Below are 40,452 nucleotides of genomic sequence, written 5' to 3'. Positions count from 1 at the left end.
CATTAGGTGAGCGAGACTGCTCGGTACAGCGACGCAACCAAAAAGTGATCGAAGAAACACCCGCTCCCAACATCAGCGACGAACTGCGTCAACAACTTTATGAATCCGCTTTGCGATTGGGACGAGCGATCGCTTATCAATCTGCCGGAACCGTGGAGTTTGTGCTGGATGTCGATCGCAATGAGTTCTACTTTCTCGAAGTTAACACGCGCCTTCAGGTCGAACATGGTGTGACAGAAGCCGTTAGCGGCGTGGATTTGGTAGAGTGGATGGTGCAACTGGCGGCTGGCGATTCTAGCTTTTTAAATAGCTATCAGCATCAACCCCAGGGACACTCGATTCAGTTGCGGTTGTATGCCGAAGATCCAGGGAAGCAGTTTCAGCCCAGTTCAGGCACCTTAACCGAGGTAGAGTTTTCGTCTGAGATTCGCTGTGATACCTGGATTGAGACAGGAACTGAAGTCACGCCTTACTACGATCCTTTGGTGGCAAAGCTAATCGGACATCAAGACTCACGAGCAGGGGCGATCGCTCAGTTAAAAGAGGCACTCGATCGCACTCAACTGGCTGGCATTGAAACCAATCTCGATTATCTGCGCCAAATTCTTGATGATCCGACCTTCAACACGGGCAATGTGAGCACTCGATTTTTGCAGTCATTTGACTATGCGCCCTGTACGATCGAGGTGTTGCAGCCAGGTGCTTTTAGCGCGATTCAAGACTATCCCGGTCGGTTGGGCTATTGGAATGTGGGCGTTCCGCCGTCTGGGGCGATGGATCATTTGGCGTTTCGGTTAGCCAATCGTCTAGTTGGCAATTCTGAGTCTGCTGCGGGATTGGAACTGACCGTAACGGGGCCGACATTGCGCTTTAATATCGATACGATCGTTTGTCTAACCGGGGCACCCATGCAAGCCGAATTAGATGGAAGTCCAGTTCCTTTTTGGCAAGCGATTGCGGTATCTGCGGGCAGCGTTTTGCAGATGAAAGGCATTCAGGGTAATGGAACGCGCACTTATCTAGCTGTTCACAATGGATTCAACGTACCGGATTATTTAGGGAGCAAATCGACGTTTACGTTGGGTAAATTTGGTGGTCACTGTGGGCGATCGCTGCGAGTCGGTGACGTTCTCAAACTCAATCATTCTGGCATTCAACAAACTAATTTAACAGAATTGCCATCTGAACTCATTCCTCAGTATCCAAATCATTGGTCAATTGGTGTTTTGTATGGCCCACATGGGGCACCCGATTTTTTCACTCCAGCGGACATCGAAACGTTTTTCTCAACCGATTGGGAAGTGCATTACAACTCGGCTCGAACGGGGGTTCGTCTCATCGGCCCAAAGCCAGCGTGGGCTAGAAAAGACGGCGGCGAAGCGGGGCTACATCCTTCTAACATTCACGACAACGCCTACGCGATCGGCACCATTGACTTCACAGGGGATATGCCGATTATTCTCGGCCCAGACGGCCCCAGTTTAGGCGGCTTTGTTTGTCCAGCGACGATCGTGCAAGCAGAACTATGGAAAATCGGTCAACTTAAACCAGGGGATACCATCCGATTTTGTCAATGGAGTCTTGACGACGCGATTCAAAAAGAGATTGAGCAAGATCACCAAATTGCAACGCTAACAGTCACACAAGCGATACAGATTCAGAATGCTCCCACTTCACAAGAAGCAATCTTACATACAATTTTAGAATCACCTGGACAGATTGCGGTTACATATCGACGATCGGGCGACAAATATCTGCTGATTGAATACGGGCCGCTGGTGCTGGACTTCAATCTCCGCTTTCGAGTTCACGCTTTGATGAATTGGCTGATCGACCATCCCTTACCCGGAATATGGGATCTAACGCCTGGCATCCGATCGCTACAAATTCACTACGACGATCGCGTTCTACCTCTGACACAATTGTTAGAAATGCTAATTGCCGCAGAAGGAGAATTGACGGCGATCGACGAGATGGAAGTCCCGACGCGAATTGTTCATTTACCGTTATCGTGGGACGACGAATCGACTCAGTTAGCGATCGAGAAATACCTGCGATCGGTCAATCCATCTGCGCCGTGGTGTCCTAGCAATATCGAATTCATTCGTCGCATCAATGGTTTAGATGACATCGAACAGGTTTGCGAAATTGTATTTAATGCGAGTTATTTGGTGTTGGGATTAGGTGATGTTTATTTAGGCGCACCTGTGGCCACTCCCATTGATCCTCGTCATCGGTTAGTGACCACAAAGTATAACCCTGCACGTACCTGGACACCCGAAAATGCCGTTGGAATTGGGGGAGCTTATCTCTGTGTCTATGGTATGGAAGGCCCCGGTGGCTATCAGTTTGTCGGGCGCACCGTGCAAATGTGGAATACCTATCGCCAAACACCAGATTTTGAAAAAGGAAAGCCCTGGTTACTGCGATTTTTTGATCAGATTCGCTTTTATCCCGTCTCGGCATCTGACCTACTTAAATATCGAGAAGACTTCATTCATGGCAGAGTTCAATTAGAGATTGAAGAAGCCACGTTTAGCCTGCGACAATACAACGAATTTTTGGAGTCGATCGCCACCGAGTCCGCTACCTTTAAAGCCAAACAGCAAGCCGCCTTTGAAGCCGAACGCGATCGCTGGGCCGCCAATCCCCCAATCGAGCAGCCAGAAGACACTACGCTGGCGATCGACGAACCTCCCTTTGATCTCCCGCCCAACAGTCAACTTGTCGAAGCGCACGTTCCTGCCAATGTTTGGCAAATTGTGGTTGAGAAAGGAGCGATCGTGGCGGAAGGCGATCGATTAGTCATTCTAGAATCAATGAAAATGGAAATTGCCATAACTGCGCCCATTACCGGGACTGTGATTGAAATCTTCTGTACCGAAGGGCAAATGGTGGCCGTCGGTCAATCGCTCTTTGTCATTCAGTCAACCGAGTCAGCGAATTAATGCATTGCTCAACTTCAATTTACTAGAGTTCTTTCCCTTCGCTGTTTGACGCTTCTGCCCTCAAGCTGCCAGTTCTAGGGGACTTTAATACCAAGTTGAAAATAAGCTGCAACCAATTGATCAGTCAAACTTAGTCAAAGTCCCCCAGAATTGGGGGATCTAGGGGGCGATGATCTGTAGCAAGTAACCGCTGATTTGGTATCAGACAAAAGATAAGCACAAGAATTCTAGACGTAGATAGCAATTCTATTTAATTCAGAATTCTAAGGATCGTGAATTGAATAAGATCGATGATTGCCTGGTTGCTTCGCCCCCTAAATCCCCCAGTCTGGGGGACTTTGAGAAAGCAGACATTCTAGAATTTAAGGCAGTTTCGCGGTTCAAAGTCCCCCAAATTTGGGGGATTTAGGGGGCAGAAGCCGAATTAAACGAAGCGAAACCGCGAGAATTACAGGTTGTTTAATTCAGGATTCTAAGTAAAAAACCACGGACTTTCTACATCAATTCTTGTCGTAGCCGATGAATGATCGTATCTGGCTCAACCTGATTGAGAATGTCTTGAATCACGGTACTCGCGCCCTGTGCTCCCCAAGTGCAGCCTTGCTCTAGATAAACTTGTGCAGCCCGACCGACTGAATAGGAACCATATCCCGCAATTCCTGCCTGAACGATCGACACCCCCGCCAACGCCGGAAACCCCGCCGAACTGTCTACCCCAGACGCGATCGCGGCCGCACTTTTGCCCATGCCCAACAGAATGCCGCTGCCAATTTCACCTAAAATCAAGCTCCCAGAACTGACCAAAATCGTTTTCAACAGTTTGCCAGCTTCATAGCGGGTCATCGGTAACCCATATAAGTTAGCCAGCGATCGGATCATCGCCAAGTCAGAAATCACACCGCCAATCAGATCCACAAATGCAATGGGGTTGAGAGCGATCGCTAACGCTTTGTAGCGAGTAAACTTCCAGATCAGAGCTTCTGCTTCGACGTTGCGGAGTTCGATGATGCGTTCTGCGATGTGGGTTTCGGCGGTTCTTGCCTGCGTGAGAGCATTTAGAGCGAGGAGCGATCGACCTTCTCGATTGAGAATCGTCAAAATTTTGTATTTCAATTCGTCAATCTGTGGCGGTGGCGTTTCCCATTCATAAGTGATGCGTCCATCTGGGTATTCTACTCGCATTTGCATTGGGGTTGGTTCTGCGGCAACCATCACGATCTCATCTTGAGTCAAAATCTGTTCTAATTGTTGACGGCTTCCCGTTCTGCCTCCCAATCGCTGCAAATTTTCGTAGATTGCTTGACGGCTTTGCTCAGGATATAAATCAATCTTGTTAAAGACGAGAATTAATGGCTTTTGGGCCTGTCGTAACTCGCAGAGTGCTTTGTATTCAGTGCGCGTGATGTCTCCTGACACGACAAACAAAATCAGATCTGCCTGTTCTGCTACCTGACGCGCCATCTCTGCCCGTGTTTGTCCGTCAATTTCATCCAGTCCAGGCGTGTCAATCAACTCAATCTGAACTTTACCGCCCTGGGGCACGATCGCACTTTCTTCGGGCACCGTTCCGCCTTTTGGCGACCAGCAAACGATCTGTGGCTGTTGGGTCACGCCATTAATCGCACCCGTCTCAAATACTTTGTCTCCCAAAAGTGCATTCAGCAGGGCAGACTTACCGCGACTCACCAGACCAAAAACCGCAATCCGCACGATCGCGTTATCCAGCTTATTCAAATTGTTAGACAAGCGATCGAGTTCACCTTTAAGCGCGTTTTGCAGAACGGGATTTTTGGACAAGCGCACCGTCTGTGAATAGTTGGTAAACGCCTGACGCAAACTACTCCGCGCCCGTTTTAGCTGCGACTCTTGAGAGGTCGATCGAGAAGATTGAGAAGCTTGATTCACGGTTCGACACAGATTGCACGGCATCTCTATTCTTATGCAGAATTGTGCAAGTTGGAATCGCCAGATGATACGGCTTGTCGCGGGTGATAACCGAACCTTAGACTTAAAAGACTAGAGCGACAAAAGACTAGAGAGACAAAAGACATTAGACAAGAGACACCAGCAAAATGCTTCCCGTCTAGCCTCCAAAGTCCGAAGTCTAGAGTCCATGTATTGAATGGCTTTAGGTGGTAAAATTTCTGAAGCATTTTCCTTTCTACGATCGTCTTCTCTCTGTAGCCGTTTCGCCTCAACGATTCGATTTGAGGAAGCTTATTTTGCTGAATAGCCAAACAACTTTTTTCAGCGATCTAATCCTTTTGGAAGAGTGACCGATTCAGTTTTTTGTCCAAACTGTCAGGCAAAGCACCCTCTGCAAACTGCTTCACATCACCGGAGGAAACGTATGAATATCGACAACTTGTTCGATCGCTTACGAGGTAAAGACTCTGAAAATCGCAGCGATCGCGATGAAGACCGCAGATCTCGTCGAGATGACGATGACGACGATCGTTCTAGAGAAAAACGCTCCCGACGCGACGACGATGACGACGATGACGACGACGACGATTAATCATCTAGTAGTCCCGTAGAAAATATTCTGCAACTTCCACAGCGCTTACTCGGATAATTGGCGTAAGTTCGGTACGCTGTAAGCAGAGTTTTTTACTTGGCGATGCAAACAGACACTTCTGATAAAGCAGCTTCTCTCAAACGACTCAGATCGCTCGCTCACCTACTAGACAACGCGATCGGCATTCCAGGAACCCCTTATCGGATTGGGATTGACCCACTGATCGGACTGCTGCCAGGAGGGGGCGATCTGGTCATGGCGGGCTTTTCGGTATACATCGTTTGGGAAGCGGCGCGAATGGGACTGCCTCGATCGGTCGTGACGCAGATGGTTTCAAATTTGGTGCTGGATGCAGTCGGTGGAACGGTGCCTATGCTGGGCGATCTGCTGGATGTGACCTGGAAAGCAAACAGCAAAAATGTGGCACTTTTAGAATCTCATTTGGATGCTCATTCAGAAATCCCTCGCAGACAAAAGCGGGCCGATCGGGGGTTTGTCTTACTGTTGCTGGCTGGATTTATCTTGCTGGCGATTGGCATTTCTGCCCTGGCGGTGATTGTGATCGCGTGGCTGTGGAAGACGGTGACGGGCGGATAAAAGTGGACACCCAAAATCGATCGAGGGGTGTAATAATGATTCGGCTGTCTCTGACAAGACTCCGATGGTTCAAGCCTTGCATCCAACAACCCTGACTCCACTGACCCCTGAGCAGACTTTAGAATTGGGGTTTCAGCTACCTGATCCAGAAGACGAGCAGATTCCAGAATTAGAGTTTCAGCAGCAGATCGATCGGGCTTGGCAAGTGTGCGATCGCTTTGACTTACAAACTGACATCTGGCGCGGCCGAATTTTGCGAACGGTGCGCGATCGTGAGAAGAAAAATGGGGAAGGTCGCGGATTTGGCTTTCTCAACTGGCTCAAAGATCGCGAAATCAGCAAAACGCAGGCGTACAGTTTGATCGAACTCGCAAATAGTGCCGATACCCTGCTCGATAGCGGCTGTCTCGAACCCGAAGACGTTAATCAATTTAGCAAGCGGGCGTTTGTCGAAACGGCTCAATCGGTGCCAGAAGTCCAGCAAATGGTCGGAGACGCAGCCAAGAAGGGCGATCGCATTACCCGTCGAGAAGTCCGTCAACTGTCAGATGATTGGACGGTGATGACATCCGATTTGCTGCCCCTTGAAGTGCGCGAGAAAGCCGCCGATCAGACGATTCCAACGCGCTATCTGTCACCGCTGGTCAAACAGTTAGAAAAGCTGCCCGAAAGTCATCAAGTTTCGATTCGCGACAGTGTTGCCGAAAATTCTGACATTGACAATATCAAACAAGTCACTTCCGAAGCGCGTTATTTAGCGAAATATCTAGAAGCCGCCACCCAAGTCCAAACCATCAATAACGAATCTCTTAATCTAGAACTGGCGCTAGAAGAAGCTTTGAGAGTCGGTTGTCTAAGTTCGACCGCAGATTTGGTGAGTCAAGCCGCCCAATTAGAGCAAGCGATCGCCAAACTCTACACCACCTGGAAGCGCATCAACAAACTGTCAGAACGCATCTACGTTGATACGGGAGCAAGTACGCCGAACCTACGATCGCTGCTCAGTTGTCTCGATCAGTTGTCAGGAGAAGCGATCGAGTTCACAATGGGCGACCCCAACGGCGAAGGCTTTTCGCGCACGATTCGACTCAAGTTAGAGGGCGATTTGCAATCCGACGATCGCGCTACAGGCTAAAAAAATGACCTGATTTTATTCAGATAAATCGCCAAAGCGATCACGATATCGCTGTAACATTGCTTCTAACTCCTCGCCCGACAAATCAAATCGAATGCCAAGGTGAGGACTTGTCCAATTGGCGATTTCTTCGATCGCATCTAACCCATCTTCAGTTCTCTGCCAACCGCTAAACGTATTTGTATCAGGATCATAAATGTAATACTCCTGAATCTGATGGCGATCGTAGAACAGCAGTTTTTTCTCCATTTCAGTCTTGGTGTTGCCAGGAGACAAAATCTCAAACACAACTTAAGGCGGAATCTGATCTTCTCGCCACTGCTGATAAGAGCCTCTATCTCCTTTGGGTCTACCAAACACGACCATCACATCAGGCGCATTCCGAATCTCAGGACGGCCTTCTACGGGATACCACAACAAATCCCCTGCTACAAACACTGTCGGATCGTTGGCAAACAGCCAATCTAAGTTTTGTTTTATCTCAACAATCCAACGAAACTGTTTGGTGTTGTCTGACATCGGCTGACCGTCACTGTCGGGGTAAACGACGGTTTCTTGCAGATTGGAAACCATAGCCCGAAGCCTCTAAAACGCTTGCATTTCACTGTACCAAATTCAGCACTTCTACAGGACGATCGCACGGTCAAACTGCTGCTGTATCGAGAAGACAACATTGGCGAAGTATAGGTTGTGGATCATATTTTGGGTTAGTGATCGACAAGATTATTTATTCAACCACAGCTTTTAACAAAATTTAAGAGCCAAGAATCTGATAAGAAGGCTTACCGATCCTTGACTCTTGATCAACGGTTATGGACTGAATCCTGCAATGTAAGAGTTAAACAACTCCTTGCAGATGACTTGAAGCGATTACATTAACGACGAACGTTGGGAGTCAGAATGTTGATTACAGTTCCCACTGCCGCACCGTTGGCCGCATTTCTGACATTGTGGCGACGACCTGTGACTTGACCTGTCAGCGTACTCGCCCCCGCCCCAACAGCCGCATCTCGCAGCACATCTGGACGTTTGCCTTTGGGTGTTGTCAGATCGCGAGACTGATTAACCGCCGCCCCCGCGGCCGCCCCGTTGATGATGTTGGGCACTACTTTATGACCCGTGACGATGCTAGAGCCGATTCCTACTCCGGCACCGATACCTACATCGCGCCAAAAGTTTTGGTCGGCAGAGGCAGGCTTAACGGGAAGCATTGTTGCACTGATCAAGCTGGTGGCCATCACACCGGGCATGAGGACTCGCTTTAAAGTTAAATTCATGGCTGCACCTCCTAAAAGGAATGAACTGAAGAAAGCTCAGAGAGTCTGGTTTCTTCTTGCCAAGTTTGATCCTAGAAACTCAAACCAAAAGCGCCCTACGTCTTAGGAATGAGATCACTGAGAAAAATATTGTGCCGTTCTATCAAATGACCTATATCGATGTGGAGGTTGAGTCAGGATGTAAATCAGTGCATTAGTCGCTAATTGAACTATCCTGCTTAACTTGTGAATGCGATCGACCTCAAAATCTTCTTCCCCTTCAAGCATTTTTGTCAGACAAACAATTATGGAGTCTCAGTTGATCGATTCAACCCATTCCTCAAGTTTATGCCTCTCGTGTTGGTAAATTGTTGGGTGTTTCATCCACAGGTCAGAGGTAAAGTTATAAGAAATTTACTTAGGTTTGCATAGGTTCAGTTCAATTGTTGGGTTTTGATCGAAGGGGGAAGACCCATCGAATTTACGTTTTCTTAGGTGCATCGGTCAAGATAAAGGAACGGATTGATTAATGCGATCGTCCAATCCTATTCAACGTTGGGAAAACCTTAATAAAACCTTGGCAGGCTGTTAATAACTGATTGGTAGGGTTCTGTTATCTACCGATAATTCCTTACACAATCATGGATTGGTACAATTCTTCGCGTCTTCTCTCGACTCGTTTTAAGCGACGTGATCTTTTGCGTGGTGCGGGTGTTTTGACTGGCGTTGCAATCGCCTCTCAATTTCCTGATAGAGTCATCGCCCGACCTTTGTTTTCTAGCTATCCCTTTACGTTGGGAGTGGCTTCGGGTGACCCGTTACCGGATGGCGTTTTGTTATGGACAAGATTGGCTCCCAATCCGCTCAATGGCGGTGGAATGCCAGAAAATGCCGTCTCGGTCAGATGGCAGCTTGCTTTAGATGAAGGCATGAGACAGGTTGTGAAGTCGGGCACCAAGATCGCAACGGCTGATTTTGCCCATTCAGTGCATGTCGATGTACGCGGATTGGAGCCAGGGCGCACCTATTGGTACCAGTTTAAAGCGGGGAATGAAATTAGCCCGATCGGTCGAACTCGCACCGCACCCGCTAGAAATCAACCATTAGATCGGCTACGATTTGCATTAGTCAATTGTCAAGACTGGCAAAATGGCTATTACACCGCTTATAAACATGTCGCAGAAGAAGATCTTGATTTAGTCGTTCATGTTGGCGATTACATCTATGAATATGGGCCAGAACCCGGCGGCCCCCGTCAGCACAATAGCCCTGAAATCATCACCCTGACTGACTACCGCAATCGTCACGCACTTTATAAGACTGACACCAATCTGCAAGCGGCTCATGCAGCCTTTCCCTGGGCGGTCACCTGGGATGATCACGAAGTTGAAAACAATTACGCCAACAGCATTTCTGAAAACGAGGGCGACTCACCCGCAGACTTTTTGGTGCGACGGGCCGCTGCTTATCAGGCTTATTATGAACATATGCCGTTGCGACGATCTTCTCTACCCAAAAGTGCCAATCTGCGTCTCTATCGTCGGCTGACCTTTGGGGATCTGGCTCAATTTAGTATTCTAGATACGCGCCAATATCGTACTGATCAACCCTGTGACGATGGGCTAAAACCACTCTGTGAAGCCGCTCTCGACCCCAAGGCCACTCTGACCGGAAAGGCACAAGAACGCTGGTTGTTTCAAGGTCTACAACAATCGCCTGCTCGCTGGAATGTCATTGCTCAACAGGTGATGTTTTCTCAATTTGATTTTGATGCGCGTCCAGAAGTTAAAGCCTTTAATGTAGATCAATGGGATGGTTATGTTGCTGCCCGCGATCGCGTTCTCAGCTTTTTGGATCAGCAGAAACCCTCTAATCCGATTGTATTAACAGGGGATATTCACTCTAGTTGGGTGCATGACATCAAACGAGATTTTAATCAGCCCTCTGCCACGATCGGAACTGAATTTGTAGCCACTTCCATTTCGTCAGATTTCCCCACTCAGTTTATTGAACCTGTCACCCTGGCGTTGTCCAATAATCCTCATACAAAGTTCTTTAATGGTGCTTTGAGAGGGTATGTGCGCTGTGATTTGAACCGCGATCGCTGGCAAAGTGATTATCGAGTCGTCTCAACCATTCGCGAACCGCAGGCGACGATCAGCACTCTAGCTTCTTTTGTCGTCGAGGATGGTCAACCTGGCGCTCAACGGGCCTAACGGTAGTTCGAGAACGCCCCCAAATCCCCCACAAGTGAGAGACTTTGAACTGTGGAAGTCTTAAAGTCCCTCAGAATTGGGGGGTTGGGGGGCAGAAGCACTGAACAACGAAGCCTAGGAACTCAATCGCATTCCCTCTCTCAGCGCACCCAAAAATAAGCTATCAACAGCGTCACCAACGTTAGCGGAAAGCCAAAGCGCAAATGTTCTACAAAAGAGAGTTTGTAACCCAGTTTGGCAGCAGCTTCGATCGTAATCAAATTAGCCACCGATCCAAAAACCGTAAGATTCCCTGCCAACGTTGAACTAGCAGCCAACAGTAACCAGGACTTCGTATCGTCTGCACCAATTAACGGACTCAACAACAGCACCGCAGGCACATTTGAGACAAGATTAGACAAGATTGCTGTGACGCTGGTTAGTCCCGCAGAAGACCCGATCGCTTTCGTTAACGGCGCTAATAAATTTAGTTGTTCAGTCGCTTTGGTGAGAATAAATAAGCCTGAAAACATCACCAACAAATTCCAATCGACTTCGCGTAAAATGCGCTCTGGTTTGACGCGGCGTGTGATTAACAAGATACTGGCTGCAAGTAGGGCAGATTCGGCTAAGGGTAATCCGCTCGCAAACGCAGTCAGCAAGCCACTCATGACGACGATCGTTTTGATCAGCAAAGGTCGATAAATTTGCTTGTCAGAAATAGAAAAGCGTTCACGAGCGATCATTGACCGAACTTCAGGATACAACAGCCACAGCCATGCAATTTGAATCACTAAACCAATCAAAGCGATCGGAGTCAAGGCCTTAGCAAATTCTAAGTAGCTGATTTGTGAAAATGAACCAATGAGAATGTTTTGAGGATTACTGCTCAACGTGGCAACAGACCCGATATTCGTCGCGCCCGCCATCGCTAACAGATAAGGAATTGGATTCAAGCGTAACGTCTTTGTCAAACTGAGAATTAACGGCGTGAAGATCAGCGCGATCGTATCATTCAAAAAAACCGCAGACACGACTCCGCATCCAAAAGTCAACGCAACGATTAACCCAAATGGACTGCTGGTGAGACCGAGTAACCACGCGATCGCTAATCGAAAAAATCCCCCATAAGATAGACTCGCATTCACAATCATCATACTTAGGAGGAATACAATCGTCGTGGAGTCGATCGCTTGCCACGCATTCTTGAGACTCAAAACGCCCAACGCAATCACGAATGCAGATCCGACCAGCGCGATCGTCGCTCGATTCATTCTCAAGCCTGGGAAGTAGCCGATCGCTAACCCCAAATAAGTCAGCCCGATCACCCCATATTTCAAGAAATCCACACTTCACATCCTGTTTTGAGATTACGGATATGTCCATTGGCGGAGAGCCTCACTATAATTAGCAGGATTTCCACACCAGACTTTTAGGGCACAATTTGACAAGATGAAAGTATCAAAGAGGGTAAACCCATGAAACTGTACGACTGGTATCGCAATATTATCCGCAACTCTAAGTATCGCTGGCTGATTATTTTGGGCACGTTGGCTTATTTGTTAAGCCCGATCGACTTGTTGCCTGATGTGATTCCTGGCATTGGTCAAATTGACGATGGTTTGCTGCTAACTCTGCTGATTGCTGAAGTGTCTCAGGTGTTGCTTGATAGAGTGAAGACGCGCAAAGGAACAGAGCCGACCGAAACGGTGGATGGCGCTCCCGTCAATGCTGATACGGTGGATGTGAAGGCGACCCCCGTCAAGTAGGCTGCATTTAGCCAATTTCAACCCAGTTTTGAAGAGGTGCGGTTGCAGAAATCGTGCCTTTTTTCATTGCTTGCCTATTGCAATGGGCCAAATACAATCTTATAAATTGCCGATTCATTCAGTTGATTCAACACGCGCAGATACTCACGAGCATCGTTGCGACGGGTAGAGAAATGGACAACCTGCCCAATCTCAAAGAACGAAAATTGATGCCATAAATTGGACTATGTAGTTGACACGAAACAGCCGCAATTGCTACAACTTGGATTTAGCATGGAGCAGATTGCTGAACTAGCAATTCTCAGTATGGCAAAAAGCTGTTCAAGTCCTGGAAATACCTGTAATGTAACGAGAATTGCAGGGGTGTAGGTCGGCTCTTTATGCCATAAGCTGGACATGATGAATATCGGCTATGTCTCTATGACTGAGACTATCTGCCTTGAAACTATTTACTAAAAGCGAAGAGTAATTGCATCATTAACGACCGCATTCTCTGTCGCGTTCACGAAACACACCGAACGATCGCCACCTGCATCGCATCCGACACAAAACACGCGCCACCAAACTTATTCAAAATCGGGTTGAGCGTTTCAATCACGCCGTCAATCTGGTCAGGGTTGCAGAAAGCAATCACGTAAACATTATCTAAACTATTGAGCGCAAAATCTTCGGAGATGGTGCCGCGATCGCTCTTTCCCGTCACATTATGAATTACGGTGTAACCCGGAACACCTGCTTTCTCAAGCCCTGCAAGAATTTTGTTTAGCTCCACCGAGCTGGCCATAATCTCAATGCGTTTGACCGATTGCATAAAGTTAGCTCCAAAATAAGTTGATACCGTACTGATAAAGCGGAATTCCAAAAATAATATTGAATGGGAACGTGACAGCCAGCGCAGTCGAAATATATAAGCTAGGATTCGCTTCGGGAACCGTCAGACGCATCGCAGCAGGAACGGCAATATAAGACGCACTCGCACACAAAACCGCAAACAATAACGCATCACCAGGAGACATTTGGATCACTTTCGCGATCGCTAATCCCAACCCTGCATTCACAACGGGAGTCAAAATCGCAAACGCAATCAAAAACACCCCCGCTTTCTGCAAATCTTGAATTCGTTTGGCGGCGACCAGTCCCATATCTAGCAGAAAAAACGTCAACGCTCCATAAAACATATCTTCGACAAAAGGTTTCAAAACCTGTGCGCCATGTTCTCCGGTAAGAATGCCGATCGCCACACTTCCCACCAGCAAAAAAACCGACCCATTCAAAAACGATTCGCGCAACACTTCGCCCCAGTCGAATGCTTGCTCCGTCTCAGTCGCCGCAAACACTTTCACTAACACTAAACCGACTATGATTGCAGGCGATTCCATCAATGCTAGAGCAGCCACCATATAACCATCGCTGGCAATGCCTAACTGATCGAGAAATGAACCCGCCGTGATAAACGTAACCGCACTAATCGAACCGTATGTAGCCGCGATCGCCGCAGCATTATAAGGATCAAGTTTGATTCGCAAAATGAAAAACGTGTAAATGGGAACGATACACGCCATCAGAATCGCTGACATGATTGCTAAAATGACATCCTGACCAATGCCACTTTTCACCAATTCGACTCCGCCCTTGAAGCCGATCGCAATCAGCAGATACAACGAAAACAACTTAGGAATCGGCGGCGGAATCTCTAGATCCGATTTGACCAATACCGCCAACATCCCCAAAAAGAAAAATAACACAGGCGGATTCAAAAGATTGGACATCACCAGGCTGAGATCCATCGTCACCAAGACTCCGATTCATAAACGTTACGAATCTTCAGATTACAGCACTGAGTTGCGAATATTTGCTGAAAGGCGACCCCTTGCGGGTAACTCGAAGAAATCGTCCCTACTTTTTGTGGCTGCTATAATAATTCAGGAAACCTGGGGCTGTAGCTCAGATGGATAGAGCGACCGCCTCCTGAGTAATTGGGCACCGTAAGGGAAACTTTACGAGTGAATGTGATCAAATTCGGTGAACCCTGCAAAGTGAGAAATCTTCTGACTTATGGGAATACCGAGCCAAGCCGATAAGAGCGGTTTGAAGGATAAATTTTGGGTTTTGAACTTGAAGTCAGAACTCAAAACTGAGAACTCAAACTCTTCGGAAGGTGTAGAGACTAGAAGGTCACTACCTACGGGCATTAGCCTATGGTAAAGGTATAGTCCAGAGAGTGAGGAAACTCACACAAATCTGAAGCGGTAGGTCGAGGGTTCGAGTCCCGCCAGTCCCGTATCCCAGGAATTTCTGATTTAGTTTTTGCTTCACGATCGCATCAATTCTGCTTGTAGCGACCTTGATGGGCTGACTTCAAATTTTAATGAATCCGGTCGCTTTAGTTAGTCTAATTCAACTTTGTCTCATTCAACTTTGATCGGGAACGATCGACATAGCTACAAGTTTTCTTAACTCAGCCCCTTCATTCCCGCCGCTACATAGGCTGCGTCTGTCACCATTCCGACTAGCGTAATGGGATTGTTGGCGGGCGAAACATAGCGATCCTTGGGCACCGAAAAGAGATACTTCACCGTCGATCGCACATAGACGACTAGCACCACCTCGATCGGCAAAATATCCAACAATACATCAACCTGCTGTTTTGCGGTCTGTTCGCGCGCTCCCTCTGGCAACGTCGGAAACCGTAACCCCTGCCCATTCACCCAATTCTCCAAATCCAGAACGACGACTTGGGCCGACGATCGCCGAAGCTGTGTTTCTTCCTGCCGCAGGCGCACTGATTGAAACCCTCTTCCATTCAGCAGTTCAAGCTCAGTGGGGACAGCCGTTTTGCTCAACAAACAGTAATCCACCAACGTCGAACTGATCACTTCCTCTTTTTGCAACGTTCGCCGCACCACCTCTAGCTTTGAGTCAAGCAAATCACTCATATAAGCATCCACACGCTGATTGATCCCATCCTTTGCAACCTGCTTGGCATCATCTAGATTGGTCTTAAAGATATAAGCGATCGCCCCTGTAATCCCTGCACTCAAGGCGGCAAAGCCCACCAGCGCAAACTGCATTGTGCTAATAAAATTCTTGAAACTCTCGCTGAGCGTCTTATTTTCATCCGTGATTAGCTTCAGCTTTTCAGTAAATTCTGCCGTTTGCCGCGCGTTCTCCCTGGTGAGAAACTCGATTTGCTGCCGCAACAACTCAACCGAAGCTGGACTATCAGAAGGAGTCGGCGTTTGGGCCAGCAGGTTAGAAAGATCAAGAAACGGCAACCAGTTCATAGGCCTATGCAAAGACATGATTCAAATGATACTGTCACTCGTCAAACTTGAACTAACCCACGCAAACTAGACAACTTCAACGTTATACATATTTAGGTATACATATGTGTACCTATTAGAGAACAAGTCGCCCGTCTCTAAATTCAATTGAGCACGATCGTACGTCATCGGCTAAAAAGATATCTACCTCAAAGGCTGTCTAACGCTGACTCAATTAGTTTATTAAATAAATATTAAATAGATCAGTGGCATCTCTGCTTTAGCGGCGACTTAACCGTTACTTCACAAGATAAGATTTGTGCAGCTATAGATTACAGAATCGCTGGCTTGCGCTTTAATAGATAATCTGTAGTTTTTCCCGAAAATCCTGTGATCACAGCCAAAGTGAAAGTCGAGCATCTCAAGACTGCACTGACGATCGCGCTAATGGTATTTGGAGCCATCACACTTTATATAGAATGGGGTCTGCAACAAAACCATTGTGTCAGGATGAATTTGCTGGTGTTGCAAGTCTCAATCGGGCGGCAGTGCCCCAAGTAAATCTAACGAAACCACAACTGAACATTCCATTCAATTAATAAACGGTGAGTGACCAAACCAACCGGACTATCATTCACCGTTTATTGTCGATAGACTTTCAGCGTAAATCTTTTTGACACTATTGAGCGTCAGCATTGAGTTGGTCGATCGCATAGCGCGCCACTGCCAAACTCATTTTGGCCTGCTCTGTTTCAGACAACTCACTCCACTCAACCGGACGAATACTCTTGAGCGTGGAGTCGATCGCATCCGATTCATCACGCATCGCATAAGCCAAAGGACGAGCCAACACCTGCAAATCTTCGTCTGCCCAGGCTGGCAAGATTTCTTGCACACACAGCACTAATTGATCGGCTAGTGAATTAGAAGCGTCTGCAACCTGTTGAGCCTGACGAGCGATCGCATTGAGAAACGCCTGGGGCATCGCCGCAAACTTTTGAGTCAGTCTCGTTTGAAGAGAGTTAGCTGACCAGAGGTGATCGAGGTGAGCAAAAAAGGTGGTCGATCGAGCCGCAATCTCACTCTCTTGCCAATCGTCGAGCGAAAAGCCTTGCTCTAACTCGGTAAAGAAACTATCCGCAGCAGGATTAGCAGGATTCCAGGGATAAGAGATTCTCCCTTGAGGATTTTCAAGCACCTCTACCTCAGCCGTCTCGATCGACTCGGTGGGCTGCCATCGCAAAATCACATCGTCTGTTTGAAGGAGTGCATTTGCCAGATCTTGTTCGACTTGAGCTTGAAGATTTGCACCGAGATGAGACCGACTTACTTCGTTTGCCATGATTGAAAATTCCCGCATCCACTGAATGACTTGAACGTTTGCTGTTGATACCTACAGCCTCGCTGTTACAGGTTCCGTAACGAAACTCACCAATTCTACGAACCATGCATAAATAGCACTTTCTGAACCGATATTACAGAAGGTAGAACGCTAATACTCGGTTACACCAAATCGAGAAACGCTCATTCTGTATCGTGTTTATCGCGTGTCAGATAATTCTGGATGAGCGATCGAGAACTCTAAAACCGAGTTTTGCGACCCTCCGAATTTTAGCTGAACGCCCGACTCTAACAATACTTCTTGATGATGAACTTTTTGCCAACCGCTTCCACCATAGAGCCAGGTGCCATAGCGGGAAAAGTCGCGCAAAAAATAAGTGGGCTGGTTGGGATCAGGAGAAGAGTTACGATAAAAGATTTCAGCATGTTTGCGAGAAACGCCCGGTTCGCCTCGCAGCACCAGATCATTATCGTCACTCATGCCCACCCGCATCAGTCCACCACGAACCGTCCAGATTTTAGAACTCTCAATCGATCGCAGCGAAGCCGTCGGAACTTTGCGCCCAAACTGACTCGGACTGCGGGGAATTTGCGTCAATCCTTCATCCCACGGCTTGAGCAACTCGCCGTCAAACTCTGGATGCATATAGAGAACGGGCAGCGTCCAAGCTTGCTGATTGAATTTAAACAACGTCAAAAGATGCTGTCTAGCAACGGCCACCGCCTGGTCGATCGGCATTCTTTCTCCCAAGGCCTGAGCAAACGCCTGAATAAAACTCAGCGCTTCCTGATCAGTGATGGAATCCCGCATCGCCAGCACCGCCGGCACCCCATGATGCAGCAGCACTTCCGCCAAACTGCTCCGAGGAATGGCCTGATAGCCTTGCTGATCGGGTTGTGCGCCCCAGCAAGCATTAAAGACGGCTAGTTTGACTCGACAGCGAGTTAGCACTTGAGCCAACTCTGTCCCATTGAGCGTCATGTCTGGTCGGAGAAACAGCAGTCCTCCATCGGGCGCAGGCACCCCATGCCCCGCATAAAACAGAACGTTATATTGTCCGGTTTCGAGGCGATCGATTAACTCAGCCGGGGTAGGCTGCAACAGGGTATCGACTTGACAAGAAGCCATATAGCGACTGGCACTGTGCAAAATCGAGTCGTTCGCGTCTTCCTGATGGTCAGGACACTGCAAAATTCTCGCTAGGGCCAGCGCTTCCTGCTCTAATTTGAGTTTCTTAAGTTCGGATCGACGACGACCATCTAACCCGCCAGAAATCGGCTGAACATCTGGCGCAGCGTCCTGTCCCAAAACCAGAAGAATGCTCAAACTCTGGTCAGTTCTCAACGCGGGTAGGGCATCGACATCGCTGGTCGTACGACTAAACAGCAATTGTTGACTGAGCGAAACGGCCTGTTTGCCCGCCTGACTTTGCATCACTTCCCAGGGCAGCGCGATCAGATCGGGATCTCGAATGTCTAACCGCAGCCGCAGCGCCTTGTTTTGCCCCATTGCGATCCCCTGGCTTTGATTGATGCTGCCCTGAATCGGCCCGTCAAAGAGCCACTGCCAGAGGCTAATCCCCAAAGTTTGCATCAAACGGACGCTGCGAGAAGGCTGCCCCGGTGACTGAGCGACATCCGCTAGCGCCAGCAGGGGGGTATTGGCTTCAGAAACGTGGGGAACTTTGGGCAGACTTCGGGCTGAAAATAGCTCTTGCCAAGCGTTCCAGACTTGATCAAGGGCATCAGACCAAATGCTGTCATGCAAAACATATCCACCTCGATAAGGAGCCTGAATCACATGAATCGCAAAGTGATTGGCTTCGGTGGCGCGGAGGCGTTCGATCGCTAGGCTTAAACAGGGAAGTTCAGACAATGACATTCACAGACGCAGAACAAAGAATCCTCACAAAGACCAGGAGATGCAGAGGGAGGTGGGCAATCACACCTGTTTCTTAGTTTATCGACTTGGCTGACGTTTGGGCTTAAATCTTTTGGGCTTAAATCTTTTGGGACATCGGGACGTTAGCAGTCCATCAAGGCGAAGCGCACTGTCCAAGCTGGTCTGGTTTGATGCTGAAGTTTTGGGCGACGTAAGGCGCGATCGTCGCTTCTTCTAGCCAGCCTGCTTCTCCGGGTTTGACCAGCCTGGGAAGGGGAGTGCTTGAGGAAGTTGCCGCGCTGCCTGCTACCGAACAAACCTTTAAGCGCAGCCACGATCGCTGGTCGGTCATTGTTTGTTTGCCCACCACTTGCAAAATACTGCCAACGGGGACTCGCCCCACCATAGAAGCAGCATCCGCTGGCCCAGGCAAGTTCAACAGATTGACTGAGCCGAGATCAACGCTTTTGACCGTCAGATCCTTTTGTTTTTGGTCGAGCCTGACAAACGAGCCAACCGCCAACAAAGGATTTGCCGAATCTATCGATGCCCCAACAGTAGGAGACGGGCTGTTCGTGGGGACTGCACTAGGAATTGGCTCCGGAGAGGGCGTTGTGAGGGGTGGAGACGGTTCTACGGCGATCGGGTTAACGCGGGCCCGCAGTTCTGGCACCAGTAGATAAAGCAGCAGTCCACCCACGCCCAACAGGGCCGTTAGCGTCAAGAACGGTGGGAGCCAGCTAAAGGGCGATCGCGGTGGCTGAATAATTTGAGTTCTAACCGGGGTTTCATCAGGGGGATCGTCAGCAGCCTGGGGCAAGGCGGTCGCTCCACTGCTCTCTCTCGCAGACTGCTGCCAGTTGATCGAAGATGGAGTCGGGGTGGATTCGCTTCTATTGACTCGGCAGTAGACTAACCCGATCGTCACGTTGTCGTGTCCGTTGCGGGTGTTAGCAATTTCGACCAAGCGCTGGCTAACAATTCCAAGGTCAGCGTTGCCATCCAAAATAGGAGCAATTTCGCTGTCCCAAACTTCCTCAATGCGATCGTGATCACTCAATCCATCTGAACAAAGTAAAAATACGCAATCCTCATCCAAAACAAATCGCTGGACGGTGGGATGCAAAAAATCAGAACTCCCCATTCCCAATGCCTGAACGAGCGATCCAGACGCGGGCTGCTGTAGGGCATCTCGGTAAAGGGCATACCCCAAACGCACTTCTCTAGAAGCAACATCGTCATCCAAAGTGACCTGATAGCAGCCTGTGCGAGTGATACGATAGGCGCGACTGTCTCCAACGTGGGTGATATAGAGTTCGTGTTTGTGCGCTAGAGCCATGACGACGGTCGTTCCCATGCGCTGGCGTTCGTGTCGCTGTTCGGCGTCGTTGCGCTGGCTGATTGCGTCATTGGCGGCAAAGGTGGCTCGTTCTAGCCCATCGACTAGCGTGGCTGCGTCAAGATTGCTGGCAAAGAGGCTTTCGGCTTGAGTTTGAAGGGTGGCGATCGCTAACCCAGACGCAACTTCTCCACCTTCATGTCCCCCGATTCCATCACAGACGATTACCAGTGGGTTTGCTTGATTTTCAGACAGGTTTACCGTCAAGACCGACCCACCCGGTGGATAGCAGGCATCTTCGTTGCTTTGGCGACTCGGCCCCTGATCGGTCGCGGTGGCAATCTGAATCTGTCGCTCGACCTGTCCATATTTTGCAATGCCCTGATCCAGCAGATCCAATAATTGATCAGCGTGGGTAATTTGCCCCTGGATCAGTTGGTCACAGAGCGGCGTGAGAAACTCAGACTGGATCACTTGTCTGCTTGGGGTGAAATACGCGATCGACAATCGATCACTCGCATCAGGCTGCTGATTCCAGGTTGACCAGAGTTGACCCAGGGCAGACAAATCGGGAGGCTGCTTGTCAAATTTCAGCTCCAATAGTTTTAGACAGGCTCCGTCAACCCTTGATAAAGTTGGATCTAGCAGGGTGGAAGCTACTTTTTCTGAGCTGAAGGGCTGCCAGAGAGAAGCGATCTGCCAGAGCCAGTCCAGTTGACGAAGCGGCGTACTTCTTGACCAGAGGCTTTCTAGGGTTGGCATGAGTTGCCCTGCTAAGTCAGAATTCTCAAGGGTGGCTCCTGCGGGATAGATGGGAGCAGTTTCTAACAAATAGATGGGTGAGGTCACGCTCTTCGAGTTACCCGCAGGGGGTCGCTCCTTGTCTCGAATCCAGCCGTAGACCTGCGGCACATGCAGACGATAGGGAAAAAGTCTCAGATAGCTTTCCCAGCGAGGGGGCAGTTCGGGGGGCGTTTCGGGTGGGGCACCGGGTTTGGTGTCGAGCAGAATTTGGTCAGACTTAAACAGATAACGATCTCCTAGCAAATCTCCAGACCGATCGCTCTCCAAGTGACCCACCGCCCACAAATATCGTTTGAGCAACAGCGTTCGACACTTGTGGCAAAACTTGTGGCTTTCTGGGTTGAGAGCCTGACAAAAATAATTGGGGCATTGAAGAATGGGACGATCGTTATCCATTGAGGGTTAGGGGGTGTGCTGCCAGCCAGGACACGAGAAGATTGAAGGGAAGAGGCGATCGAAGTTGGCGATCGTCTGAATTCAATAGTCTATGTTCAATCGACTCACATTTCACCTAAAAAGGCTGCGATTCTTCTTCATGTTAGTCCTAAGGCTTTTACGGTTGACCAGAATCCCTCTAAAATTGAGTCACAATAAGTAGATATACACAGCGTAGGAAAACGATATGGCTGAGGGCGAATCTCAAGCGCAAGCCCAGGCTCCTCTGTCGGAGCGGGAGTTGCAGGTCATTGAGCTAGTAGCCATTGGCCTGACCAATCAGGACATTGCCGCAAAGCTAGAAATCAGTAAACGAACGGTTGACAACCATATCAGTAATATTTTGACCAAAACGGAGACTGATAATCGGGTTGCGCTCGTCCGTTGGGCATTGCAGTGGGGCAAGGTTTGTATTGATGAGGTCAATTGCTGTACCCTGCCGCCGTATAACCCGAATGGGAAGGGATGAGGGATGAGGGATGAGGGATGAGGGATGAAGCGTTTGGATGGGGAGTGTAGGGGTTTGCGGTATTTGGTGAGGTGTGCGGGGCTGCCTTTGGCGGTGTATCGGGAGGTTGCGGCGCACTTGTCGCAGGTGGAGGGTGTCAAGGCGGGGCTGACCGCTCAATCGTCGTCTCAGTTTGACTATCAGCAAAGTCAGGTCGAGAGTCTGTGGGTTGAGGTTTCAGAAGCCAGTGTTAAGGGTCTATCGCAGGTGGATCGGATTTTGGCTTACTATGGCGATCGCTATGGTGCCTGGGAAAAAGAAGTTCAGGCAGACTAACGTTTAAGTGTTTAGGTTCAATGAGTTCAATTCAAGCAATTCGCGGGACGCGGGATATTTTGCCCAATGAGGTGGGTCAGTGGCAGCGCATTGAGGCGATCGCTCGTGACCTGTTGAGTCGGGCGGCTTATCAAGAAATTAGAACCCCGATTTTTGAGCAGACGGCCTTATTTGAGCGCGGCATCGGGGAAGCGACGGATGTCGTCGGCAAGGAGATGTACAGCTTTAAGGATCGGGGCGATCGACCCTTAACGCTCCGGCCAGAAGGAACGGCTGGTGTGGTGCGATCGTTTATCGAACATGGTCTACAGGCTCAAGGTGGCGTGCAGCGTCTCTGGTATCTGGGGCCGATGTTTCGATATGAGCGGCCACAAGCGGGAAGACAGCGACAGTTTCACCAATTGGGGGTGGAGGTGTTGGGGAGCGCTGACTTTCGAGCGGATGCGGAAGCGATCGCGCTGGCAACCGACATTCTGCAAAGTTTGGGATTGAAGGATCTGCGGATTGAGTTGAATTCGATTGGGGATGGAGACGATCGCCAACAATATCGAGAGGCGCTGATCAATTATCTGACTCCCTATAAGGCTGAACTGGATGCGGATTCTCAAGATCGTCTGACGCGCAATCCGTTAAGAATTCTCGACAGTAAGGATGCTGGAACTCAGAGAATTCTCGACAATGCCCCCAGTATTTTGAATTATTTGGGTGCGGAGTCTCAGCAACGATTCGATCGCCTTCAGCAGCTTCTCAAGGATTTGGGAATTTCTTGTCGGGTCAACGATCGCTTGGTGCGGGGCTTGGACTACTACACCCACACGGTTTTTGAGATCCAGTCCGATGACCTGGGATCGCAGGCGACGGTTTGCGCAGGGGGACGCTACGACGGACTGGTCGCAGAGTTGGGCGGCCCTAACACGCCAGGAATCGGTTGGGCAATGGGTTTAGAGCGTCTGGTGATCCTCTTGCAGCGACTTGAAACGGCGCAGTCTTCTAAGGTTGACTTCTACATCGTTTCTAAAGGAGAACAGGCGGAATCTCAAGCCTTAGTTGTGGCGCAAAACCTGCGACGATCGGGCTTCATCACCGAATTGGATCTGAGCGGCAGTGCCTTTGGTAAACAGTTCAAACGGGCCGATCGCAGTGGGGCCGCTGCCTGCTTGATTCTCGGAGATGCCGAAGCAGAAAGCAAAACGGTGCAGTTGAAATGGCTGAAAACAGGGGAACAGACGGCGATCGCCCAATCAGACCTCTCCCAAATGACAGAGAAGCTGAGAAGCCAAATCTCCCACCTGAGAGATGACAGATAAGTGAACTTTTCTAAAGCCAGGTAGCGGTTTTCACGAATCCGTCCCCCTGCTTGCTTAAAATGAGTCTCGAATTCTGCTGTCGTTATTCAGAATCATTCGGAAATCTAAACATTATGGCTGACGAATTGATTAAACCCTACAACGGCGACCCCTTCGTAGGAAACCTCTCAACTCCGATCAACGACTCTGCGTTTACTCGCAACTTTATCGGCAACCTGCCTGCTTACCGTAAGGGCGTTTCTCCCTTGCTGCGCGGTCTAGAAGTTGGTCTGGCTCACGGCTACTTCTTGATTGGCCCCTGGGTCAAACTTGGGCCGCTGCGGGACTCGGATGTGGCGGCTCTGGGGGGCTTGATTTCTGGGGCGGCTTTGATTGCGATCGCCACCATTTGCCTCTCTGCTTATGGTCTGGTGTCCTTTCAAGACGAAACGCCCTCTGATGATCCGCTCAAAACTTCTGAAGGCTGGGGACAGTTTACAGGAGGTTTCTTTGTCGGTGCGATGAGTAGCGCGTTTGTGGCTTATTTCTTGCTCAACAACTTCGCGATCGTCGATGGTATTTTCCGAGGCGGATTTAACTAAATTCTCTCGAACTGTTTATCGACGTGAGGGCCTGATTGCTGATAACATTCGGGCCCTTTTTAAGGTTTGCCCAGAGACTCAGGTAAAATGCTCAAAGCAAACAGGTTAACCTTCAAGCCGCAAAACCTGACTTATGCCTGAGACGGATTATTGGGAATTTCTATTGCAAAAAGAGGGCGATCGTTCCTGGTTGCCGCTTGATTCGTCTGATGTAGAAATTCTAGAAGGGCGATATCGGATTGTGGCGCGATCGCATCGTAAAAATTCTAATGTCGAGGTGAGAATTACCCATCAGGCAACTGACGAAATTCCGCCCAAACGTCGAACTCAAAAGCGATCGCACCGCACCAATCAAGATGGGCTGGTGGTCGTGATCCCCTTTACTTCGCTCAAGCCTGGAATCTGGGAACTCAACTGTTCTGGCGATCTCATGTCTGATCTGATGGGCAACGGGTGGCAAGCCTCGATTCAGCTTCATGTGGTGCCCAGAGCAGCCGAGGAGGATGCTGATGATTGGGAGCCTGACTGGGAAAGTCTATCTGAAGAGGCGGCTGTTGAAACGGCTGAAACGGACTCGCCTGAAGAATCTCCACCTGAACCACCGCCCGTCAGCAATTCATCCGTCGATCGCCTGCTGCAAATTGCCGAACAACTGTCACAGACGGCCGAATCTGCCCAGTTGGTGGCTCAAGCCTTGCCCCCGCTACAAATCACGCTGGCTCAAGAAACCTTTGTCGCGCATCGCGGACAGACACTCACTTTGACGGGTCAGATTGCGTCTGTAGAGACTTCTTTTGGGTTAATGCTCTCTTCCGCAGAGTTAAAGGCCGCACTGCGCGATCCCCAAAGTTCAGATGTGTTGCTAGAGACTTGCGAACTCATTCTCAACCAGCCGCTTCCCATGCCGTTAGCGTTTGAGTTGGCATTGCCAGTTGACTTTAGAGCACGCTTGCTGCTGGGCGAACTTACTCTCTATGACCTGAGTCAACCGTCTCAAGCGCCGTCTGTGTTGGTTACTCAGTCTTTTACGCTGATGGCGGATGCGAGCGATCTGCTGGAGTCGGTTTCTGAGGGAATGGCCCCCGATGAGGAGTCGCTAGAACAAGCCCTAGAAGCGTCTGCCAATCCCAGTCAGCCCGCCCCCCAAACTTCTCAGCTAAACCTGTCTTTTTTGGATCTGGTTGACCCGTCCAAAGCGCTGCCGTCTGACTTTAGACCGATCGCCGCTCAACCGCTACCCCCTCAGATTTATTCACCTGCGTCTCAAGAGGGCAAAAAAAGTTTAGATCTCCCGTCTTTTTCGCCTCCGATTACTGAGCCAGAAGCTAGTCCTGAAGCTATCTCTGACAATCCATTTGAGGCAGATCTTAACCAGCTTGAATTGGCGATCGACTCAGAGGAGCCTTCCCTGCCTGACCAGCCTGCCTTGCCTCCAGCGCCTGACTTAGCAGATGTTTCTTTAAGCTCGCCCATTCAGTCGGCTTTCCAGGCTTTAAATTTGCAGGATCGGTTTTTTAGTCGGCTCAATTCTTTAGCCAGCGATGCCGACCTGTCAGAGGAGTTGAAGGCGGCCGCTAATCCGTTTGTGGTGTCTGAGGAGAGCGCTTTGACTGAAACTGAGTCGGTCGCAGAATCAGCAGAAATTTTTGAATCGGCAGAAGAACCGCCCGTCGATCCTGATTTGTCTCACGAAGTAGTGGTAGATGACGAACCCGGAGAATCTGTCTTTTCCCTCAGACAAAAGGCCAAACCTGTTGCTAATCCGCTACTTTTAGCCGACGACGAACCTGTGCCCACGCCAACTTTGGAAGTCACCGCTGAGGAATTGATTGCAGGACAACCGATTTTGGTCAGAGCCAAATTGCCCAATCTGTTGCCTAAGTTTTATGTGAAATTTTGGATTAACGATCGCCAAACTCGCGCTTTGTTAGATGGCCCTCGCTGGCTGGTCGATTTCAATCCCAATGGCTTAGGCGATCTCGAAGCCAGCACTCAGTTGACGGTGCCCTTTGGTAGTTTAGAAATCCAACTCGAAGCGATCGCTGTCGAAGTCTCAACCCAGCGAGAAAGTCATAAAGTTGTGGTCGATCGCTCTGTCATGCCGCCCAATTTACCCGATCTCTCCCTGGATGATTTTGAGGTGTGACCGGACGATACAGACGCTACGCTAAATTTAATCAAATCTGTTGGAGGCCTTATGTCACTGACTATTAAGGATTTGGAGAAGCTGCAAACTGACTACCCCGACTACCGTATGGAATTAGTCGATGGAGAGATTATCATTATGAGTCCATCGGGCTACGAATCAGAAGAGGTGGCAACCCGCATGTCGGCAAAGTTATTTAACTGGGTGGACGATCGCCGTTTAGGTCGGGTGACAGGTTCTAGTGCGGGCTTTATTTTGCCAAATTCCGATACTCGCGCTCCTGACGTTTCTTTTGTTTTTGCAGAACGGTTGCGCCGCAGTCCCCGCAGTTTTGCTGAACTTGCTCCTGATTTAATGGTCGAGGTTAAGTCACCGACAGATAGTGTGGGAAAGTTGCGACAGAAAATTGATGACTTTCTGAGCTTGGGGACACGAGTGGGGATTTTGATTAATCCAGAAAAGCGTTGGGTTGAGATTCGTCGCTCTGGAGAAGAACCCGTGACGCTGAAAGATGGCGATCGCCTCACAATTTCCGACCTTCTCCCCGGCTGGGAAGTGGAAGTTACGGATCTGTGGTCACCAGAGTTTGACTAAAGAGTTTGACTAACATGACTCCAGGGATCGCACTTCTAGCGCTAATTATCAGTTTGGGAACGGTGGTGATCTTGTCTCCGATTGTTGCTGAGTCCCGTTACGCCAGCCAAAAACTTCAACATCCCGATCAGGTGGCTCAGGGAACGATCGCAGGTGCCTATCGATATGTCTGTTGGGTGACTGGGACGGCAATGATTGCGGCGGCGATCGTTCTACTCTTTCGTCTGGAGTGGTGAAGCTAGACACACGTTCACTTTTTTCATCTTGTGCTTTGGGTTAGCGATCAGAATGACTGGTTATGCGGCTAAATCTTGAGTGGGGACAGTAGCCTAAAAGTTATTTGTGAGTATTCGGAGTCCAAGCAATTGCAGTTTTGTAGTATCGTGTAGTATGATCGGCAGAGTTTACAGGTTCTTGCGCGATCGTCTATGGAGTCATCAGCCCAAATGTTGACAAACGAACAAATTGAACAGTTCACTACCAACGGATATGTTCGGGTCGAGCAAGCATTTCCTCGTGAGCTTGCAGATCGATGCCGCAAGATTTTTTGGGCTGACACTGGGTGCGACCCCGATGACTGCTCAACCTGGGAGAAGCCTGTAATTCGGACTCCGGATCACAGTGAACCACCGTTTGTACAAGCAGCGAACACGCGGAAATTGCGTACTGCCTTCGATCAGCTTGTGGGTAAGGGGCGATGGCAACCAAGGTTTAGTTCAGGATATTGCATTGTGCGCTTTCCAATCAATGAAGACCCCGGCGACACAGGTTGGCACATTGACTCAAGCTTCCCAGGCGAAGACTCAGACCCGAATGATTATTTAACATGGCGCATCAATATCCATTCCCGCGATCGTGCCTTGTTGATGTTGTTCTTGTTTTCGGATGTGGGTGAGCAAGACGCACCGACTCGGATTCGTTCAGGTTCGCATCTGGAGGTGGCACGAATCCTTGCACCTGCTAGGGAAGAAGGGTTAACGGATTTTGATGTGAGTGCCACGGCAAACTGCCCTGAAGTGATTGCGACTGGAGCAGCGGGGACGGTTTACCTCTGCCATCCATTTTTGGTTCATGCCGCCCAGATCAATTGTGGCTCTCAACCTCGATTCATGACGCAGCCACCGCTTTACCCGGTTGGAGCCTTTGAGGGTGCAGACAAGGAAACGTCTCCAATTAAACATATAGACAAAGAAACGTCTTCCATACCAATTGAAGAGGCTGTTTGCAGAGCTTTGAGAAAGTCAGACGTGGGTGGCATAACAACCCGACTGGAGCGGACTGTTGGAAGATCTTGGTGATGTTACAAAGGTTACTTGCATCCGCTCAGTCGGAACGTTCTACAGCGGAAGAATCCAGCGATCGGATCACTAAACTTCTCTGGGAAGCCATTTCAACGTCCCCACTCCACTGTTAAGAATTTTAAGAATCGTCACTGTGTGTCACCCTTCACAGGTAAATTCACAAATAGAATCATCTAGCAACCAATAGGAAACATTCTTATGACAGGTTCATACGCAGCCTCATATCTGCCCTGGATTCTCATCCCGATCGTGACCTGGCTCTTGCCCGTTGTTGTCATGGGCTTGCTGTTCTTGTACATTGAGCGCGAAGATCCCACAGGCATCTAACCTGATTAAAACGTTACTTTAAAAGCCGTCTTATCTGATTAGATAGACGGCTTTCTTGATTTGGAGTCTTTAGTTGAGTGATTACACTAGAAGACACAAGCTCACATTGAAGAGCCTAACCCTGCGTAAGCTCCATAGAAAAACAATCCAAGTAGCCCGATAACCCCTGTTCCTGCCACAGTTGCGACAATCCACAGAGGGATTCTTCCACCACCGCTCACAGTCTTACCTCCCAACAATACAAGTGTTTGTAGCCGAATTTAGACAGAAGAAACTGCCCAAAGATTTCTAGTTGAAAAAGTAACTAGAGAAAAGAATGCCCAGCGTGAAAATCATCAACAAGCCCAAAAAGAGCGAAGTTCTATTAAGTTCGACGGGCTGTTTGTTGGGGTTTGGTGCGCCTTTGATAGCCACTGGTTTCTCCTATCGTTGAATAAACTGCATGGAAGCGATCGCGCCCAAGAAGAAAACACTTGGAACGGCTAATGTGTGAACTGCCAACCATCTAACCGTAAAAATCGGATAAGAAACGGGTTGATTTGGAGTGTTGCTAGTCATATTTTTCTGAATTGTTATTGAGATGCTTACTGTTCACCTTTCACAAATTTGTCAACTTGCTGCTTCGCTTCAAAGCGATTGTTGACGATCGGAGCTTCTTGCCGCGCCGCCGGAAAATACTCGTTGGGGCGAGGCGTCCCAAACACGTCATAAGCGAGACCCGTACTCACAAACAGCCAGCCTGCAATAAACAAAGCAGGAATGGTGATGCTGTGAATCACCCAGTAACGAATACTTGTCACAATGTCGCCAAAGGGGCGCTCTCCAGTAGTACCAGCCATTTAGATTCCTCCGCAGACAACAATCAAAAGCTTGTTACTCTCATCATACGGGACTATGAAAGTCCTCACAAGTCAGTCCTCTCACCAATTTACCGTTCTTGATCCCGCGCTCAATTTCAAAGCTAAAAACGACCTCAAAAACGACAAATTCTTTAGCCATTTCAGGCAGTTTTTGCGGCTCCTTGATACCTCAACAAAGTCCCCCGCTGACCAATAATGAATCCCTTATCCTCGCTGAGGAAGGTAATTTTATAAAAGTTGGCAGGAATGTTCTCAACGTCGGTGTCTTTTTGCCAGGTCTTGCCATTGTCAAAGCTACATAAAAGGTTGCCACTGCCGCCTACTACCCAAAGCTCGTCTTGAGTGCGATAGGCCAGATCCAACAGCCCCCAACTGGTGGCAAACTCAGGATTTTGCGCTTCTTGCCAGTCTTCTGGATTTTCGGGAGAATTGCTGAACTGAACTTGACCCCCCCGCGCCAACATCCACAGGCGACCATCTTTGGTAAAGCCCATGCTCTGAAGACGGCGAGAACTGTTGCGGTTGTAGGGATGCCAGATATCGTCTCCGGGCTTCCACACTGAGAAAAAGTTACCTCTCGAAGAGACCGCTACATAGGAACCGTCCGCGTAGCGATCGATGGATTTCGCCACCCCAAAGGCTTCGTTGACCATTGCTTTCCAGTTTTTGCCGCCGTCCGTAGTGCGATAGATGGCTCCCAGATCGGTGGTCATTTCTGCGGTTTTGGGGGCGAGGGCAACGATCGTGCTAGGTGAACCTGGCAACTGCTCACTTAAAGGAATCTGCGCCCAGGATTTCCCGCCGTCCGTGGTGTGAAGCAAAATGGAGGGCTGTCCAGTAATCCAGCCTTCTTTACCAGAAAAGTTAACAGAGCTAAAGCGATAGAGCTGCTCGCCCAGGTCTAAAACTCTCTGTCTCCAGGACTTGCCGCCATCTAGCGTCTCCAACAGCGCCGATTTTGTGCCAACCAGCCAGCCATGATTGAGATCATCGGTAAAGCTGATGTCCAACAGGTTTTCCTCGACGGGCAGCGCAATCTGCTCCCACGGGTTACTGCTGAGGACGGGCAAAAAGACAGACTTACAGCCAGTTGTCAGCAAAACTACGGCTAACAATATGACAAATTGTTTCCAGGCTCTCACAATCCAGTGCATCGCTTTCAATCTCTGATACAAATTTCTTTTTACGTTCGACGGAGGTTTCGCTTCTACTATTGCAGCCCGTAAAGGCTCAGAAAGAAGATGAACCCCACAATCAGCCCTCCAAAAATCAGGAGGTTTTTTTGTCCCGGCGTGAGCGTGTTGACCCCTAATCCATACTTCAAATTTTCTTTGAACCCAGAGGCGCTACCCACGGGGCCGATGTTTTGAAAGCGTGAAGTGGGTGCGCCACAAACTGGACAGCGCCAATCTTTGGGCAAATCCTCAAAATAGGTTCCGGCCGCGATTTTGCGGCGATCGTCCCCTTTCACGGGTTCATACACATATCCGCAAGCGGCGCACTCATGACGATCGAGGGATCTGGGTTCCTCGGCGATCGCGCCTGGACTGACAATTTCTTCTTCGGTACTCATGGCTGAGGGAGGGGTAGAGGACTAGACTGCCAATCTTAAAATCTCCGTTAATTATTATGACATTATGACCAGGCCCTTAAGAAATACATTTTTTACCCTCAGGGATCTCCTTTAGATATAGAAATCTCTCTATGAAGGAGTTCAGAATATTTCCGGGCAAATTTCTCGAATCGTCAAGCTTTTCGGGCGGCGAGGTCAACCGTGTCACTCTATAATGTGAAGCAGAAGTAACACAAATGTTCTGACTTACTTTTTCGTAAGAGGCGGCTAATCACTGTGTTTGTCCTGAGCGGCTACGAATATCTCCTGGGTTTCCTACTAGTTTGCTCACTAGTGCCCATTTTGGCTTTAACGGCTTCTAAGCTGGTTCGCCCCAGTCGTCGCGGCCCTGAGCGTCGCACTACCTATGAATCAGGGATGGAACCGATCGGAGGAGCCTGGATTCAGTTCAACATTCGCTACTATATGTTTGCCCTGGTCTTCGTGATCTTCGATGTAGAAACGGTGTTTCTTTACCCCTGGGCAGTGGCATTCAGTCGGCTGGGACTGTTGGCGTTTATTGAAGCCTTGATTTTTATCGGTATTTTGATTGTCGGTCTGGTCTACGCTTGGCGCAAAGGAGCGTTGGAATGGTCATGAATTCTGAACTTACAACCACTGGGGCATTGATCAACCCGATCGAGCGTCCCAAAATCACTCAAGAGCTTTCTGAGAATGTAATCTTAACCAGCGTGGATGACCTCTACAACTGGGCAAGACTGTCGAGCCTCTGGCCTTTGTTATTTGGAACTGCCTGCTGCTTTATTGAGTTTGCCGCTTTGATTGGGTCACGATTTGACTTCGATCGCTTCGGTCTGGTGCCCCGCTCTGCGCCTCGTCAGGCTGATTTGATCATCACGGCTGGCACGATCACCATGAAAATGGCTCCTGCTCTCGTTCGACTCTACGAACAGATGCCCGAACCGAAATACGTGATTGCGATGGGTGCCTGTACGATTACGGGCGGCATGTTTAGCGTTGATTCTCCGACCGCGGTGCGTGGGGTTGACAAATTAATCCCTGTGGATGTCTATCTACCGGGTTGCCCGCCTCGCCCCGAAGCGATTATTGATGCCATTATCAAGCTTCGCAAAAAAATCTCCAACGAGTCGATGCAAGAACGCGGCAATCTGCGGCAGGTTCATCGCTACTACAGCACCACTCACAACATGGAGATTGTGGAACCCGTTCACGACGGCAAATATCTAGCAGAAGCTACCCGTCAGGCACCCCCTCCAGATCTGATGGAAGCAATGGGCCTGCCTGTGGCTCCTGCTCTCAAAGCAACCGAGAAAGAGGGGGTCGATCGTGGCTGAAGAAGAAACCAAAACGACTGAAGCTGCTCCTATTGTTGAAGCAGGCAAAACGTCTAAATGGCTAACCTCAAACGGCTTTGAGCATGAATCAATGGGTTTGGATGCCAGCGGTGTTGAGGTCATCAAAGTCGATGCGGAATTGTTGATTCCGTTTGCGACGGCTTTGTATGCCTACGGGTTTAACTATATGCAGTGTCAGGGCGCGTATGATGCCGGCCCTGGCCAGGAGTTGGTTAGCTTCTATCATCTAGCGAAATTGAGCGATAACGCCGATCGCCCCGATGAAGTCCGCCTCAAGGTCTTTTTGCCTCGTAACAACCCCAAAGTCCCCTCAGTTTACTGGATCTGGAAAGCGGCTGACTGGCAAGAGCGCGAGTCCTACGATATGTTTGGCATCATCTACGAAGGTCACCCCAGTCTCAAGCGCATTCTGATGCCTGAAGATTGGCAGGGCTTCCCGCTGCGTAAGGACTACGTTTCTCAAGACTTCTACGAATTGCAGGACGCGCATTAGTCAAACCCGCCTTGGTCAAACTGCACTCGTCAAACCTGTAGAACTCCTCATAAAAGCTCCTCTGTGTCACGCTAAGGGGAGCTTTTGATTTGAGGTGACTGGTTTGCAAGTCGCGCGATGCTTCCCAAAAACCGCTTAATCATCTGTAACCCCTCAGTGATAAGCTGAAAAATGGCGGTAACGCGCAAATTATTAAACTGTTTGAATAGCTGAACCACGGAGTAGGGCGTAAGCATGGTCACCACCGCAGAAAAAACGAACATCGGTTACATCACACAAATTATTGGGCCCGTTCTAGACGCAAAGTTCTCCAACGGCAAGATGCCTCGGATCTACAACGCGCTCACCATCAAAGGCACTAATGAAGCTGGGCAAGAAGTTTCCGTTACCTGTGAAGTTCAACAACTTCTCGGTGACAACCAGGTTCGCGCCGTTGCCATGAGTTCTACAGACGGTTTAGTTCGCGGCATGGAAGTCGTAGATACTGGAGCGCCAATCAGTGTACCTGTTGGGCCATCAACCCTGGGACGCATTTTTAACGTCTTGGGTGAGCCTGTTGATAATCAGGGGCCCGTAGGCAACACAGAAACTCTGCCGATTCACCGCGCTGCTCCTAAACTGACCGAGCTAGAAACTAAGCCCTCCGTGTTTGAGACGGGCATTAAGGTGATTGACCTGCTGACTCCCTATCGCCGGGGCGGCAAAATTGGTCTGTTTGGTGGGGCAGGTGTGGGCAAGACCGTGATCATGATGGAATTGATCAACAACATTGCAACTAACCACGGCGGCGTATCGGTATTTGCTGGCGTGGGTGAGCGCACCCGTGAAGGCAATGACCTTTACAACGAAATGATGGAATCTGGCGTGATCAAAAAGGATAACCTTAACGACTCCAAGATCGCGCTTGTGTATGGTCAGATGAATGAGCCGCCCGGAGCCAGAATGCGGGTTGGTTTGTCAGGACTGACAATGGCCGAATACTTCCGCGATGTCAACAAGCAAGACGTTTTGCTGTTTGTAGACAACATTTTCCGATTTGTGCAAGCAGGCTCTGAAGTGTCTGCTCTCTTGGGACGGATGCCTTCTGCGGTAGGATATCAGCCGACTCTAGGAACCGATGTAGGCGATCTGCAAGAGCGGATCACCTCGACGACGGAAGGATCAATTACCTCGATTCAAGCCGTCTACGTGCCTGCGGATGACTTGACTGACCCCGCGCCTGCCACCACCTTTGCTCACCTGGATGGTACCACCGTTCTCTCTCGTGGTTTGGCCTCAAAAGGAATTTATCCAGCAGTTGATCCGTTGGATTCGACTTCGACCATGCTGCAACCTGCGATCGTCGGCGATGACCACTACGACACCGCTCGTGCTGTGCAATCTACCCTTCAGCGCTACAAAGAGCTTCAGGATATTATCGCCATTCTGGGTCTGGATGAGTTGTCGGAAGACGATCGCATCACCGTGGCTCGTGCCCGCAAGATTGAGCGCTTTTTGTCTCAGCCTTTCTTTGTGGCAGAAGTCTTCACCGGATCGCCTGGTAAGTATGTGAGCTTAGAGAAAACGATCGCAGGCTTCAAAAAAATCCTTGCAGGTGAACTGGATGCCCTCCCAGAGCAAGCATTCTATCTGGTTGGGGACATCGACGAAGCGATCGCCAAAGCCGAAAAAATGAAGGCAGAAGGCAAGTAAGATTTCTTTCGAGGATTGAGCCAGATGGTTCGATCCTTGAAATGCTTGAGTCACGCTGCTTTTAATCTTTTGGAGAAAATTATGGCTTTAACAGTTCGTGTTGTCGCTCCAGACAAAACGGTTTGGGATTCGGTGGCTGACGAAGTGATCCTTCCCAGCACCACTGGACAACTGGGGATTCTCAGCGGTCACGCACCTTTGTTGACGGCTTTGGATACGGGTGTGATGCGCGTTCGGGCTGACAAAAAATGGGTGCCGATCGCCCTTTTGGGAGGCTTTGCCGAAGTGGAAGCCAACGAGGTGACTATTCTCGTCAACGGTGCCGAACGAGGAGACACCATCAACCTCGAAGAAGCTCGGACTGCCTACACCGAAGCGGAGTCTCGCTTCAACCAGATGCAGTCTAGTACATCAAGGCAAGAACAGATTCAGGCAACTCAAGCGCTAAAACGTGCCCGTGCCCGACTTCAAGCCGCAGGTGGTTCGATTTAGAAACTTTAATCATTCAATTGACCCAACAGGGAGGGAGTCAAACCCTCCTTCTTGTTTTGTCCTTCAGCTTTCCCGTGACAATTCATCGTTAAATCGCAGTATGACTACACTTGTACTATCTGCTACAATTACTTCAACTGCAATTTAACTTCTCTTTGCAACTGACGAAAAGAGAGACCATGCGCAAAATTTGAAAACCTTCAAGCGCGGCTGAACTCGTTTCAATTAACTTGATACAGGCAGCAATTCTCATTATGAGAATAATTCTCACGGGAACTCGCTATTTTGAAGAATTTAGGTGTCTGAAACCCGCATTGTCTCGTTAGCAATCTGTAGCTGGAAACCCAATTTTTAGTACAGGTGTTTCAAAATGAGAATTGCTGTGATACAGGTAGAACGCTTGAACTGAATCTAGCCTGCTGATAAGATAAGCTGTATTGCTATGGCGGGATTGGTATGGCAGGTGAAATTACATGTCGCATTTCTGAAATTAGTCAAGCAGTAAAAAATTTTGACTGCCCTCTTTCTGAGCTTGAGACTGAGCTTGAGATCTTCAAACGAAAGTATCTTTTCTAGGCAGATCTGGACGAAGAACTCGCAGACTACATTGCCGAGCATCTAATGCTCTACAAACCTGCACTGGAAAAAATTTACGTGTGCCTAACCAGTCGCATTTTACAGGAGACTCTTGCCGCTTACTGGCAGAATACTGAATCCGCTGTTCTCAGTACTCTTGAATACGCAACGGGACTTCATGCTAGAGACGACGATTTCAAGGACGTGTGGCATTCTACTAATTCTTTAGGTGATGCGCTGCGAATAAAATGGATTCCCATTCAGCCTCGCTATAGGCTGCCAAACTTCAACCAATATTGTCGGCAATATAAGCCGATTTGGAAGCAACATCTTGTAGAAACTTCTAGATCTGGTTCTAGAAACGATGAGTTTTATGATTAAGTAGCAAAGTGCCTCCCTAGCTGCTCACTGGTTAGGTGCAAAATTGTCTTTTCAGAGCATTTGCTTAGAGATGTTGTCTGACTTGCTCAACGGACAAATTTAGTGCAGCAGAAATTTGCTCCACGGTCAGCCCCATTTCCCTCAAACGAGGAATCGCTTCATATCGCGATCGTTCTGCTTTTTGTCGCGCCTGTTCTGTCTCAGCGTGAGTTAAGAGCTTTGTCTCTGTGTGAGGAACGTAATAGCGCAATTCACCGTTTGTTAATCTCAGATCGAGCGCAAGTGTCTGGCTGTAGATCGAAACGCTGCCATCGGCCAAAGTCGTGACTGGAATTGGCTCATAGCGATTTCCAATCAAGCGCGAACCTTTGAGCGGCGGCTTTAGATAATCGCCCGTCGGGTCATACTGAAAGTACTCCAATACACCCATGCGCTGATACTTCTGTGGCTTATCCTGTTCGTCGTTGCCGCGAGTCGTCTTAGAAGTCACTTCCAGAACAAATGAAGGGAGCTTGTTTCCTTCTTCCCAAGCTTTATAAGTGCGTCGCTTCTTCTTCTCAACGCCAAAAATCACAAAGACATCCGGCGACACCACGGCATCCGGGACACCTCGTTCGTAATAAACAAACAAATTGCCTGAGACATAGACATCCGATCGTTCCTGAAAATAAATACTCAACGCTTCAACGCTGTAGACCAAATAATCGCGGGTTGGATCGCTCTCAGTCATCGGATTGCCGTCAGATTCTGGGTAGATCGTATCTGGATCGTAGTTGAGTTGGCTTAGAAAAGAGGTCATAGCAGTGCCTTTTCATGGGTTTGCCTTATGGAAGATTGTACTGGATTGTACTAGCGGATCAAAAAAGTCCCCAGACGACGATCTACGGGATCGATCGCACCTGAGGACGCTAAGAAATTTGAATGAAACCCTCTAAGCTTCTACACTCGACCGCGCAGCATTTGGGCCATTTCATTTGGTTTTGGTGACATTTCGAGGGCGACTTCTTCAGTGATTCGTCCCGCTTCATAAAGTTTGTAGAGCGACTGATTCATCGTACACATTCCATCAAACGTACATTTGGGAATGATGGCTTCGATCTCGTCAATGTCACCCTTGCGAATGTAGTCTTTAATCGCGTCTGTGTTAATCAAAATGTCATGGAATGCAGCCCGTTTGCCGTCAGTCGTCCGACACAGCCCCTGGGCGATGACTCCCACTAGAGATTCTGCGAGCGAAACCCGCATCGGCTCTTGCTCACTGGGGTTGTAAAGGCTGAGAATCCGCTCGATCGTTTTTACTGCGCTATTTGTGTGTAGCGTCCCCATGACCAAGTGTCCAGTTTGAGCCGCTTTGAGCGCCGTGTTGACCGTTTCCTTGTCGCGCATTTCACCTACAAGAATCAGATCAGGGTCTTCCCGCAAAGCCGCTTTTAGAGCACTATCAAACTTTAAGGTGTGCATTCCCACTTCTCGGTGCTTGATCAGCGCTTTCTGGCTCTTGTGAATAAATTCGATCGGGTCTTCGATCGTAATAATGTGCTTGGGCATCTCTTTGTTGATATAGTCAATCATCGCTGCCAGCGTCGTTGACTTCCCAGAACCAGTCGGCCCCGTGACGAGGACTAACCCCTTGTGATAGTGGCAAATGTCTTTAAAGACAGGCGGCAGATTTAACTGCTCTAACGTCAAAATCTTGAGCGGAATCAGCCGCAAAACCATCGCTGGCCCATGCAGTGAGTCAAAAATATTAATCCGAACGCGCGCAAATTCATACTGGGTTGCTCCGTCAAAGTCCAGAGTTTCCTGAAATTGGGCGATCTCTGCTTCTGTAAGAATTTCTCTTAACCAGCTAAAAAAGGTTTCGCGATCGGTCTCTGGCCACTCCGTTGATTCGATTTCTCCTCGGTTGCGATAGCGCGGCACTTCTCCCACACCCAGATGCACGTCTGAAAACCCTTTATCAAAAGCTGTCCGAATGAGTTGATCGAGTCTAGGAGAGCCATTTGGCAGTCTCTGAGCAGTTCCTGGAACGGACGGAGGGGCAGCGGGACGGTGACCTGTGACAGGCGGGGGAGGGGGCGGAGCCGAAACCTGCGACCCAGGTGGCCCTGCGGGTGACGACACAATAGACGACACAATATTGGTTGAATTAGAAGTCGTGGGTGAGGGCGGCATGGCCAGAGTTTGCAGGGTTGCATCTGGTTTTTCGGCGGTGGCTTCACTAATCTCGATCGTCGTGTTAGTCGAAGAAACCCGCATGGGTGGAGGAGGAGCCGGGGGAACACGAGGCACTGGAGGAGGCGTGATAGACGGACGCTGTATTTCTGGTGTCATATTCCTGCGTGGTGATGAGAAGGCCCTTAAAGGTGCTGCGGGGTCTGGTCAAAGCGAACTAACGGTAGGTCATCTAGTTTTCTACTGGGGGTGAGCGCGCAACTAGAACAATTCTTTAGCTTATGAATGAGTCAGTGTTTTACAAAGTTTTTACGCTTTTTAAGTCATTGAAATGACAGACCCCTAACTGTTACTAAGACTGCCCAAAAGCTCAGATGCTATATCAAGCGTGTCTGGGGTTGGTAGAAAGCAATGCTGCTCACACGCTACCTTCTCATCACAAGAAAACCTTTCAACCGGGTTTTGCCAACCCGAATGGTTTAAGTCGCAAATTAAAGTTTTTTGAGCACACCCTGCCGCATCTATTAAATAAGATAAAGGATGTTTGCATGGTGTTAATTGTCCAAACGTGCAGGTGGCACACTTTAAACTAGAGATAACTGATTGTTTAGTCCTTAATTGAGCGATCAAGAAACAGCATGAGCAATATAGAAGCCTGGTATGTGATCAAGCAAACAGATGGACATTGTGAAGTTGTGCCAGCCAGCGAAGTGGTGGTTGGGAATGAATCTTCGGCTCAGGTCACTCAGACAGAGCAGTGGGGCCCCTTTGAGTCACCGGGAGCGGCGATCGCTCGTCGGGTCGGTCTAATTCGGGCGGGTAAATGCAAGCCTGATTAATTTGGTTTTGACTCTGCCTGGACTGCTTGGGGTTTGGCGGCCGCCTGTTGGTTGAGAACTTGCAGCGCTTTGGCAAATTGTGGATCAGCCGCGGTGCCAATCTTGTCGCGATCGCGCACCAATGCCTGACGCTGTTCGTCGGTGAGTTCGATGACGACATCGGGATCAATGCCGTGTTTGTTGATATCGCGTCCGTTAGGAGTCAGGTATTTAGCGATCGTAACGGCCATTCCTGACCCATCTCCTAAGCCTCTGACGGATTGGACTAGTCCTTTTCCAAAGGTTTTGGTGCCGACGATCGTCGCTCGCTTGTTGTCTTGGAGCGCCCCTGAGAGGATTTCGCTTGCGCTGGCAGATCCACCATCCACTAAAACAACCAGAGGTTTGTCGGTAAGCGCCCGACGGTTGGCGGTTTCGCGATCGCTTTCACCCTGACGGTCAACCGTGGAGACGATGTCCCCGTCTTGAAGCCACATTCGAGCGATATCGACGCTGGCATAGAGCAGACCGCCAGGATTGGAGCGCAGATCCAGAATGTAGCCAGAAACCTGCTGCTTTTCTAGGTTTTGAATGGCCTCCCGCATTTCGGGCGCAGCGTTGGCACTAAACTGGACGAGGCGAATGTAGCCAATGTTTCCCCCTGTAGGAGATTTTTGTACGCTAAAGCGGACGGGATGAATCTCAATTTTGGCGCGTTTGAGTTGAAATTCGAGTTCGCGATCGCCCCTTAAAACGCTCAATTTTACCTGTGTCCCGATGGGCCCTCGAATCAGGGTTACAGCTTTGTTGACATCCATACCCTCGGTACTTTTGCCGTCAATCCTGGTGATAATATCTTTGGCCAAAACGCCCGCAGAGGAGGCCGGACTGCCTTCGACAGGGGAAATGACCGTCAGTTTTTTCGTTTTTTCATCTGCTGCTAATTGAATCCCAACCCCGGTCAGTTCACCAGAGGTATCAATCTGCATATTTTTGAACTCGGCAGGGTCCATGAAGCGCGTGTAGGGATCGCCGAGCTTCTTCAGCATTTCGCGGATTGCCTTATACGCCTCTTCTTTGCTGGCGTAGTTGCGATTGAGATACTGCATCCGCAGGGCTTTCCAATCAACCTGGTTAAACGTGCCATCGACATAGCTGCGATCGATTACGTTCCAGACTTCATCGACAATTTCTTTAGGACTTTCACGAAAAAGCGCCTGGCTTTTGGAGAGTTGCAGCCCTGCTCCTGTAACGATTACTGCCGTGACTGCTGCGGCTGTTGCACTAAGGACAATTGCTTTTTTCGTAATCGTCATACCGCTAGAACCGTGAGGAGTGACTAAAAGATTATGCTCAATTTAACATAGGCGACGATGAGCGATCGCTGGAGCGCAATGAGTTTTGAGGGATCAGCGTTAAATTTGCAATCTTCCTCAAAACCCACCGCCTACCTTTTAGGGGTCGATCCACTTCTCGTCGGACTTGATTAGATTA

At 49.2% G+C, this 40,452-nt stretch carries 43 protein-coding genes; 22 read left to right on the top strand and 21 right to left on the bottom strand.

Annotated elements, in window-relative coordinates; all coding sequences use genetic code 11:
• A partial coding sequence (gene uca / locus ACJ2PR_RS21540; RefSeq protein ID WP_446878490.1) for an urea carboxylase occupies positions 1 to 2,948 on the top strand: 2,948 nt, incomplete at its 5' end.
• A gap of 495 nt (positions 2,949 to 3,443) precedes the next feature.
• On the opposite strand, the gene ACJ2PR_RS21535 is transcribed toward uca, so the two are convergent.
• Positions 3,444 to 4,853: a GTP-binding protein gene (locus tag ACJ2PR_RS21535; RefSeq protein ID WP_446878489.1), complete on the bottom strand. Its 1,410-nt coding sequence runs from the start codon at positions 4,851 to 4,853 to the stop codon at positions 3,444 to 3,446.
• A 445-nt stretch (positions 4,854 to 5,298) separates the two neighbouring features.
• On the opposite strand from ACJ2PR_RS21535, the gene ACJ2PR_RS21530 reads away from it, so the two are divergent.
• The 3 genes from ACJ2PR_RS21530 (at position 5,299) to ACJ2PR_RS21520 (ending at position 7,198) form a co-directional block, all read left to right on the top strand.
• The gene (locus ACJ2PR_RS21530; RefSeq protein WP_446878488.1) at positions 5,299 to 5,466 is read left to right on the top strand and encodes a hypothetical protein; all 168 of its coding nucleotides are present in this window, start codon (positions 5,299 to 5,301) and stop codon (positions 5,464 to 5,466) included.
• 102 nt (positions 5,467 to 5,568) lie between these two features.
• Positions 5,569 to 6,063, top strand: coding sequence for a DUF4112 domain-containing protein (locus tag ACJ2PR_RS21525; RefSeq protein WP_446878487.1), 495 nt, complete (start codon positions 5,569 to 5,571; stop codon positions 6,061 to 6,063).
• Positions 6,064 to 6,127: 64 nt separating this feature from the next.
• Complete coding sequence (locus ACJ2PR_RS21520; RefSeq protein WP_446878486.1) at positions 6,128 to 7,198, top strand: hypothetical protein; 1,071 nt, start codon at positions 6,128 to 6,130, stop codon at positions 7,196 to 7,198.
• Positions 7,199 to 7,213: 15 nt separating this feature from the next.
• Here ACJ2PR_RS21520 and ACJ2PR_RS21515 read toward each other — a convergent pair whose 3' ends face one another.
• From ACJ2PR_RS21515 to ACJ2PR_RS21505, 3 genes are all read right to left on the bottom strand, one after another.
• Positions 7,214 to 7,486 (bottom strand): Uma2 family endonuclease, encoded by a 273-nt coding sequence (locus tag ACJ2PR_RS21515; RefSeq protein WP_446878485.1) that lies wholly within the window; start codon positions 7,484 to 7,486, stop codon positions 7,214 to 7,216.
• A gap of 3 nt (positions 7,487 to 7,489) precedes the next feature.
• Complete coding sequence (locus ACJ2PR_RS21510) at positions 7,490 to 7,771, bottom strand: hypothetical protein (protein WP_446878484.1); 282 nt, start codon at positions 7,769 to 7,771, stop codon at positions 7,490 to 7,492.
• 302 nt (positions 7,772 to 8,073) lie between these two features.
• Entirely contained in the window at positions 8,074 to 8,475 is a 402-nt protein-coding gene (locus ACJ2PR_RS21505) for a hypothetical protein (RefSeq protein WP_446878483.1), read from the bottom strand.
• 620 nt (positions 8,476 to 9,095) lie between these two features.
• Between ACJ2PR_RS21505 and ACJ2PR_RS21500 the strand changes: the two genes are divergently transcribed.
• Complete coding sequence (locus tag ACJ2PR_RS21500; RefSeq protein ID WP_446878482.1) at positions 9,096 to 10,670, top strand: alkaline phosphatase D family protein; 1,575 nt, start codon at positions 9,096 to 9,098, stop codon at positions 10,668 to 10,670.
• Between the two features lie 140 nt (positions 10,671 to 10,810).
• On the opposite strand, the gene ACJ2PR_RS21495 is transcribed toward ACJ2PR_RS21500, so the two are convergent.
• Positions 10,811 to 11,998, bottom strand: a complete 1,188-nt coding sequence (locus ACJ2PR_RS21495) for an anion transporter (protein WP_446878481.1) — start codon at positions 11,996 to 11,998, stop codon at positions 10,811 to 10,813.
• A gap of 129 nt (positions 11,999 to 12,127) precedes the next feature.
• Here ACJ2PR_RS21495 and ACJ2PR_RS21490 point away from each other — a divergent pair, with 129 nt between their 5' ends.
• Positions 12,128 to 12,418: a YkvA family protein gene (locus ACJ2PR_RS21490; RefSeq protein WP_446860230.1), complete on the top strand. Its 291-nt coding sequence runs from the start codon at positions 12,128 to 12,130 to the stop codon at positions 12,416 to 12,418.
• Between the two features lie 502 nt (positions 12,419 to 12,920).
• On the opposite strand, the gene ACJ2PR_RS21485 is transcribed toward ACJ2PR_RS21490, so the two are convergent.
• The 7 genes from ACJ2PR_RS21485 to ACJ2PR_RS21455 form a co-directional block, all read right to left on the bottom strand.
• Entirely contained in the window at positions 12,921 to 13,229 is a 309-nt protein-coding gene (locus ACJ2PR_RS21485) for a P-II family nitrogen regulator (RefSeq protein ID WP_446860228.1), read from the bottom strand.
• Positions 13,230 to 13,233: 4 nt separating this feature from the next.
• On the bottom strand, positions 13,234 to 14,205 hold the full coding sequence (locus tag ACJ2PR_RS21480; protein WP_446860227.1) for a sodium-dependent bicarbonate transport family permease: 972 nt from the start codon (positions 14,203 to 14,205) through the stop codon (positions 13,234 to 13,236).
• A 666-nt stretch (positions 14,206 to 14,871) separates the two neighbouring features.
• On the bottom strand, positions 14,872 to 15,720 hold the full coding sequence (locus ACJ2PR_RS21475; protein WP_446878480.1) for a hypothetical protein: 849 nt from the start codon (positions 15,718 to 15,720) through the stop codon (positions 14,872 to 14,874).
• A gap of 293 nt (positions 15,721 to 16,013) precedes the next feature.
• Positions 16,014 to 16,145 (bottom strand): hypothetical protein, encoded by a 132-nt coding sequence (locus ACJ2PR_RS21470; RefSeq protein ID WP_446878479.1) that lies wholly within the window; start codon positions 16,143 to 16,145, stop codon positions 16,014 to 16,016.
• Positions 16,146 to 16,360: 215 nt separating this feature from the next.
• A complete protein-coding gene (locus ACJ2PR_RS21465) occupies positions 16,361 to 17,023 on the bottom strand; it encodes a hypothetical protein (protein WP_446878478.1) in 663 nt (220 codons plus the stop codon).
• 198 nt (positions 17,024 to 17,221) lie between these two features.
• Positions 17,222 to 18,904 (bottom strand): CHAT domain-containing protein, encoded by a 1,683-nt coding sequence (locus tag ACJ2PR_RS21460; protein ID WP_446868720.1) that lies wholly within the window; start codon positions 18,902 to 18,904, stop codon positions 17,222 to 17,224.
• A gap of 154 nt (positions 18,905 to 19,058) precedes the next feature.
• Positions 19,059 to 21,443: a PP2C family protein-serine/threonine phosphatase gene (locus ACJ2PR_RS21455; protein WP_446878477.1), complete on the bottom strand. Its 2,385-nt coding sequence runs from the start codon at positions 21,441 to 21,443 to the stop codon at positions 19,059 to 19,061.
• A 226-nt stretch (positions 21,444 to 21,669) separates the two neighbouring features.
• Between ACJ2PR_RS21455 and pedR the strand changes: the two genes are divergently transcribed.
• The 9 genes from pedR (at position 21,670) to ACJ2PR_RS21410 (ending at position 28,522) form a co-directional block, all read left to right on the top strand.
• A complete protein-coding gene (gene pedR / locus ACJ2PR_RS21450; RefSeq protein WP_446878476.1) occupies positions 21,670 to 21,951 on the top strand; it encodes a photosynthetic electron transport-dependent transcriptional regulator PedR in 282 nt (93 codons plus the stop codon).
• Between the two features lie 24 nt (positions 21,952 to 21,975).
• Entirely contained in the window at positions 21,976 to 22,266 is a 291-nt protein-coding gene (locus ACJ2PR_RS21445; protein WP_446868723.1) for a hypothetical protein, read from the top strand.
• Between the two features lie 20 nt (positions 22,267 to 22,286).
• Positions 22,287 to 23,573, top strand: coding sequence for a histidine--tRNA ligase (gene hisS, locus ACJ2PR_RS21440; RefSeq protein ID WP_446878475.1), 1,287 nt, complete (start codon positions 22,287 to 22,289; stop codon positions 23,571 to 23,573).
• A 113-nt stretch (positions 23,574 to 23,686) separates the two neighbouring features.
• Positions 23,687 to 24,154, top strand: coding sequence for a photosystem I reaction center protein subunit XI (locus ACJ2PR_RS21435; protein WP_446860218.1), 468 nt, complete (start codon positions 23,687 to 23,689; stop codon positions 24,152 to 24,154).
• 133 nt (positions 24,155 to 24,287) lie between these two features.
• The gene (locus tag ACJ2PR_RS21430) at positions 24,288 to 26,300 is read left to right on the top strand and encodes a hypothetical protein (protein ID WP_446878474.1); all 2,013 of its coding nucleotides are present in this window, start codon (positions 24,288 to 24,290) and stop codon (positions 26,298 to 26,300) included.
• Between the two features lie 51 nt (positions 26,301 to 26,351).
• Complete coding sequence (locus ACJ2PR_RS21425; protein ID WP_446868727.1) at positions 26,352 to 26,894, top strand: Uma2 family endonuclease; 543 nt, start codon at positions 26,352 to 26,354, stop codon at positions 26,892 to 26,894.
• Positions 26,895 to 26,908: 14 nt separating this feature from the next.
• A complete protein-coding gene (locus ACJ2PR_RS21420) occupies positions 26,909 to 27,130 on the top strand; it encodes a hypothetical protein (RefSeq protein ID WP_446860215.1) in 222 nt (73 codons plus the stop codon).
• 210 nt (positions 27,131 to 27,340) lie between these two features.
• Positions 27,341 to 28,192, top strand: coding sequence for a phytanoyl-CoA dioxygenase family protein (locus ACJ2PR_RS21415; protein WP_446878473.1), 852 nt, complete (start codon positions 27,341 to 27,343; stop codon positions 28,190 to 28,192).
• Positions 28,193 to 28,393: 201 nt separating this feature from the next.
• Positions 28,394 to 28,522 carry a photosystem I reaction center subunit VIII gene (locus tag ACJ2PR_RS21410; protein ID WP_446860213.1) on the top strand — a complete coding sequence of 43 codons (129 nt, stop codon included), beginning with the start codon at positions 28,394 to 28,396 and terminating at the stop codon, positions 28,520 to 28,522.
• A gap of 101 nt (positions 28,523 to 28,623) precedes the next feature.
• Here ACJ2PR_RS21410 and ACJ2PR_RS21405 read toward each other — a convergent pair whose 3' ends face one another.
• From ACJ2PR_RS21405 to ACJ2PR_RS21380, 6 genes are all read right to left on the bottom strand, one after another.
• Complete coding sequence (locus ACJ2PR_RS21405; RefSeq protein WP_446878472.1) at positions 28,624 to 28,743, bottom strand: photosystem II reaction center protein J; 120 nt, start codon at positions 28,741 to 28,743, stop codon at positions 28,624 to 28,626.
• A gap of 67 nt (positions 28,744 to 28,810) precedes the next feature.
• Positions 28,811 to 28,936 carry a photosystem II reaction center protein L gene (locus ACJ2PR_RS21400; protein ID WP_446860211.1) on the bottom strand — a complete coding sequence of 42 codons (126 nt, stop codon included), beginning with the start codon at positions 28,934 to 28,936 and terminating at the stop codon, positions 28,811 to 28,813.
• Between the two features lie 9 nt (positions 28,937 to 28,945).
• Complete coding sequence (gene psbF, locus ACJ2PR_RS21395; protein WP_446860210.1) at positions 28,946 to 29,080, bottom strand: cytochrome b559 subunit beta; 135 nt, start codon at positions 29,078 to 29,080, stop codon at positions 28,946 to 28,948.
• A 26-nt stretch (positions 29,081 to 29,106) separates the two neighbouring features.
• Positions 29,107 to 29,361 (bottom strand): cytochrome b559 subunit alpha, encoded by a 255-nt coding sequence (psbE, locus tag ACJ2PR_RS21390; RefSeq protein WP_446860209.1) that lies wholly within the window; start codon positions 29,359 to 29,361, stop codon positions 29,107 to 29,109.
• 161 nt (positions 29,362 to 29,522) lie between these two features.
• Complete coding sequence (locus tag ACJ2PR_RS21385) at positions 29,523 to 30,536, bottom strand: photosynthesis system II assembly factor Ycf48 (RefSeq protein WP_446878471.1); 1,014 nt, start codon at positions 30,534 to 30,536, stop codon at positions 29,523 to 29,525.
• A 56-nt stretch (positions 30,537 to 30,592) separates the two neighbouring features.
• Entirely contained in the window at positions 30,593 to 30,955 is a 363-nt protein-coding gene (locus ACJ2PR_RS21380) for a rubredoxin (RefSeq protein WP_446878470.1), read from the bottom strand.
• Positions 30,956 to 31,231: 276 nt separating this feature from the next.
• On the opposite strand from ACJ2PR_RS21380, the gene ndhC reads away from it, so the two are divergent.
• From ndhC to ACJ2PR_RS21350, 6 genes are all read left to right on the top strand, one after another.
• Positions 31,232 to 31,594 carry a photosynthetic/respiratory NAD(P)H-quinone oxidoreductase subunit C gene (gene ndhC, locus ACJ2PR_RS21375; protein WP_446860206.1) on the top strand — a complete coding sequence of 121 codons (363 nt, stop codon included), beginning with the start codon at positions 31,232 to 31,234 and terminating at the stop codon, positions 31,592 to 31,594.
• Positions 31,585 to 32,310 carry an NADH dehydrogenase subunit K gene (locus ACJ2PR_RS21370; protein ID WP_446878469.1) on the top strand — a complete coding sequence of 242 codons (726 nt, stop codon included), beginning with the start codon at positions 31,585 to 31,587 and terminating at the stop codon, positions 32,308 to 32,310. Before ndhC ends, ACJ2PR_RS21370 begins: the two co-directional genes overlap by 10 nt.
• Positions 32,303 to 32,824: an NAD(P)H-quinone oxidoreductase subunit J gene (locus ACJ2PR_RS21365; protein WP_446860204.1), complete on the top strand. Its 522-nt coding sequence runs from the start codon at positions 32,303 to 32,305 to the stop codon at positions 32,822 to 32,824. Before ACJ2PR_RS21370 ends, ACJ2PR_RS21365 begins: the two co-directional genes overlap by 8 nt.
• Before the next feature lie 234 nt (positions 32,825 to 33,058).
• On the top strand, positions 33,059 to 34,516 hold the full coding sequence (atpD, locus tag ACJ2PR_RS21360; RefSeq protein ID WP_446860203.1) for a F0F1 ATP synthase subunit beta: 1,458 nt from the start codon (positions 33,059 to 33,061) through the stop codon (positions 34,514 to 34,516).
• 81 nt (positions 34,517 to 34,597) lie between these two features.
• Complete coding sequence (atpC, locus tag ACJ2PR_RS21355) at positions 34,598 to 35,008, top strand: ATP synthase F1 subunit epsilon (protein WP_446860202.1); 411 nt, start codon at positions 34,598 to 34,600, stop codon at positions 35,006 to 35,008.
• A 621-nt stretch (positions 35,009 to 35,629) separates the two neighbouring features.
• Positions 35,630 to 35,965 carry a hypothetical protein gene (locus ACJ2PR_RS21350; RefSeq protein ID WP_446878468.1) on the top strand — a complete coding sequence of 112 codons (336 nt, stop codon included), beginning with the start codon at positions 35,630 to 35,632 and terminating at the stop codon, positions 35,963 to 35,965.
• Positions 35,966 to 36,029: 64 nt separating this feature from the next.
• On the opposite strand, the gene ACJ2PR_RS21345 is transcribed toward ACJ2PR_RS21350, so the two are convergent.
• The gene (locus tag ACJ2PR_RS21345; RefSeq protein ID WP_446878467.1) at positions 36,030 to 36,764 is read right to left on the bottom strand and encodes a Uma2 family endonuclease; all 735 of its coding nucleotides are present in this window, start codon (positions 36,762 to 36,764) and stop codon (positions 36,030 to 36,032) included.
• 140 nt (positions 36,765 to 36,904) lie between these two features.
• Complete coding sequence (locus ACJ2PR_RS21340; RefSeq protein ID WP_446878466.1) at positions 36,905 to 38,299, bottom strand: type IV pilus twitching motility protein PilT; 1,395 nt, start codon at positions 38,297 to 38,299, stop codon at positions 36,905 to 36,907.
• 479 nt (positions 38,300 to 38,778) lie between these two features.
• On the opposite strand from ACJ2PR_RS21340, the gene ACJ2PR_RS21335 reads away from it, so the two are divergent.
• Entirely contained in the window at positions 38,779 to 38,979 is a 201-nt protein-coding gene (locus tag ACJ2PR_RS21335; RefSeq protein ID WP_446860198.1) for a hypothetical protein, read from the top strand.
• Here ACJ2PR_RS21335 and ctpC read toward each other — a convergent pair.
• Positions 38,976 to 40,274, bottom strand: coding sequence for a carboxyl-terminal processing protease CtpC (gene ctpC, locus ACJ2PR_RS21330; RefSeq protein WP_446878465.1), 1,299 nt, complete (start codon positions 40,272 to 40,274; stop codon positions 38,976 to 38,978). The genes ACJ2PR_RS21335 and ctpC overlap by 4 nt on opposite strands.
• Positions 40,275 to 40,452 lie beyond the last annotated feature (178 nt).

The organism is Phormidesmis sp. 146-33 (assembly GCF_052939515.1).
The sequence above is the reverse complement of the archived record's forward strand: the minus strand, read 5'-3'. Positions and strand labels throughout refer to the sequence as shown.

What these genes read in the sequence shown, in the direction of transcription:
- ACJ2PR_RS21530 (WP_446878488.1), top strand. Translation starts at nt 5,299, where the DNA reads ATGAATATCGACAACTTGTTCGATCGCTTACGAGGTAAAGACTCTGAA.
- ACJ2PR_RS21525 (WP_446878487.1), top strand. Translation starts at nt 5,569, where the DNA reads ATGCAAACAGACACTTCTGATAAAGCAGCTTCTCTCAAACGACTCAGA.
- ACJ2PR_RS21520 (WP_446878486.1), top strand. Translation starts at nt 6,128, where the DNA reads ATGGTTCAAGCCTTGCATCCAACAACCCTGACTCCACTGACCCCTGAG.
- ACJ2PR_RS21510 (WP_446878484.1), bottom strand. Translation starts at nt 7,771, where the DNA reads ATGGTTTCCAATCTGCAAGAAACCGTCGTTTACCCCGACAGTGACGGT.
- ACJ2PR_RS21505 (WP_446878483.1), bottom strand. Translation starts at nt 8,475, where the DNA reads ATGAATTTAACTTTAAAGCGAGTCCTCATGCCCGGTGTGATGGCCACC.
- ACJ2PR_RS21500 (WP_446878482.1), top strand. Translation starts at nt 9,096, where the DNA reads ATGGATTGGTACAATTCTTCGCGTCTTCTCTCGACTCGTTTTAAGCGA.
- ACJ2PR_RS21490 (WP_446860230.1), top strand. Translation starts at nt 12,128, where the DNA reads ATGAAACTGTACGACTGGTATCGCAATATTATCCGCAACTCTAAGTAT.
- ACJ2PR_RS21485 (WP_446860228.1), bottom strand. Translation starts at nt 13,229, where the DNA reads ATGCAATCGGTCAAACGCATTGAGATTATGGCCAGCTCGGTGGAGCTA.
- ACJ2PR_RS21480 (WP_446860227.1), bottom strand. Translation starts at nt 14,205, where the DNA reads ATGGATCTCAGCCTGGTGATGTCCAATCTTTTGAATCCGCCTGTGTTA.
- ACJ2PR_RS21475 (WP_446878480.1), bottom strand. Translation starts at nt 15,720, where the DNA reads ATGTCTTTGCATAGGCCTATGAACTGGTTGCCGTTTCTTGATCTTTCT.
- ACJ2PR_RS21470 (WP_446878479.1), bottom strand. Translation starts at nt 16,145, where the DNA reads ATGGCTCCAAATACCATTAGCGCGATCGTCAGTGCAGTCTTGAGATGC.
- ACJ2PR_RS21465 (WP_446878478.1), bottom strand. Translation starts at nt 17,023, where the DNA reads ATGGCAAACGAAGTAAGTCGGTCTCATCTCGGTGCAAATCTTCAAGCT.
- ACJ2PR_RS21460 (WP_446868720.1), bottom strand. Translation starts at nt 18,904, where the DNA reads ATGTCATTGTCTGAACTTCCCTGTTTAAGCCTAGCGATCGAACGCCTC.
- ACJ2PR_RS21455 (WP_446878477.1), bottom strand. Translation starts at nt 21,443, where the DNA reads ATGGATAACGATCGTCCCATTCTTCAATGCCCCAATTATTTTTGTCAG.
- pedR (WP_446878476.1), top strand. Translation starts at nt 21,670, where the DNA reads ATGGCTGAGGGCGAATCTCAAGCGCAAGCCCAGGCTCCTCTGTCGGAG.
- ACJ2PR_RS21445 (WP_446868723.1), top strand. Translation starts at nt 21,976, where the DNA reads ATGAAGCGTTTGGATGGGGAGTGTAGGGGTTTGCGGTATTTGGTGAGG.
- hisS (WP_446878475.1), top strand. Translation starts at nt 22,287, where the DNA reads ATGAGTTCAATTCAAGCAATTCGCGGGACGCGGGATATTTTGCCCAAT.
- ACJ2PR_RS21435 (WP_446860218.1), top strand. Translation starts at nt 23,687, where the DNA reads ATGGCTGACGAATTGATTAAACCCTACAACGGCGACCCCTTCGTAGGA.
- ACJ2PR_RS21430 (WP_446878474.1), top strand. Translation starts at nt 24,288, where the DNA reads ATGCCTGAGACGGATTATTGGGAATTTCTATTGCAAAAAGAGGGCGAT.
- ACJ2PR_RS21425 (WP_446868727.1), top strand. Translation starts at nt 26,352, where the DNA reads ATGTCACTGACTATTAAGGATTTGGAGAAGCTGCAAACTGACTACCCC.
- ACJ2PR_RS21420 (WP_446860215.1), top strand. Translation starts at nt 26,909, where the DNA reads ATGACTCCAGGGATCGCACTTCTAGCGCTAATTATCAGTTTGGGAACG.
- ACJ2PR_RS21415 (WP_446878473.1), top strand. Translation starts at nt 27,341, where the DNA reads ATGTTGACAAACGAACAAATTGAACAGTTCACTACCAACGGATATGTT.
- ACJ2PR_RS21410 (WP_446860213.1), top strand. Translation starts at nt 28,394, where the DNA reads ATGACAGGTTCATACGCAGCCTCATATCTGCCCTGGATTCTCATCCCG.
- psbF (WP_446860210.1), bottom strand. Translation starts at nt 29,080, where the DNA reads ATGACTAGCAACACTCCAAATCAACCCGTTTCTTATCCGATTTTTACG.
- psbE (WP_446860209.1), bottom strand. Translation starts at nt 29,361, where the DNA reads ATGGCTGGTACTACTGGAGAGCGCCCCTTTGGCGACATTGTGACAAGT.
- ACJ2PR_RS21385 (WP_446878471.1), bottom strand. Translation starts at nt 30,536, where the DNA reads ATGCACTGGATTGTGAGAGCCTGGAAACAATTTGTCATATTGTTAGCC.
- ACJ2PR_RS21380 (WP_446878470.1), bottom strand. Translation starts at nt 30,955, where the DNA reads ATGAGTACCGAAGAAGAAATTGTCAGTCCAGGCGCGATCGCCGAGGAA.
- ACJ2PR_RS21370 (WP_446878469.1), top strand. Translation starts at nt 31,585, where the DNA reads ATGGTCATGAATTCTGAACTTACAACCACTGGGGCATTGATCAACCCG.
- atpD (WP_446860203.1), top strand. Translation starts at nt 33,059, where the DNA reads ATGGTCACCACCGCAGAAAAAACGAACATCGGTTACATCACACAAATT.
- atpC (WP_446860202.1), top strand. Translation starts at nt 34,598, where the DNA reads ATGGCTTTAACAGTTCGTGTTGTCGCTCCAGACAAAACGGTTTGGGAT.
- ACJ2PR_RS21350 (WP_446878468.1), top strand. Translation starts at nt 35,630, where the DNA reads ATGCTCTACAAACCTGCACTGGAAAAAATTTACGTGTGCCTAACCAGT.
- ACJ2PR_RS21345 (WP_446878467.1), bottom strand. Translation starts at nt 36,764, where the DNA reads ATGACCTCTTTTCTAAGCCAACTCAACTACGATCCAGATACGATCTAC.
- ACJ2PR_RS21340 (WP_446878466.1), bottom strand. Translation starts at nt 38,299, where the DNA reads ATGACACCAGAAATACAGCGTCCGTCTATCACGCCTCCTCCAGTGCCT.
- ACJ2PR_RS21335 (WP_446860198.1), top strand. Translation starts at nt 38,779, where the DNA reads ATGAGCAATATAGAAGCCTGGTATGTGATCAAGCAAACAGATGGACAT.
- ctpC (WP_446878465.1), bottom strand. Translation starts at nt 40,274, where the DNA reads ATGACGATTACGAAAAAAGCAATTGTCCTTAGTGCAACAGCCGCAGCA.